The organism is Streptomyces sp. NPDC004126 (genome assembly GCF_050275515.1).
Taxonomy (GTDB): Bacteria; Actinomycetota; Actinomycetes; order Streptomycetales; family Streptomycetaceae; genus Streptomyces.
On record NZ_JBNNPF010000038.1, the window covers coordinates 11,692 to 63,574 of the forward strand.

The following is a 51,883-nucleotide window of genomic DNA, read 5'->3' on the forward strand; positions in this document are numbered from 1 at the left end:
TGGTCCGGCCCCCCCCCACCTCACTAGCCCGCGTTCGTTGACGGGGGTTTGGGTTGTGGGTTGAGACCACGGTTGGTCTAACACCCCACCCCTCCCGTCCCGGTACCGCCCGATCTACCCTGATCTGATGAGAACTCCACGTCAGGCAGCGCGCATTGTCGTCCTCTCACCCAGCGGATCGGTGTTCCTGTTCCGCGAGAACAACGTGGAAGTCGGGATCCACTGGCTGCCCCCGGGCGGCGGCATCGACCCGGGCGAGACCCCGGAGCAGTGCGTGCGGCGCGAGCTGCGCGAGGAGACCGGCTGGACCGACCTGGAGCCGCAGCGGCTGCTGTGCACCTGGGAGCACGACTTCACCCACCAGGGCGTCCCGGTCCGCCAGCACGAGCACATCTACGTCACCACCGGCCCCCACCGCGAGCCGGTCCTCGAAGAGCCCGGCATCCACTGGCAGTGGCTCTCCCCGGAGCGCCTGGCCGGCCTCGGCGAACCCCTCTGGCCCCCGCGCCTGCCGGAACTCCTCGCCCGCACCCCCGCCGAACCGGTCCACCTGGGCCTGATCGCCTGATCGCCCGATCGCCCGGCCTCCGGTACGTCCGGCCGTCAGCGGTCGCGCCCGCCCGTGCGCACCGCGCCCGCGCTCGCCACGACGACGAGCGCGATCGCGGCGCACTGGACGGGCGAGAGCCCCTGGCCCAGCACCAGGTAGCCGGCCGCCGCCGCGACCGCGGGGGACAGGCTGGCCAGTACCGCGAAGGTGGCCGCGGGCAGCCTGCGCAGGGCGAGCAGCTCCAGGGTGTACGGCACCCCCGAGCTCATCACCGCGATGGCCAGGCCCAGGGCCAGCACGCCCGGCTCCAGCAGGGCCGCACCCGCCGATCCGATGCCGAGCGGCAGGCTGACCAGCGCGGCGACCGCCATCGCGATCGCCAGGCCGTCCAGGCGCGGGAACCGGGCCCCCGCCCGGGCGCCCAGGACGATGTACGCCGCCCACATCGCGCCGGCGCCCAGCGCGAACGCCACGCCCGCCGCCCCGAGCCCGTCGAAGCCGCCCCGGCCCAGCAGGAACACCCCGGCCAGCGCCAGCCCGGCCCACAGCAGGCTCGCCGCGCGCCGCGAGACCGCCACCGACAGCAGCAGCGGCCCGAGCACCTCGAAGGTGACCGCCGCTCCCAGCGGGATCCGGTCGACGGCCTGGTAGAAGAGCAGGTTCATACCGCCCAGGACCAGCCCGAAGCCGACGGCCACCGCCCAGTCGCCGCGCGCGTACCCGCGCAGCCGGGGCCGGGCCACGGCCAGCAGCAGCACCGCGGCGAAGGCCACCCGCAGCGCGACCGTCCCCAGGGCCCCGGCCCGGGGGAACAGCAGCGCGGCGAAGGCCGACCCGAACTGCACCGACAGCGTCCCGGCCAGCACCAGGGCGACCCCGACGGGGGTACCGCGGCCGGCGGGGTGGCGCAGGAGGCGGGGGGAGGGGGTCGCGGGGGCGGATGACGCCGTGGCGGCGGGGGTCGTGGAGGTCATGGCTTTCACGCTAGGAACCGGGCCGCGCCGTGTGAAATGCCGAATGACGGATGGTTATGCTCCACAGGCATGACCATCGAGCTCCGGCACCTGCGCGCCTTCCTCGCCATCGCCGACGAGGGCAACGTCACCCGCGCCGCCGCCCGCCTCCACCTCGGCCAGCCCGCGCTGTCCCGCACCCTGCGCCAGCTGGAGGACCACCTCGGCGCCCGCCTCGTCGACCGCTCCACGCACCACCTGGAGCTGACCGCGCAGGGACGTACCTTCCGCGACAAGGCCCGCGCCGCCGTCGCCGCGGTGGACGCCGCCCTCGACCCCGGCGGGCTGCACAGCTGGCCGCTGCGCCTGGGCCACACCTGGGCAGCACTCGGCGACCACACCGTCCCGCTGCTGCGCCGCTGGGACGAGTCCCGCCCGGACGTCCCGCTGGAGCTGCTCCGCGTCGACGACCCCACCGCCGGCCTCACCCAGGGCAGGGTCGACGCCGCCCTCCTGCGCGGCCCCGTCACCGCGCCCGGACTGCGCACCGCGCTGCTGCTGGAGGAGGAACGGGTCGTGGTCATGCCGGCCGACAGCCCGCTCGCCGCGCTCCCCCGCATCACCCTGGCCGACCTCACGGCCCGCCCCATCGCCCTGAACACCGTCTCCGGAACCACCACCCTGGACCTGTGGCCCCGGGCGGCCCGCCCCGCGCCGGTGATCGAGGTGAGCAACACCGACGAGTGGCTCATCGCCATCGCCGCCGGGCGCGCCCTGGGCATCACCACCTCGGCGACCCCGAGCAACCACGCCCACCCGTCGCTGGTCTACCGCCCCCTGGCCGACGCCCCGCCGGTCCCCGTCGTCCTCGCCTGGCGCGAGGGCCCGGTCCACCCCGCCGTACCGGACCTCCTCGCGCTGACGCGGGAGATCCTGGACGGGGCCGGGGACGGGGACGGGGCCTAGGGCTCAGCGCTGGCCCGAGGCCCGCGCGTAGAGCTTGGCGGCGTAGTCGCCGAGGACCGTGCTCGTGGACACGTCGTCCGTGTCACCGCCGGTCAGGATGCCGATGATCTTCCCGTCGCGGCCGATCCAGGCACTCCCGCTGGTGCCGCCCGGGAAGTCGGAGCAGTCGAAGCGCTGCTCCCGCTCGCCGGTGCGGACGGCGACGGCCGTGCAGGTACGCGGAACCTTGCGGTCGGCGGGGTAACCCGTCACCGTGACCTCCTCGCCCGCGCGGCCGGAGGTGTCCAGGGGCGCGCCACCGGTGACGGCCTCGACGGTGCGGCCCTTGTCGTCGGGGGCGAGGCGGGCGAAGGCGAGGTCGTAGTCGTCGTCGGTGCCCTCGGCCCAGCGCTCGTCCTCGAAGACCTCCTCGATCTTCCACACCCCGTACGGGGCCGTCCCGTTCACGTACCCGGGGGCGAAGACGGCGCCCTTGCCACCGGTCTGCTTGCCCTCCATCAGGCAGTGGCCGGCGGTGACGATCAGGTTCTTGCCGGGGCTGCGCACGACGGTGGCGGTGCAGAAGTGCTCGCCGTCCAGGCCGCCGGTGAAGAGGGCGCCGGTGAACGCGACGGGCCCGCCGGGCTGGGGGCTCGCGGCGGCCGGCGGAGGCGTGGCGAGCTGCGGCTTGGACACCTGCGCCCGGGACGGCCCGGTCGGCGACGCCGCGGGCGCTGCCGACTTGGCGCGCACGGGCGCGGCCGCCTCGGGAGGCGGAGCCAACTCGGCCACCACCGCTGAGGCGCCGAGCGCCGCCAGCGCGCACAGCACCCCCGTCACCACGGACCGCTTCTCCACCGCCATGATCCCCTCCCGCTTCGCCCCGGCGAGCATGCCCCGCGGACATGCCAAGGTGCAAGGCCGGAGGGCCGGGCGGTGCCGGGTTGGCGGGATTCAGCCTGGCCGAATCAGAGCAGGTCCGGGGGTTTCCCGTCAGTCCCATCGTCCTTCCGGTTCGGGCCGTCCTGTCAAGGGCGCTCCCTTCGGTCGCGTCGCTTCGCGATCGCCTTCGGCGACCCTTGACAGGCCGTCCCGCCCCGGAATGCCGAAAGACTGCCGGGAACCCCCCGAAGGAACGGTCACGGGGGAGAGAAGCCAGAAGCGGGCCCGTCAGCGATGAGACGAGGGGCCGGGGGTCGGCTACCTGTACGAGAGGTTGATCAGAGCACTCTGCGGAGCCTCCAGGCGCAGCAGATCGCTACGCGCTCCTCCCGGCTCAGCGTCCGACGACCGCCTGGGGCCGCTGCCCGCACCAGAGGACGACCAGGACGGCCCGGGAAGCGTCCGGGCGCACCAGATCGCTACGCGCTCCTCCTGGCATGGCGTCCGACGGCCGCCTTGGGCTGACACCCGCAGCGGAGGACAATGGGCACATGAGCGGGAAGTACGCGGACCTGGACGGCCTCCTGGGCATCGGCGAGGACGCCGACGGGGTCCCCTTCTACCTCCGGATCACGGCGGGCGAGCTCAGCTACGACCGGAGCGGGGAGGTCTTCGACCACATCCAGGTCATCCTCTTCCAGACGGCGGCGCCGGGCCGGCCGGCGGACGCGAACGACATGTTCGAGACGGATGAGTTGGACGGCCTGGCCGCCGAGCTCCGTCGAGGAATCCTCGACTGGTACGGCGACCGCATGCCCTTCCGCCTCCCCACCGCCGCAGAGCGCGCTGTGATCCATGCCGCGACGGGCTGGACCTGACCGTCAGCCCCGGAAGCCGAGATAGGTCCACGACACCCCGGGGCGTCCGTGCGGATCCTCACGCTCGGCGAGGTGGAGGAGGTCCAGCCCGCACTCCCGGGCGAGGTCCACGGTCTCCCGTGCCGTCACGGCGAACATCCGCCGGCCCGCCGGAACCGGCCCGTGGCGCAGCGAGAGCACCACTCGCCCCCCACCCTCCAGCAGCCCGGCAAGCCGCGCCATGGCAGCGGCCCGCTCCCCTTCATCCAGGTGCATCCAGACCGCTGTCAGGAGGATCAGGTCGAACCGGCGCCCCTCCAGACCCGGCAGGTCAGGGAGCGCGTCATCGACCCATTCGATCTCCGTCGCCGCATGGATGCCCATCCCCAACGCACGCAGTTCGGCGGTCGGTTCAACCGCGACCACGCGATGCCCTCGCCCGGCCAGCGCCGCCGCGTCCCGCCCGCTCCCCGCCCCGACGTCCAGGACCGAGCCCGGCCGGGAGGGGAACAGGTGCAGGACCTCGCGGTGCACTTCCTCGAAGGTCACGCTCTCGTACTGCTCGACCAACGCCTCGGCAGCCTCGCCGTACCCGGCCGCACTGGCCAACACCCGCCCGCCGACAGTCATATCGTCCATGAAACGGACCCTACGGCGCTCCAGATCGACCTCTGGTGCGGGTACCAGCCACAGACGGCCGCCGGACGCCGAGACGAGAGGAGCGCGTAGCGATCTGACGCGCCCGTCGGCTCCCCAGACCGCTCTGTTCGTCCTCTCGTGCGGGTATCGGCCACAGACGGTCGCCGGACGCCGAGACGAGAGGAGCGCGTAGCGATCTGTCGCGCCCGGGGGCTCCGCAGGTCGCTCTGACGGGCGTGTGGCGCAGCCAGCCGGCCCCCGGCACCGCCGCCTCATCGCCGACACGGCCGCTCCTCCAACGATGGACCGTGCCGTCCTTTTGGGGGTTTCCCGGCAGTCTTCGTTTTTCCGTGGCGGGACGGCCTGTCAAGGGTGGCCGAAGGCCATCGCGAAGCGACGCGACGAAGGAGCGCCCTTGACAGGCCGGCCCGACGCGGAAGGACGATGAGACTGACGGGAAAGCCCCATACCTTCTCTGAGGCCGTCCGGCTGGAACCCCGTCAGTCCGTGACCCCGCCGAGGAACGCCACCCAGGCCGCCGGCGCGAGGGCCAGCTCGGGGCCGGCGGCCACCTTGGAGTCCCGGACGTGGATGGCGTCCGCACAGGCGGCCACCTCGACGCAGTTGTCGCCGTCGCTGCCGCTGTACGTCGACTTGTTCCAGGAGAGGGCGACTTCGACGCAGTCGTCGCCGTCGCCACCGCTGTAGCTGCTCTTGAACCAGCGCAGATCCGAGTTGCTCATAGCGTTCCTCGCGTTCTCTCCAACAGGCCCAAGGAGTCAGCCGGATTGAGAGCCTGCGAACGCAGTTTGGCATACCGCTGTTGGAGGATGCTGACCTCTTTGGGGTCCGAGATGAGCAACCCGGCGCGCTGCCCTTCGCTGTAGCCGAACCACTGGTGGTCCGGGGTCTCCAGGAGGCAGATGGGCCCGTCGTGGCCAGCGTGTTCGGCCTGCCACCTCGGCATGATCTGGACCGTCACGTTGCGCAGCCGGACCACTTCCAGGACGTGGTCGATCTGGTCACGCATGACCTCGGGCCCACCAAAGCAGCGGTCGAAAACCGCCTCCTCGACGATGAAGCTGAAGGAGGAGTTCGGGAGGTCCCGGAGTATGTGCTGGCGGTCCATCCGGCCGACCACCTGGGCCTCGATCCTCTCGTCCTCCAGCGGCGGAACCCGCTCCGCGAACAGCCCCCGCGCATACCCCTCCGTCTGCAACAACCCCGGCACCATCCGGCACTCGTACGTGTACAGGCTCAGCGCAGTCGGCTCCAGCAGTGCCCACTTGCGGAACCACGACGCCACCCGCCTCGGCCGGGTCAGGTACTGGGCCGCGCCCTTCACCGCGCCGAAGCAGTCGAGCTGCTCCTCGACCAGCTCCACCAGCCGTTCGCTCGGGTAGCGGCGGGCCTGTTCCACCGAGGCGACGTACTGCGCGGAGTAGCCGATCAGCTCGCTCAGGCCCTCCTGGGTCAGACCTGCACGCCTTCGGAAGGCCTTCAGGACGGCCGCGAAGCTACGGAGGGCCCCGTTCGGGTCCTCGAAGTCCTCTTCCTCTTCGGTCTCACAGTCGGCGTCGTTCACACGCTCCACCTCCGACACCCCCAACTCACGCACCTCCGCGCCATGCTCAAGGGCTCCGTCCCCCCGGACCAGTACCTCCACTCGTACAACACCCCCAGTAGCAGCAGCTCGGTCGATTCCGACCATTCGCGGTCACCAACGGCCTTTACAAACACCTGTTTTCACGTAAGCTCCCCCTCACCAGCCAAACAGTGTCCGGGGGAAACAGTAATGCTGATCACCACAACCGCCATCGCCACCGCCGCCGCCCTCACCACCCCCCTCGCCGCCCTCCTCACCCACCGCACCCTCCGCCGGGCCGCCAACGCCCGCCTGATGCGGATCGACACGCCGAACGGCATCGACGAGCAGGGATTCATCACCATCGGCGGGATCGACCAGTGGATCTCCATCCGGGGCGAGGACCGGGCGAACCCCGTGCTCCTGGAGATCCACGGCGGCCCCGGTGCGGCCAACTCCCCCTACGGAAGCCGCACACGCCCCTGGGAGCGGCACTTCACCCTCGTCCGGTGGGACATGCGCGGAGCCGGCCTCACCTTCGCCAACGGCGGCGCCGCCACCCAGGGACCGGGACCGGCCACCTTCGAGCGGCTCTACGCCGACGCCCTGGAGGTCACCCACCACGTCCGCGAGCGGCTCGGCGTGGACCGGGTCGTCCTCCTGGCGAGCTCCTTCGGCACGGTCTTCGGGCTCCGCCTGGCCCGCAGCCACCCCGAGCTCTACTCGGCGTACGTCGGCACCGACCAGAACGTCCTGGAGGCGGGCCGGGACACCACCGCGTACGACGCCACCCTCGACCGGCTCCGGGCGGCGGGCAAGACCAAGCAGGCAGCGGAGATCGAGGCCATGGGCCCGGACCCGCGCCGGTGGACCCCGAAGCAGAGGACGGCGTACGACAAGCTGTGCGCCGGCAGCGACCCGCTGACGCTGGACACCGTGAAGAAGGTGGTCCTGGGTTCGATGTGGCTGTCGCCGCTGTACCGCCTCCGCACGATCGCGGCGTATTTCAAGGCGCAGTCCTTCTCGGAGTCCGTCACCCCCGGCTCCCACGACATCGACGTCTGGGCCGACGGAACCCGCTTCGACATCCCCTTCTTCGTCTTCCAGGGCGCCCACGACGTGATCACCCCGGCCGCCCGCGCGAAGGCGTACTTCGACGCGGTCGAGGCCCCGGTCAAGGCGTTCGCGCTGATCGAGGACGCGAGCCACTTCGCGGCCCTGCGCCACCCGGACCGCTTCCTGACCCTCCTCCTGACCCACGTCCACCCGGCCGTGACGGCCACCCGCGCCACCACCGCCGCCTGACCCGGGCGTGCCGGGGCGAAGGGGAGGGGGTGGGGGCCGGTCCGGCTCCCACCCCCCTCGCGTTTGCTCAGGCCCCCGCCCAGAGCCCCTCCGCCGTCAGCCCCAGCAGATCGATCGCGTTGCCGCGGACGATGCGGTCCACGACGTCCGGGTCCAGGTGGCCCATCTGGGCCTCGCCGACCTCCCTCGACTTCGGCCAGGTGGAGTCCGAGTGCGGGTAGTCCGTCTCGTAGAGGACGTTGCCCACGCCGATGTCGCCCAGGTTGCGCAGCCCGAAGGCGTCGTCGAAGAAGCAGCCGTAGACGTGCTCCGCGAAGAGCTCGGACGGCGGGCGGTGGACCTTGTCGGCGACGCCGCCCCAGCCGCGGTTCTCCTCCCAGACCACGTTCGCGCGTTCCAGGATGTAGGGGATCCAGCCGATCTGGCCCTCGGCGTACATGATCCTCAGGTTGGGGAAGCGCTCGAACTTGCCGCTCATCAGCCAGTCGACCATCGAGAAGCAGCAGTTGGCGAAGGTGATGGTGGAGCCCACGGCCGGCGGGGCGTCCGCCGAGGTGGAGGGCATGCGGGACGAGGAGCCGATGTGCATGGCGATGACCGTGCCGGTCTCGTCGCACGCCTGGAGGAAGGGGTCCCAGTCGTCGGTGTGGATCGACGGCAGTCCCAGGTGCGGGGGTATCTCGGAGAAGGCGACGGCGCGCACGCCCCGGGCGGCGTTGCGGCGGACCTCCGCCGCGGCGAGGCGGGCGTCCCACAGGGGGACCAGGGTCAGCGGGATGAGGCGGCCGTGCGCTTCGGGGCCGCACCACTCCTCCACCATCCAGTCGTTGTAGGCGCGTACGCCGAGCAGCCCGAGCTCGCGGTCCTTGGCCTCGGTGAAGGTCTGGCCGCAGAAGCGCGGGAAGGTGGGGAAGCAGAGGGCGGACTGGACGTGGTTGACGTCCATGTCGGCGAGGCGCTCGGGAACCGAGAAGGAGCCCGGGCGCATCTGCTCGTAGGTGATGACTTCCAGCTTGATCTCGTCACGGTCGTACCCCACCGCGGTGTCGAGGCGGGTGAGCGGCCGGTGCAGGTCCTCGTACACCCACCAGTCGCCGATGGGGCCGTCGTCGCCCTTGGCGCCCATGACGGGTGCGAACTTGCCGCCGAGGAAGGTCATTTCCTTGAGGGGGGCGCGGACGATCCGGGGGCCGGTGTCGCGGTACCTGGACGGGAGGCGGTCCCGCCAGACGTTGGGGGGCTCAACCGTGTGGTCGTCCACCGAGATGATCTTCGGGAAGGTCTCCATGCGTTCTACGGTAGCGTTGAACTGACGGTCCGTCAGCTATTCGCGCGGTAGTCGCGCAGTCCCGCAGTAGTCCCACGGCAGTCGTACTTCGGCCAGGAACGGTTGGCTCCGCCACGGGCTGACTTGTACGTGCAACACAGGGCAGACTGACCCTTGAACCGACGGAAGGCAGGGGGGACGACAGATGGACGGCGTACCGCCCATCCCGCAGCAGCGGAACCACCCCGACGCGGCCCGGTCCCACAGCGGCACCGGCCCCGCGCCGGACGCTCCGGTACCGGAAGGCCCCGGGGCCCCCGAGGCCCCCGAACCCCCCGCCCCCTCCGACAACCGCTTCGCCGTCCTCGGCCCCGTCCGCGCCTGGCGCGGCGCCGAGGCGCTGCCCTCCGGCAGCCCCCAGCAGCGCGCCCTGCTCGCCGTCCTGCTGCTGCGCGACGGCCGCACCGCCACCGCGCCCGAGCTGATCGACGCCATCTGGGGCGAGGACCCCCCGCAGCAGGCCCTCGCCACCATCCGCACGTACGCCTCCCGGCTCCGCAAGGTCCTCGAACCCGGGCTGCTCGTCAGCGACGCCGGCGGATACGCCGTCCGGCTGCGCCGGCCGGAGGCCCTGGACCTCGGGATCGCCCGCAGCCTCGCCGCCGACGCCGAGAAGGCCCGCGCCGCCGGCGACCGCGCCCTCGCCCGTACGCTGCTGGCCCGCGCCCTGGAGATGTGGGACGGCGAGCCCCTCGCCGGGGTCCCCGGCCCGCACGCCGAGACCGAGCGCACCCGCCTGTCCGAATGGCGCCTCCAGCTGCTGGAGACCCGCCTCGACCTCGACCTGGAGGTCGGCCAGCACGCCGAGGCCGTCTCCGAGCTCACCGCCCTCACCGCCGCCCACCCCCTCCAGGAGCGGCTGCGCGAACTGCTGATGCTCGCCCTCTACCGCAGCGGCCGCCAGGCCGAGGCCCTCGCCGTGTACGCCGACACCCGCCGGCTCCTCGCCGACGAGCTCGGCGTCGACCCGCGGCCCGAGCTGTCCGCGCTCCAGCAGCGGATCCTCAACGCCGACGCCGAGCTCGCCCGCGCCGAGGACCCCGCCCCCACCGCCGCGCCCGTACTCGTGAGGCCCGCCCAGTTGCCCGCCACCGTTCCCGACTTCACCGGCCGGGCCCCCTTCGTCACGGAACTCGGGGAGATCCTCGCCGGCGCCGACGGGCAGGTCATGGCCGTCTCCGCACTGGCCGGCATCGGCGGCGTCGGCAAGACCACCCTCGCCGTGCACGTCGCCCACGCCGCCCGCCCGCACTTCCCCGACGGGCAGCTCTACGTCGACCTCCAGGGCACCGAGCCCCGGCCCGCCCTCCCCGAAGCCGTCCTCGGCTCCTTCCTGCGGGCCCTCGGCACCCCCGACAGCTCCATCCCCGACTCCCCCGCCGACCGGGCCGCGCTCTACCGCTCGATCCTCGACGGCCGCCGCGTCCTGGTCCTGCTCGACAACGCCCGCGACGCCGCCCAGGTCCGCCCGCTGCTGCCCGGCACCGCCGGCTGCGCCGCCCTCGTCACCAGCCGGGTCCGGATGTCGGGCCTCGCCGGGGCCCATCTCGTCGACCTCGACGTGATGAGTCCCGAGGAGGCCCTGCAGCTGTTCACCCGCATCGTCGGCGCCGAGCGGGTCGGCGCCGAGCGGCAGGCCGCCCTCGACGTCGTCGGCGCCTGCGGCTTCCTGCCGCTGGCCATCCGCATCGCCGCGTCGAGGCTCGCCGCCCGCCGCACCTGGACCGTCTCCGTCCTCGCCGCCAAGCTCGCCGACGAACGCCGCCGCCTCGACGAGCTCCAGGCCGGCGACCTCGCCGTCAAGGCCACCTTCGAGCTCGGCTACGGCCAGCTGGAGCCCGCCCAGCAGCGCGCCTTCCGCCTCCTCGGCCTCGCCGACGGCCCCGACGTCTCCCTCGCCGCCGCGGCCGCCGTCCTCGGCCTCCCCGAGCACGACACCGAGGACCTCCTGGAGGCTTTAGTCGACTGCTCCCTGCTGGAATCCGCCGCGCCCGGCCGCTACCGCTTCCACGACCTCGTACGGCTCTACGCGCGTGCGTGCGCCGAACGCGACGAGCAGCCCGCCGGCCGCACGGACGCCCTCGACCGGCTCCTCGACTTCTACCTCGCCACCGCCGCCCGCGTGTACGCGGTCGAGCGCCCCGGGGACCGGCTCCCGGCCCACCTCAGCGCCACCCGCCACCCCGGCCTGGTCCTCACCGACCCCCGCACGGCCCTGGACTGGCTCTTCGCCGAGGCCGACCCGCTGCTCGCCTGCGTACGCCAGTCCGCCGGCCGGCCGGAGGCCCTGCGCCGGGCCGTGGACCTGCTGTGGGCGGCCAAGGACCTCGCCGAGTCCGGCGCCAACTCCAAGCAGTACGAGTCCGCCGCGCTGACCCTGTGCGAGGCCGCCCGCGCCGCCCGGGACGCCCGGGTGGAGGGCCGGGCCCGCACCACCCTGACCATGGTCCACCTGTTCGCCGGCCGGTTCGCCGAGGCCGACGAGCAGGCCCGGCAGGCCATGGAGCTGGCCCGCGAGGCCGGCGACCCGCTGCCCAGCTGCTGGGCGCCCAACGACCGGGGGATCATCGCGCTCTACGAGAAGCGCTACGAGGACGGCGAGCGCTACCTGCTGGAGGCCATAGAGAGCTTCCGCGCCGACGACAACCTCATCGGCGAGGCCAGCGCCCTGTGCAACCTCTCCCGCATCCACGTCGGCCTGGGCCGCCTGGACAGCGCCATCGACCTGGCCCGGCAGGGCATCGCCGTCTACGACCGGATGGGCCTGACCCTGCGCCTGGCCAACGGCCGCTACGCCCTCGGCATCGCCCTCACCCAGGCCGGCCGGCTCGGCGACGCCCTCGCGCAGCTCGGCGAGGCGCTGACGCTGTTCCACGACAACCGGCAGCCGCTGTGGGAGGGCGTCACGCACTTCCGGCTCGCGGAGGCGCATCTGGCGGCGCAGCGGCCCACCCTGGCCGCCAAGCACGCCGAGCAGGCCATCGCGCTGCGCGGCATCGGCGGGGAGTGGCGCCGGGCGACCGTGCTGACGGTCCTGGGCAAGGCGCTGCGGCGGCTGGGCCAGCCGGACCGGGCGCGGGCCTGCTGGCGGGACGCGGAGACGGTCTTCGCCCAGCTCGGGTCGGCGGAGCTGTCCGAGGTGCGGGCCCTGCTGGCGTCGGAACTGGCCGCCTGAGCTGCTCGTTCCCGGGCGGGCTGCGGCCCGCTGCGCGATGGACGTGGACGTTCATCGTTCGTTTATCGCCGGGGCCCACGATAGCTACATCGACCCGGCGCTTCGGGGGACTACCGGGCCGGTTGGAGGACTACCCGTTCGGCGGTCCACGGGGGAACCGCCGAACGGGCCCGACCCACGACAGGCCCGACTCATGATCAGGAGAGCCGAGATGACGACGAACGAGAACAGCCTGCCGCTCGACGGGGACATCAGACCGTTCGACAACCACGCCTCGGGCGCCGAGATCGACCCGCGGGAGCTTCCGGTGGAGCCGCCCGTGGTGAAGCCCGGCGAGACTCCGGACGACAACCACGCGTCCGGCGAGGAGATCGTCTCGCTGGACAACCACGCGTCCGGCCCGCGCCCGTAACACCGGGAGCAGGGCACGGCGTACGGGGGAAACGTACGGGGGGACGCGCGTACGGGGGGCCTTGAGCGGTCGTACGGGGGACGTACGGGGGAGCCGCTCGGGGGCGTACGGGGGAAGAACGCAAGGACGGACGGCCCACGGGGGATTCGGGGGAATTCGGGGCCGTCCGCACGGGGAAATGAGCGCGGTGGCCGCGGTGGCCGGAGGGGGACCACCGCGGCCGCCGCCTTTGCGCGTCCGGCACGCCGTAGGGTGTGACCGTGTTCACTTCTCAGGGACCCAGCCTGCGCGAACTGGCCGTCCAGGCCCTCTCGTCCGTCGAGCACGGCTACGACCTGCTCGCCCCGAAGTTCGACCGGACCCCGTTCCGGACCCCGGAGCGGATGCTCGACGCCGTGGAGGAGACCCTCGCCGCGCGGGAGGGGTCCTTCGGGTCGGGGCTGGACGTGTGCTGCGGTACGGGTGCGGGCCTGGGGATGCTGCGCCGGCTGTGCCGGGACCGGGTGACCGGTGTCGATCTCAGCGCGGGCATGCTGGCGGAGGCCGCGCGGGCGCACCCCGAGGGCGTGGACCTCGTACGGGCCGACGCGCTGGCGCTGCCGGACGCGCTGGGGGGCGCGTACGACCTGGCGGTGAGCTTCGGCGCCTTCGGGCACTTCCTGCCGTCGGAGCGGCCCGCCCTGTTCGCCGGGGTGCACCGGGCGCTGCGGCCGGGCGGGGTGTTCGCCTTCCCGGTCGGCGCCCCGATCCCGCTGACGTCCCCGGTGTGGTGGGCGGCGGCGGGCTTCGACGCGGCGATGCGGGTCCGCAACGCGGTGTGGCGGCCGCCGTTCGTCATGTACTACCGCACCTTCCCGTTCGGGCCGGTCCGCGCCGACCTGGTGGCGGCGGGCTTCCGGGTGGAGACGGTCCCGCTGGAGCACTTCGGGTACCGGGAGGACGGCACTCCGCGCTGGCGGCTGCTGCTGGCCCGCAAGCCGGTGTGATCACCAGGTCCGGTCGAAGGGCAGGTGCACCCGCAGCTGGTCGGTGAGGTCGTTGCCGGCGCGGAGGCGGGCCGTGTCGTTGGCGGACAGGGCGCGGCCGTAGACGCGTACGTCGTCCAGGGCGCCCGCGTAGAAGGCCTTGTAGTCGGGCTGCGTGCCGAGGTGGACGGTGAAGGCTCCGGTGGGGCGGAAGTCCATCCGGTCCGGGGCGAGTTCGGTGGTGGCGGGCGGGGCGCCGTCGACGGAGAGTTCCAGGCGGGTGCCCCTGCGCTGGAGGACGACGTGGTGCCAGGCGTCGTCGTCGGTGCGGGTGGCGGCGGTGAGCGAGGTAGGACCGGTGCCGGCGTTGAGGGTGGCTTCGAGGCGGCCGGTGGCGGGGTCGGCCTCGATGCGGAGCTGTTTGGCGGCCGGGCCCTGGCCGTAGGCCCAGAAAAGGGGCTGGCGCAGGCCGCTGTCCCGGTCCTGGCCGCGGGTCTTGTACTTGACCCAGGTGGTGACGGCGAAGTCGCCGTCACCGATGCGGAGCTGGTCCGGGCAGTCGATGAGGCGCAGGAAGTCGTCCTTGCCGTCGAAGCGCACGGCCTTGCCGCCGTCGGGGCGGTTGCCGAGCCGGGGGGCGCCGTGGACGACGGCGTGGTTGTGGAACGGCGAGGCGTCGGTGGTGCGGCGCGGGGTGAGGTCCTCGGCGGCGGCCCGGAGCTCGTGGGGGCCGAAGGCGGTGAACTTGACGTAGCCGTGGGGGGTGCCGTTGGCGGTCTCGTAGAGCATGCCGACGCGGCCGCCGGGCAGGACGGCCATGTCGGAGTAGCCGGCGCGCTCGCGCAGGACGACGGCGCCGTCCTTGGACCAGGTGCGGCCCTCGTCCTTGGAGGTGCGCACGGCCAGGGTCCAGCGGTCGGAGAACTCGGCGCCGGGCCGGCTGGGCGCGGACAGCAGCAGGGGGCCGCCGGGCAGCTGGAGCACGGATCCGGCGGCGGGCGGGGCGGGGAGGTCGGTGACAGGGCGGAAGCCGGGGTCGGGGACGGCGGGTGCGGCGGCGTCCTCGACGATCGCGGCGACGCGGTGGTCGGGGGTGCCGCAGGTGGCGGTGGAGCGGGCGTTGACGTAGATCCGGCCGTCGGGCAGCTGGGTGAGGGCGGGTTCGTTGGGGGCGGGGGTGCCTTCGGGGGCGCCCCAGCGGGCTCCGGGCTGCCAGGTGAGGCCGCCGTCGTCGCTGTAGAGGAGCTGGGCGCCGGATTCGCCGGACTCGGTGCGGTAGTCGGAGCTGACGACGAGCCGACCGGGTCGGTCGGGGCGGGTCGGGGTGAGCTGGATGCCGTGGCCGGGCCCGACGGAGACCCAGGCCCAGTCGGCGCCCTTGAGCCGGGGCTGCGGGGCGGGGTCGGTGGTCCAGCTCGCACCGTCGTCGGTGCTGTGGGTCAGGCGCAGTTCGCGGGGGCCGCGGACGCGGTTGCCTTCGGCGTCGGGGGTCCAGGTGCTGTAGGCGTGGAGCAGGGTGACGCGTCCGGAGGCGGAGTCGACGACGGGGACGGGGTTGCCGTAGGCGCCGGGGTCGCCGGCGCCGCGGATGACCTGCATGGGGCCCCAGGTGCGGCCCTCGTCGGTGGAGCGCTTGAGGACGATGTCGATGTCGCCGATGTCGTTGCAGCTGGCGGTGCGGGCTTCGGCGATGGCGAGGAGGGTGCCGTCCTTGGTGGTGACGAGGGTGGGGATGCGGTAGCAGTCGTAGCCCTCGGTGAAGGCGCTGAAGGGTGCGGAGACGGCGGCGGTCAGGCCGGTCTTCTGCGCCTTCGCGGGCCGGCCGCCGTCGTCGCCGCCGGAGTCGTCGGACGGTGCCGGGGCGAGGGTGAGCCAGCCCGCGGCGCACAGGACCAGGGCGCCGGTGACGGCCCACGCCGCGGCCGCCCCGCCCCTCGGCCGGCGGGGCCGGGACGGCAAACGGAATCGGACACCTGACTGGTTTGACCTCACCCGTGCAGGCTAACGCCCCCGCCCGGCGGGGCCCCGGCCGCCGCGCGGCGGTCAGCTTGTGCGGAGTTCCGTCTTGAGGACCTTGCCGCTGGCGTTGCGCGGGAGGGCGGACACGAACTCGACCTGGCGCGGGACCTTGTAGTTGGCCATCTCCCGCCGGGACCAGGCGATCAGGTCGTCGGCGGTGAGGGTGGAGCCGGGGCGGCGGACCGCGTACGCCTTGCCGACCTCGCCGAGCCGGGGGTCGGGGATGCCGACGACGGCGACGTCGGCGATGTCGGGGTGGAGGCCGAGGAGTTGCTCGATCTCGGCGGGGTAGGCGTTGAAGCCGCCGACGATGAACATGTCCTTGATCCGGTCGGTGATGCGCAGGTTGCCCGTCGCGTCGAGGACGCCGACGTCGCCGGTGCGCAGCCAGCCGTCGGGGGTGATGGCGGCGGCGGTGCCGTCGGGGTCCTCGAAGTAGCCGCGCATGACGTGGTGTCCGCGGACGAGGACCTCGCCGGCCGCCCCGGCGGGGAGGGCGGTGCCGTCGGGGCCGGTGACGCGCACCTCGGTGTCGGGGATGGCGCGGCCGGAGGTGGCGGCGACGGTCTCGGCGGGGTCGTCGCGGCGGCACATGGTGACGATGCCGCCGGCCTCGGAGAGCCCGTACGCGGTGAGGACGGTCGCGATGTGGAGTTCGGCGCGGAGCCGTTCGACGAGCTGGAGGGGGACGACGGCGGCGCCGGTGACGACCAGGCGCAGGGCGGACAGGTCGTGGTGGTCGCGCTGGGGGTGGTCGAGGAGGGACTGGTGGAGGGTGGGCGGGCCGGGGAGTACGGAGATCCGCTCGGCGGCGATGTTGGCGAGGACGGTGTCCACGTTGAAGACGGGCTGGGGGACCATCGTGGCGCCGCGCATCAGGCAGGCGATGATCCCGGCCTTGTAGCCGAAGGTGTGGAAGAAGGGGTTCACGATGAGGTAGCGGTCGCCCTCGCGCAGTCCCGCGAGTTCGCTCCAGACGGCGTAGCAGCGCAGGGTCTGGGCGTGGCTGATGACGGCGCCCTTGGGGCTGCCGGTGGTGCCGGAGGTGAAGATGACGTCGGAGGGGGTGTCGGGGCGTATCGCGTCGGCGCGTTCACGGACCGCGGCGGCTGATACCGCGTCGCCGCCGGCGAGGAAGTCCTTCCAGGTGCGGAAGGCCTCGGGGGCGTCGTCGGCGAGGACGACGACCTGGTCGAGGTGGGGCAGGCCGGGGAGCGGGCCGGTGCCGGTGCCGTCGGCCGCGGCGCGGCGCAGGGAGGCGACGTAGGAGGTGCCGAGGAAGGTGCCGGTGACGAAGAGCAGGCGGGCCCGGCTGCGGGCGAGGACGTAGGCGGCTTCGGCGCCCTTGAAGCGGGTGTTGAGGGGGACGAGGACGGCTCCGGCGGTGACGGCGCCGAGGGCGGAGACGATCCATTCGAGGGTGTTGGGTGCCCAGACGGCGACCCGGTCGCCCGGTTCGGTGCCGGCGGCGAGGCAGGCGGCGGCGGCCCGTTCGACGCGGGCGCCGAGTTCCGCGTAGCTGATGCGGGTGCGTCCGTCGACGACGGCCTCGCGGTCGCCGTAGCGCTCGGCGGCATCGCGCACGAGGGCGGCGACGGTGCGCCAGCGGAGGTCTCCGCGGGGGTCGGGGATTTCGGCCGGGGCCGTTCCCGGGTTGCCGGGGTCTGCTTCGGAGTGTCCTCCGGAGCCACCGTCGGAGTCCCTTTCGATGCCGTCCGCGCCCGCGCCCTCGTACATCCGCCCGCCCTCCCTGGATCCCAGTAGCTGACTATCCGTCAGATTAGCTGTAGCCTTCACGGCTGTCAGTACTGGTGCACCCGGAGGTGGCGATGGCGGCAACGCTCAAGGACGCTACGGCAATCGTCGGCATCGGCCAGACCGCCTTTGCCAAACGGCTGCCGTCGACCGAGAAGGAACTGGCCTGCCGGGCGGTCCTCGCCGCCCTCGCCGACGCGGGCATCGCCCCCTCCGAGGTCGACGCCTTCGCCTCCTACACGATGGAGGAGACCGACGAGGTCGAGGTCGCCAAGGCCATCGGCGCCGGCGACGTCACCTTCTTCTCCAAGGTCGGCTACGGCGGCGGCGGTTCCTGCGCCACCGTCGGCCACCTCGCCGCCGCCATAGCCACCGGCCAGGCCACCGTGGGCGTCGCCTGGCGCTCCCGCAAACGCGGCTCCGGCCCCCGGCCCTGGAAGAACACCGCCGTCCAGCTGCCCACCCCCGGCCAGTGGACCCGCCCCTTCGGACTGCTGCGCCCCGCCGACGAGATCGGCATGCTGGCCCGCCGCTACATGCACGAGTACGGGGCCACCCGCGACCACCTCTTCAACGTCGCGATGGCCTGCCGCAACCGGGCCAACGAGAACCCGGCCGCGATGATGTACGAGCGCCCGCTGACCCGCGAGATGTACATGAGCTCCCGCATGATCAGCGACCCGCTCTGCCTCTTCGACAACTGCCTGGAGACGGACGGCGCCCTCGCCTGCGTGATCGTCTCCGCCGAGCGCGCCCGGGACTGCCGGCAGAAGCCCGTCTACGTGCACTCCGCCGCCCAGGGGCTGCCCGCCCAGCACCACGGGATGGTTAACTACTGGAACGACGACCCGCTGTCCGGCCCCGCCTGGACCGCCGCCCGCCACCTGTGGAAGCAGGCCGACTTCGGCCCGGCCGACGTGGACGTCGCCCAGATCTACGACGCCTTCACCCCCCTCATCCCGCTCTCCCTGGAGGGCTACGGATTCTGCGGCCGCGGCGAGGGCGCCTCCTTCACCGAGGGCGGGGCGCTGGAACTCGGCGGCCGGCTGCCGATCAACACCGGCGGCGGCGGGCTGAGCGAGGCGTACGTCCACGGGTTCAACCTGATCAACGAGGGCGTCAAGCAGCTGCGCGGCACCTCCACCGCGCAGGTGCCGGACGCCGCCACCTGCCTGGTGACGGCGGGCGAGGGCGTCCCGACGTCCGCGATCCTGCTGCGCGCGTGAGGAGCCGACCGATGACCACCGCCGGGGAATCCCTGCTGCTGCCCGTGCCCGACGAGGACGGCGCCCCCTTCTGGGAGTACGCCGCCCGGGGCGAACTCCGCGTCCAGGCCTGCACCGCCTGCGGCCGGCTGCGCTTCCCGCCCCGCCCCTGCTGCCCGCACTGCCAGTCCTTCGACAGCGAGTGGCGCCGGATGAGCGGCCGGGGCCGGATCTGGTCCTGGGTGCGGCCGCACCCGCCGCTGCTGCCCGCGTACGCCGCGCAGGCCCCGTACAACGTCGTCCTCGTCGAGCTGGCCGACGCCCCGCAGATCCGGCTCGCCGGGAACCTGGTCACCTCCGCCGACGCCCCGCTGAACTCCGTCGACCCGGCACGGCTGCGCATCGGCGCCCGGGTGCAGGCGGTGTTCACCGAGGTCGGCGGGATGAGCGTGCCGCGCTGGGTCCTGGAGAAGGCATGACGCTGCGGGTCGAGCGGGACAAGGCCGCCGGGGTCGCCGTCGTCACCCTGGACCGGGAGCGCCGGCACAACGCGATCGACCTGGAGACGGCCGCCGCCCTGGCCGGGGTGTGGCGGGAGCTGCGCTTCGACGGGGACGTGCGGGCGGTGGTGCTGACGGGCGCGGGCACCGCCGCGTTCTGCACGGGGATCGACCGGTCGGCGGAGGTGCCGCAGCCGGAGTCCCCGTACTCGGCCGACGACCCGCTGATCGCGATCGGCCCGAAGGCGGCCGACCTGTGGAAACCGGTGGTCGCCGCCGTCAACGGCATGGCCTGCGGCGGGGCGTTCTACCTGCTCGGCGAGGCGGAGTTCATCGTCTCGTCGACGACCGCGACGTACTTCGACCCGCACACCTCGTACGGGATGGTCAGCGCCTACGAGGCCGTGTACATGGCGCAGCGGATGCCCTTCGGGGAGGCGGCCCGGATGTCCCTGATGGGGACGGCCGAACGGCTCTCCGCGCGGCGGGCGTACGAGATCGGGCTGGTGTCGGAGCTGGCGGAGCCCGGGGAGCTGCTGGAGGCGGCGCTGCGGTCGGCACGGACGCTGGCCGGCCTCCCCACGGAGGCGGTCCAGGGCACGGTGCGGGCGCTGTGGTCGGCGAAGCGGGCCGCGCTGCAGCAGGCCCTGGACCAGGCGCCGGCGCTGATCGCCCTGGGGAACCTCCCGCCGGAGCGGCAGGCGGACCTGTTCGCGTCCCGCCCGCCGGGGAGGGAGTTCCGGCTGCGGTGAGCCGGGTTCCGGGGCGAGCCGGGTTCCGGGGCGAGCCGGGGGTCGAGACCGGCCGGGGCGCGCCCGCCCGGAGGTGCGGGGATCGTGGACCACGGGGTCCCCGCAGGAGTGGACCGGCGTCGCCCGACGTGTCGGCATTCACCACCCGACACCCGGAACGCACTCCTCCGATCTCTCCGCCACCAGCGAAGACGCCCTCACCGCCGTGCTTCGCCGGTGGGAACCGTGGTTGCATCCGACGACCGAACCCGGCGGCAGCCGCACACCCCCGCGTCCCTTCGGTGAGCACCGCATCACCAGAAGGAGCACGGCACAGTGCGACGCACCATCAGCACCGAGATCACCATCGACGCGACCCCCGAAGAGGTCTGGGCGGTCCTCACCGACTTCCCCCGCTACTGCACCTGGAACCCGTTCATCCGCGAGGCCGCCGGTGAAGCGGTCCCCGGGGAGCGGCTCACCCTGACGATGTATCCGGAGTCCGGGAAGCCCACGACCTTCCGGCCCACCGTCCTGACCGCCGCCCCCGGCAGCGAGCTGCGCTGGCTCGGGCACTTCCTCGTCCGCGGCCTCTTCGACGGCGAGCACTACCTGCGCCTCTCCGAGGGCCCCAACCGCACCACCCGGCTGGAGCACGGGGAACGCTTCCGCGGCCTACTGGTCCCCCTCCTCGGCAAGCTCCTCGAAGGGACCGCGCGCAACTTCACGGCGATGAACGACGCCCTGCGCGCCCGCGTGGAATCGGCCCGCGCCACGTCCTGACGGCCGCTGCGCCGGACGCCGTCCGGCGTGCGGCTCCGAAGCCGCGGCCTTAGCGTCGGGATCACCACCCAACCCCCGGAGGGCCGCGCATGATCCGCAACGCAATCGGCTCGCTCATGGGCCTGATCGGGGCGGCCGCGGCCGTCTGGAGCCCCTTCCGCGCCTGGTACGACGGCCGCCCCGGCAGCGACTACCGCATCGAGGAGCTGTTCGCCGGCTCCGGCATCACCGCCGACGGGGCCGCCGTGCTCGGCTCGCTGCTGCTGCCGTGCCTGTTCGCGGCGGTGCTGACGCTGCTCGCGGTCGTGCGCCGCTCGCGGCTGCTGATGGCGCTGGCAGGGGTCGTCGTACTGGGCTTCGCGGTGCTGTGGATGGTCCGGCAGGGCCAGGCGGCCGGGGGCCTGTCGGTCGGCGTCGAGGGCACCGGCATCGGCTCGGGCGTCGCCACCGCCTTCGGCGCGGGCGCCCTGCTGCTGCTCGCGGCGGCGGTCATGCGCGGCCGCCGCCGGCGCCCTCGGCGCGACCTCCCGCAGGACGTGGTCGACCCGGTGGATCCCCGGCGGTGGTCCACCGCCCCCTCGCAGGACCACTGAAACGGCGGCGGCCCCGCACCCCGGAGAGGGGGCGGGGCCGACCGGCGCGTGCTGTGGATCAGGCCTCGACGGTGCCGGAAGCGGCGATCTCGACCTTGGCGCGGGTGGCGCCGGACTGGGTGCCCAGGGACTCGATCTTGTCGACGATGTCCTGGCCCTCGACGACCTCGCCGAAGACGACGTGCTTGCCGTCGAGCCACGAGGTGACGACCGTGGTGATGAAGAACTGCGAGCCGTTGGTGTTGCGGCCGGCGTTCGCCATCGACAGCAGGTACGGGCGGTCGTGCTTCAGGTCGAAGTTCTCGTCGGCGAACTTCTCGCCGTAGATGCTCTTGCCACCGGTGCCGTTGTGGTTGGTGAAGTCACCACCCTGCAGCATGAACTGCGGGATGACGCGGTGGAAGCCGGAGCCGGCGTAGCCGTAGCCGTTCTGGCCGGTGGCCAGCTCACGGAAGTTCTGGGCCGTCTTCGGGACGACCTTGTCGAACAGGCTGAAGACGATGCGGCCGGCCGGCGCACCATCGATGGTGATGTCGAAGAATACGTTGCTCATGGGTCCCATCCTGTCACTCCCGGTGCGGGACGCGACCCGGAGGGGCCCGCAGCGCGCCCCCCGGCGCGTCGCGAAAGCCCCCGCCGCGGACGGCGGGGGCCTGCTGCGTACCAGGTCAGGCTCCCGGGGCCGGGTCTGGCGCCCCGGGCCCGGGTCAGGCGCTCGTACGGGTGCCCGTGCCCTTCGCCGCGTCCAGGGCGTAGACGCAGCGGTCCTTGCTGCACGCGTACACCACGCCCGCCTCCGCCACCGGGGCGCCGGTGATCTCGCCGCCCGTCGCCAGCTTCCAGCGGAGCTGGCCGCCCGCCGCGTCCAGCGTGTACAGGCAGTGGTCGGCGGAGCCGAAGTGCACGCGGCCGTCCGCGACCACCGGCGGGCCGGTGATCTCGCCGCCCGCCGCGAACCGCCACTTCGGGGTGCCGGTCACCGCGTCCAGCGTGTACAGGGCGCTGCCCGCGCCTAGGTGGACGCTGCCGTTCGCGACGAGCACCGGGTCCGACGCCGGGCGCGGCTCGGTGGCGATGCGCCAGCGGTCCGTGCCGGTGGCCGCGTCCAGGGCGTAGACGGTGCCCAGGTAGTCCGCGAGGTAGACCCCGCCGCCCGTGACCGCGGGGCCGGGGGCGAAGGCGGGCGGGGCCAGGAAGACCGCCGGGGCCTCGAAGTGCCAGCGGACCCGGCCCGAGGCCCGGTCCACGGACAGCACGCGGGTGCCCGCGGCGACGTACACGTTGCCGTCGGGCGCGGGCGTGACCCGGACCGGGACGTTGCCGCAGGAGGCCGCGTCACCGACCGGGTACGACCAGGCCTCCTGCCCGGAGCGGGCGTCCAGCGCGCGCAGCCGGGCGTCCTGCCACACGTACACGGTGCCCTCGTGCAGGACGGGCGCCGCCTCCGGGGTCTCGAAGTCGGACTGGGCGCCGCTCAGCTCCCACAGCTTCTGCCCGTTGGACGCCTCCCAGCCCTGCACGCCGCCGCCGCGCGTGGCCGTGATGACCGTGCCCCGCTCGGCGCGCAGCGCGTACACCCAGGCGTCGGCGTTCAGCCGCCACCGCTCGGAGCCGTCCTTCGCGTCCAGGGCGAACAGCGACGGCCCGTCCGAGGCGTGGATGCGGCCGTCGGCGACCGCCATCGACCAGGCCACGTCCCGCGTCTTGAACTGGCGCCGGCCGCTGCCGACGTCCAGCGCGTGCACCTCGAAGGAGGTGACGTAGAGGAGGTCCCCGGCGACGGTCGGGGTGCCCCACACCTCGTTGGACATCCGGAACCGCCACGGACGCCAGCGCCCGCTGTCCGGCGACGGGCCGGGAGCCGGCACGGACGGGGTGGCCGCCGGGGTCACCGCCGACGCCGGGGTACCGGCCGGCGGGCGCACCCAGCCGGTCGCCGAGTCCGCCGCGGCGTGCCCCGCCGGGGCGGAGGCCGTCGCGCGCGGCCCGGGCCCGATCGGCACCGGCGAACCGCCCAGCCGTACGGGCATGCCGGGCATCGACGACACCGGCACCGGCGCGGGCCCCTGCACCGGCGGCGGGGTCAGCGGCGGCCGGTCCGGGCGCGGCGGCACGGCCTGCCCGGTACGCGGGTCCACGAACGGGTCGACGGTGCCGCGCGCCGGCCGGCGGTGCGTGGACGGGCCGGCGCCGGCGGGCGGCGCCGCACGGCCGACGGGGGACGGGGTGGTCCCCGTACGGTTGCCCGCGCGCCGGGCCTCGATCATCGCGACGGCCCGCTCGGGCAGCCACGCCGAGGCCGTCCCGCTGTCGTCACCGCCGTCGAACAGGTGCGGGGCCAGCTGCGCCTGGAGGTCGGCCGGGGTCGGACGCTGCGTGGCGTCCATCTGCATGCAGGAGTCGATCAGCGGCCGCAGCTCGTCCGGCAGCCCCTCCAGGTTGGGGCCCTCGCGCAGCAGCATGAACACCGTCTCGACCGGGTTCGCCCCGTGGTACGGCGGGTGCCCGGTCGCGGCGAAGACGAGCGTCGAGCCGAGCGAGAACACGTCGCTGGCGCCCTTGACGCTGCGCGAGTCCTTCGCCTGCTCCGGCGACATGTACGCCGGGGTGCCGACCGCGACGTTCGTCATGGTCAGGCGGGTGTTGGACACGCCGCTCGCGATGCCGAAGTCGATCACGCGGGGGCCGTCCTCGACGACCAGCACGTTGGACGGCTTCAGGTCGCGGTGCACCAGCCCCGCGCCGTGGATGGACTGCAGCGCCTCGGCGATGCCGGCCGCGAGCCACCGCACGGCCTGGGCGGGCATCGGCCCGCACTCGTTGACGATCTCCTCCAGCGAGGGCGCCGGCACGTACGCGGTCGCCAGCCACGGCACCGCCGCGCGCGGGTCCGCGTCGACGACGGCCGCCGTGTAGAAGCCGGACACGGCGCGCGCCGCCTCCACCTCGCGGGTGAACCGCACCCGGAACAGCTGGTCCTCGGCCAGTTCCGTGCGCACCGTCTTGATCGCGACCCGGCGTCCGGACGCCGACCGTGCGAGATAGACCAGCCCCATGCCGCCGGCGCCGAGCCGTCCCAGCACCTCGAAGGGGCCGATCCGTCTCGGGTCGTGCTGCGTCAGCTGCTCCACCACTCGCCTCCACTACCTCCCCGTACGGGCCCCTGCCGGACCCGCTTCCACCCGTACGCGGCTGCCAAGGGCACGCGCACCGGTACGACCCGATTCTGTCAGGCCCGCGCCTGGTCCGGCCCCGGCTACGGGTGTGCGTTGGGACGCGGCTCGACTGCCGCTGCGACTGCGGCTCCTACGACTGCTCCTACGACGGCTGCGACGACGGCTCCGACAGCAGCGCGAAGACCGCCCCCTGATTGTCCGCGACGACCGCGATCCGCCCGTACGGCGTGTCGAACGGATCGGCCGTGACGCGCCCCCCGAGCCGCTGCACGGTGGCGACGGCTCGGTCGCAGTCGGGGACGGCGAAGTAGACGAGGAAGTGCGCCGGCATGATCTCCGGGAAGGCGTCGGTGATCAGGCTGCGGCCGAGGACGGCCGTGTCGGGGCCGGGGGCGTTGCCGGGCGGGGACCAGACGCGGTACTCGACTCCGGTCTCGGAGTCGTCCTGGTCCTGGGGGACGTAGCCGAAGACGTTGGCGTAAAAGACGTCGACGGCGTCGCGGGCGCGCGTGTAGACCTCCGCCCAGCAGTACGTGTCCGGCTCGTCCTGCGCCTCGAACCCGTGGTGGGTGCCGGGCTGCCACAGGCCGAAGACGGCCCCGCCGGGGTCGGCGGCCATCGCGGCGGTGCCGTACGGGCCGACGGGCTGCGGGTCCATCACCATCTGGCCGCCGGCGCCGCGGATGCGGGCCGCGCAGGCGTAGGCGTCGGAGGTGTACAGGTACACGCCCCAGACGGTGGGCATGCGGCCGTCGGGCTTGGGGGCGAGGGCGGCGACGTTGCGGCCCCGGCTGTAGGCCTGGGTGTAGCCGCCGTACTCGGTGCCGGTGGGATCGGAGAAGGTCCACCCGAAGAGCTCGCCGTAGAAGCGCTTGCCCGCCTCGACGTCCGGGAGGGAGGCGTCGACCCAGCAGGGCGAGCCTTCCGCGAATGCGGCTGCGGCCATGGGGCGGTTCCTTCCGTCGTGCCGGTGGTGCGGGTGGCGCGTCGTGGTGCGACGTGGTGCGTCGCCGTGCGGGTCGTGCGGGGGATGCGTCGTGGTGCGGGTTGGGGCCGGGCGGGGCGGTTGGGTAGCTTGGGGGGCTTGTCCGGACAGCGGGCGTTTCATGCCCTTGAACCATGGTCCGCCCGATAACTTGTCCACAGCCTGTTGATAAGACTATTCGGGGGATACGGCCCGGTACGTACCGGGTCCCCCCGGCCGGCAAGGCGGCCGGAATCCGCCGCCGGGCCCCGCCCGGAGGCCCTCCCCGGCAGGTCGACGGCCGCGTAACCCCATTTGCAGGCGGCCGAATAGCGCGCCGATCGCCCCTCGGTAAGCTGACGGCATGACAGGACAAGTACGCACCGTCGACGGGCGTGTCGCCGGCCGGCGCGGCCAGGCGACGCGGCAGAAGCTGCTCGACTGCCTCAGCGAGATGCTCAGCTCCTCGCCGTACCGCGACGTCAAGGTGATCGACGTCGCGCGCAAGGCCGGTACCTCCCCCGCGACCTTCTACCAGTACTTCCCGGACGTCGAAGGCGCCGTCCTGGAGATCGCCGAGCAAATGGCCACGGAGGGCGCACAGTTGACCGCGCTCGTCGAGGGCCGGAACTGGGTCGGCAAGGCCGGCTGGGCCGCCGCCGAGGAACTCGTCGAGGGATTCCTGGAGTTCTGGCGCAGCAACGACGCGATCCTGCGGGTCGTCGACCTCGGCGCCGCCGAGGGCGACAAGCGCTTCTACAAGATCCGCATGAAGATCCTGAACTCCGTCACCAACTCCCTCACGGAGTCGATGAAGGAGCTCCAGGCCAAGGGCAAGGTCGACAAGGACCTCAGCCCGGCCGCGATGGCGGGCTCACTCGTCGCCATGCTGGCGGCGGTCGCCTCGCACCAGAAGGGCTTCCAGACCTGGGGCGTCAAGCAGGCCGAGCTCAAGCCGAACCTGGCCCTGCTCGTGCACCTGGGCATCACCGGCAAGAAGCCGACCAGGTGACGGCGGACCCCCTGGAGGGTCCGCGTCCCACCGCACCCGCGATCAGCGCCGGCGTCAGCGCCGCTCCAGGCGGAACAGCCTGATCTCGCGCTCGATGCGCGCCTGGTACGTCGCGTACGGCGGCCAGAACCTCAGCACGGCCCGCCACGCCGCCGCCCGCTCGGCCCCCTCCAGCAGCCGGGCACGTACCGCGATGTCCTGCCCCTGCCAGCTCACGTCCGCGTCCGGGTGCTTGAGCAGGTTCCCGGTCCAGGCCGGGTGGCCGGGGCGGCCGAAGTTGGAGCCGATCAGCAGCCAGCTCACGCCTCCGTCCTCCGGCATGCACGCGAGCGGCGTCGTGCGCGGCTCACCCGTCTTCGCACCCCTGGCGGTGAGGATCACGCCCGGCAGCATCTGGGCGCTGAGCAGCACCTTTCCGCGGGTCAGGCGGTGCACGGCCTTGTCCATGGCGGGGATGAAGTGCGGGGCGACCTTGGCGAAGAGGAGGGTCGAGGAGACCTTCTGCATGAGCCTGACGCCGAGGGCGGTGGACGCGCCGGGGCCTTTGGAAGCGGTGGGAGCCATCAGACGGCCGCCCTCTCTGGGGTCGCGGACGGGTCGAAGAGTCCTGCGCGGTGCGCGGCGTGCGCGCGCAGGCGGTGGACGGGGCCGAAGAGCAGCTCGTCGGCGGCCGCCCGCTTGAAGTACAGGTGGGCGTCGTGCTCCCACGTGAAGCCGATGCCGCCGTGCAGCTGGATCGCCTCGCCGGCGGTGGTGCGCAGCGCCTCCAGCGCCTGGGCGAGGGCGAGGGCGCCCTGGTCCGGGTCCCAGGCGGCGTAGTAGGCGGCCGAGCGGGCCGCCTGGACCTGTACGTAGAGGTCGGCGAGGCGGTGCTTGACCGCCTGGAAGGAGCCGACGGCCCGGCCGAACTGCTCGCGCTGGCGCACGTACTCCACGGTCCGGGCCAGCGCCCGGTCGGCCGCGCCGACGGCCTCGGCGGCCAGGACGGCGGCCGCGCCGCGGCCGGTGGCGGCGAGGGCGGGAAGCGGGTCGTCGCCCCCTTCCGCCCCCAGCAACTCGGCTTCTACATCCCGTAGTTGAATCCGGCCCTGCGGGCGGGTCTCGTCAAGGGTGGCCTGCCGGTCCCGTACGAGGCCGGGCGCGCCCTCCCGTACGAGGAACAGCAGGGTGCGGCTGCGGGCGAAGCCGCCGGTGTGCGCCGCGACGAGGAGCAGGCCCGCGCTGTGCCCGTCGAGCACCTGCGACACCTCCCCGTACAGCCGCCACCCGTCGTCGGCGCGGCGGGCCTGGACCCCGCCGGCCCGGCCGCCGCCCGCCCAGTCGCCGGGAGCGTTGTCGCCGGTCAGGGCGAGCGCGGCGGCCAGGGCGGGGCCGGGCACGGCGAGGGCCGCGGTCAGCCCCCCGGCGGCGAGCGGCGGGAGCAGGGCGGCGCGCTGCCCGGCGGTGCCGAAGGCCGTGATCAGCGGGGCGGCGAGGACGGCGGTGGCGAGGAGGGGGGAGGGCAGCAGCGCGCGCCCCGTCTCCTCGCAGGCCAGCGCGAGGTCCCCGGGGGCGCAGCCGACGCCCCCGTACTCCTCGGCGACGGCGACGCCCGGCAGGCCGAGCTGCCGGGAGAGCTGCTGCCACAGCTCGCGGTCGTGTCCCGCGGCGGTCCGGACGGCGGCTTTGACCTCGTCCGGCCCGCAGCGCTTGGCCAGGATCTCGCGCAGGGTACGGCGCATCTCGTCCTGCTCCGCGGTGAAGGCGGCATCCATCGTCGGGCTCCTCCCCGTATCTGACGGGGCGTCATGTTAGGGCGGGGAGGGTGAGATGCACAGGGGGCGGAGACCGCCCTTTGCCTGAGGCGGGGCGGGGGCGGGGCAGGGACGCGGAGGGCCGCGGTCTAGCATCTGACGACACGTCAGATGTACGGTCCCTCCATGCCTGGACCCATGCCTGGACCCGTGCCCGGCCCCCTTTCCGCGCCCGTCTCCCCCGCCGCACCCCGCCGCCGGGTCGCGGTGGTCGGCGTCGCCCTCTCGGACTGCGGCCGGGTCGACGGCCCGACCCCCTACGCCCTGCACGCACAGGCCGCCCGCCGCGCGCTGGCCGACTCCGGCCTCGACCGCTCCGTCATCGACGGCTTCGCCTCGGCCGGGCTCGGCGTACTCGCCCCGGTGGAGGTGGCCGAGTACCTCGGGCTGCGGCCCAGCTGGGTCGACTCCACCTCCGTCGGCGGCTCCACGTGGGAGGTCATGGCGGCCCACGCCGCCGACGCCATCGCCGCCGGCCACGCCAACGCCGTCCTGCTGGTCTACGGCTCCACGGCCCGCGCCGACATCAAGGCCCGGCGGCGCACGTCGAACCTGTCGTTCGGGGCCCGGGGACCGCTGCAGTTCGAAGTCCCTTACGGACACACGCTGGTCGCGAAGTACGCGATGGCCGCGCGACGGCACATGCACGAGTACGGCACGACGCTGGAGCAGCTCGCCTCGGTGGCCGTCCAGGCCCGGGCGAACGCCGCGACGAACCCGGACGCCATGTTCCGGGAGCCCATCACGGTGGAGGACGTCCTGTCCTCGGACCCCATCGCCGACCCGTTCACCAAGCTCCACTGCTGCATCCGCTCGGACGGCGGCTGCGCGGTGCTGCTGGCCGCCGAGGACTACGTACCGGACACGGCGAAGGCCCCCGTGTGGGTCCTGGGCACGGGGACGTCGGTGTCCCACACGACGATGTCGGAGTGGGAGGACTTCACCGTCTCCCCCGCCGCCGCCTCGGGCCGCCAGGCCTTCGCCCGCGCCGGCCTCACCCCCGCGGACGTGGACCTCGCGGAGATCTACGACGCCTTCACGTACATGACCCTGGTAACGCTGGAGGACCTCGGCTTCTGCGCCAAGGGCGAAGGCGGCGCCTTCGTCGAGAAGGGCCGCCTGCTGCGGCAGGGCGAACTCCCGGTCAACACCGACGGCGGCGGCCTCTCCGCCTGCCACCCGGGCATGCGCGGCCTCTTCCTCCTGGTCGAAGCCGTCCGCCAGCTCCGCGGCGAAGCGGGCCCGGGCCAGGTCACCAAGCCGGACGGCCACCTCCCACAGGTGGCCCTGGCCTCGGGCACGGGCGGCTGGTTCTGCTCCTCGGGCACGGTCCTGCTGGGGCGGGGGTAGGGGCGGGGAGCGCTGGGGCGCGCCGGATCGCCATGCGCTCCTCATGCCCGGCGGCCGACGGCCGCCCGGGCCTCCCTCAGCCGTCGATGTCGAGCGCGGTGCCGTACAGCCGGTTCACCTTCAGGCGGATGACCACCCGGTTCTCGGCCACCAGCTGCTCCAGGAAGCCGCTCTCGTCCTCGGGTCGCGCAGCCTCCGGGATCATCCCGAGCAGCTCCCGCCCGACCTCGTCCCCGGGGACCGTCGTCTTCTCGGAGACCTCCGCCTGGCCTTCGGCCACGGCGAACGACCACACGTTGCCGCCCTGCACGTGCAGCGCCGCGCTGGGATCGCGGCGCAGGTGCCCGACCTTGACCCGGTCGGCCGTCGTCGAGAACCGCACGATGCGGGCCTCGGGGTCCCAGCTGTACAGCATGGTGGTCAGGTGGGGGTGACCGCTCTGCTTGATGCTGGCGAGGGTGCCGAACTGCTGCCGGCCGAGCAGGCCGGAGAGCTCTTCGTCGGAGAGTGCGCGGGGCGCCGCTGGTTTGCTCATGCCGTGATCAACTGCCGTGCCCGTGAAGAGATTCCCGGCAGAGCACGTGGGCACATCAGGTCATCGGCTCCGGTGCCAACCGGTGAAGGGACGCCCATTCCCGGACCTGCGCGAGGTGGGGCGCCTGGAGGCCGACGTAGGGATTCGGCTGTACGAGGAGGGTGGGGCGGCCCCGGGCGGTCCGGGTGGCGGCCCAGGCGTGGTCGAGGGCGGTGAAGTCGTCGTCGATCCAGGCGACCGGTGACTCGCCGAGCCACGGTTCGACGTGGTCTCGCTTCCAGAGGTAGCCGTTGGGGTGGCTGGTGGTGATCCGGGGGCGCGGGAGGTCGAGGTACGGGAAGTCCGGCAGGCCGAGGAGAGGTCCGATGGTGGCGGTGGCGTCCCTGCGCCAGCTGGTGCACCACACGGGGGTGACGAGACCGGCGGCCAGGAAGCCCGTGAGCAGGGGGCCGTGCGTGGGGTCGAGCCAGATGGGGACCGGGTCCTCGGGGTTGCGGCCCGTGGGCAGGACGGTGTGGCGGGTGTGGGTGAGTGGGGTGCTGCCGTCGGGCCTCGGGAAGGGGATGAGGACGCCGTCGATGTCCAGGAGGAGATGGGGCAGGGGCATCGGTGCCTCCGGTGGTCAGCGTTTGCGGGCGGTGATCAGGAGGGTGGTGGGCCAGGGGTCGAGGCGGGGGTGGTGCAGGGTGAGGGCGGAGGTGGCCCGGAGGCCCGTCCAGGAGAGGTGGGTGGCCCAGCGCTGGGCGTCGAACTCCCAGCGGGTGATGGGCAGCCGGGTGCGGTCGGGCATGGTGACGTAGTCCTCGCGGGGGCTGTCGTCCGTCGAAGGATGTCTTCCGGCCCGTGCCGGGTGGGGTACGGAGAAGGCCAGTACGCCTCCGGGCCGCAGGCGGCGTGAGATCGCCGACAGGAGGAGTTCCGGGGCGACCAGGCCGATGGCACCGAAGACGGAGTAGACCGCGTCGAAGGTCCGGCCGGTGGCCTGGAGGTGGTGCAGGGCGTGGCCTGCGGCGAAGGTGGTGCCGGTGATGTGGCCGTAGTGGGAGCGGGCCCGGCGGACCTGGAGGCCCACCAGGTCGACTCCGGTTACGCGGGCCTGGTGGTGCTGGGCGAGGTGGGCCGCGTTGTGGCCGGGGCCGCAGCCGAGTTCCAGGAGGTGTTTGCCGCGCAGGTCGCGGCCGAGGATCTCCGCGCCGGGGCCAAGGCCGTGGTGGGTGCTCCACTGCATGCGTGTGGGAGGAGTGAGGGCGTGGGCCGGGCCGGTGCTGGCCAGGCGTTGGGCTGCGTGGGCGTACCAGGGGGAAACCTGGGCCGGCACCTAGACCTCCAGGAGTTGGACCACGTCGTTCAGGTGGCGGCGGACGACGGGGATGTACGCGAAGTCCCTGGTCGGGTCGTTGATCCAGCGGATCGCCTGGTCCATGAACCATTCGACGGCCCACATGCGGTGCCAGCCCAGCGCCCATGCCTCGGCGGTCAGGCCGCCACGGGCGGCGAGGGCGTCCTCGTGACCGCCGGCGGTCACGTACTGCTCCAGGAAGACCCGCAGCCGGACAGGGCTGGGCGTCTCGACCGTGCCGTGGTACGAGGCCAGGTCGAGCAGGCCGGGGCCGGTGAAGGCACGGGCGAAGTCGAGGAGGTGTCGGCCGCTTTCCCCGATGTGGACGCTGGTGGGGTGGAACTCGGAGTGCACCCAGCCGAACGGGTCGAGCGTCGCCCCCTGGGCGCGGGCTCCGGCTGCTGCGGAGATCTTGCGCAGGGCGGTCTCGATGTCCTCACAGTCCGTCCACCGAGAGGATTTGTGGAGGCGCTGGAGGTGGTCGAGGGCCCGTGCGGGGAGGGCGGCCAGGCCGTTGCCGTCGAGGAAGGGCAGGCCGGTGGCCGGGCGGGCCCGGTGGAGCAGGACGGCGGCGGCAACGCCGTCGAGGTCGTCGGCGTCCCGGAGCGGGGTGCCGAGGTCGTCCATGAGCATCCCGAGCCAGTCGGCCCGCATGGTGGTGGCGTGGAGCTCGGGTACCGGCAGCCCGCGCTGGTGGGCGATCCGCAGGGCCTGGGCCTCACGGTCGAAGGGCTCCTTGGCGTACTTGAACACGGCCGTGGCGCCGTCGGGGAAGGTGACGCGTTCGACTCCGGACATGCCCCAGACGCGGATCTCCGTGCGTTCGGGGAGGGGCTGGCGGACGAGGACGCAGAGGTCGTCCAGGAGGGCGGTGGTGAGGCTCTGTTCCATGTGTGTCTCCAGGGGACTGGTGGGCTCCGGGGCGGGCGAGCGCCCCGGAGCCCGTACGCGGGTGGGCTACTCGGCGGCGTTCACGCGGTGGGCGTAGACCTGCTCGATCCAGCCCGCCTTGAACGCGGCGAGGTCGGCACGGAAGTTGGCCATCGAGGCACCGTAGGGAGCGACGACACCGCCGGTCTGGTCCGGCACGGACTGGCAGCCGTGCACGAGCCTCCCGCCGAGGGCGGCGTGGGCCTTGATGGACTCGATGCGGCGGTGCTCGTTGAACCAGCCGCCGTGGTAGACCTCGTCGAGCGTCCCGCCCATCTCGTCGTCCAGGTCGAAGACGACGGAGGTGGCGGCCGGGAAGAACCAGCAGGGGCCGACGTTGGAGATGTGCCCGTCCAGTTCGACCTTGTTGAGCGCCATGAGGGTGGCGGCCTCGCGGAGCATCCTCAGGTGGTCGGCGGTGACCTGCGGGAGCCCGAGGCCGGCGAGGTGCTCGTCGCGGAAGAGGTACGCGTACACCTCGTACGCGGTGGCCAGGACGCGGGCGGCATCGGAGGTGGAGTCGCCGTGGTTCTTGATGAAATCGAGCGCCAGCTGCTCGACGGCACTCTCGGTCGTCTCGTCCACGTCCAGGAGCCGGGACCTGACCAGGTCCCAGTCGGCGACGAGCCAGGTGCTGGACTCGAAGCGGAAGAAGTACTCGGCCGGGTCGATGGTGAGGTGCCTGTCCTCGACCTGGATGCCGGGGAGACGGCTCCAGCGAGGGTCGAAGGCGGTGGGGAGCTCGACCGTGATGGTCGCAGTGTGAGTGGTGGTCACCGGTTCTCCTTCTCTGACGGGCCGGACCAAGGCATGGGAATGCCCGAGCCCGGCAGAACGTGCGGAAGTTGGGGGCGCCCGGCCCGAGCGGGCGGGGCAGCTGTCTATAAGTGAACCGTCGACTACGCAGAGTGGGTACCGTGTGAGCGGCACCAAGCGGTATACGCGGTTTACAGCTCCGGGACGGAGGGACGTGCCAGTGCCGACCGACCAGGGTTCCCGCCTGCGCGAGACGATCCACGCGGCTGGATGCACGTACGAAGCCCTCGCCAAGGACGTCCGCCGCATCGCCGCCGAGAACGGCGAGACACTCCAGACCAACAAGTCCGCGATCTCCCACTGGGCCACCGGCACCCGCGCGCCCTCAGGCCAGGCCGGCCAGTACCTGGCCGAAGCGCTCTCCCGCCGCCTGGGCCGCGTCGTCACCCCGACAGAGATCGGACTGCAGGACGGAGGCATGGAGGCCACCTCGATCGGCGATCCCGTCGTAGCGATCACCGACCTCGGTCGTGCGGATGTGGAACGCCGCCGATTCCTGGCCATCGCCGCCTTCACCACGGCAGGCGTGGCGATGCCCCTCCTCCACGATCACGAAGCCACCTCCCGAATGCTCCGCGCCCGCACCGGCCTGTCGGTGGTCGGTGCCGATGACATCGACGTCGTACGCCAGATCACCGCGGCCTTCAGCGCCGCTGACGAACGCCTCGGTGGCGGTCACGGCCTCACCACGGTCACCGCATACCTCGCCGACACCGCGGCCCCAATGCTCCGCGGCCGCTTCCCTTCGGAACTGTTACGTCAGGCTGCCTTCGGCGCGGTCGCCGAGCTCGCCTACCTCGCCGGCTGGAAACACCACGACCTGGGCCATGAAGGCGCGGCCCAGCGGTACTACCAAGTCGGCTACCAGCTCGCGTGCGAAGCCGACCCCCATGGCCACGCCGCGTGGATGATGCGTGCACTCGCCCACCAGGCACTCAGTCTCAAGCAGCCCCACCACTGCGTCGACCTCGTCGAAGGTGCCCTGCGGCGCGGCCTCGGCCACGTCGACGGTCAGACCGAGGCCCTCCTCCACATCACCCACGCCCGCGCCTACGCAGCCACCGCCGAGAGGTCGTCGGCCGCCCGTGCCCTCCTCGCCGCCGAGAGTGCCCTCCTCCGGGACGACGGCCCCCAGCCCGGCTACTCGCGCGTCAGCGGCCCGGCCGCCGGCACCGTGGCCAGCCACACCGCCCGCACCCTCACGGATCTCGCCGACCACCTGGGCACCGAACAGCAACACCGGGACGCACTCACCCGCTGGGACCCGGAGAAGTACAAGCGGGTCCATGCCCTCACCCACGCAGACCTCGGCGACAGCCTCGCCGCCCAGGCTCGTGCCGACGAAGCGGTCGCCGCTTGGACCCAGGCCCTCGTCCTCATGGAAGGCATGACCTCGGATCGCACACGCAAGGCGATCACCTCGATCCGCTCCACCCTCGCCGTCTACCAACGGCGTCGCGTCCCGGGCGCCACCGATCTCGCTCGCCGGGCACGCGAGGCCCTCGCCTAACATGCCCAACAACCCGTCCGACGAAGGGAATCCCGTGTCCCAGCAGACTGACGAACGTTCCAAGGCCCTCAAGCCCGCGCTCGAATCGATGACCCTGCTGGTGGCGGCAGTCATCGTCCACGACAAGGCCGCCGATCGCGTCGTCCTCCTCCAGCGCAGCGAGAACGCCAAGTTCGCCCAGGGAATGTGGGACCTTCCCGTCGGCAAGAGCGAGCCGGGCGAGCCCATCACCGAAACGGCCGTCCGCGAGCTGTACGAGGAGACCGGCCTCACGGTGAAGCCCGAGGCCCTCAAGGTGGCCCACGTCATCCACGGAGCGTGGGGCGTGGAAGCCCCCAACGGCTTCCTCACGGTCGTCTTCGCCGCCCACGAATGGAGCGGTGAGCCCGAGAACCGTGAGCCGCGCAAGCACTCCCAGGTCCGGTGGGTGGATACCGACGCCATTCCCGATGCCTTCGTCTCCACCACGGCCGGCGCCCTGCGCCACTACCTCGACGACGGCGCAGCCGTATCACTGGACGGTTGGCCTCAGTCCTGACCTGGACGGCTCGCGGACCATGAAGACGTCTGTCGGGTCCTCGGTGTCGGGTGTGAATCCGTGGCGCTCGTACAGGCGTCGGGCCGGGCTGCCCTGGAGGACGTTCAGGCGGACCCGGGTGTTGTCGCGGTCGCACCGCTCCAGCAGCTCGGCCAGTACGGCCGCGCCGATGCCCCTGCCCTGGAGGGGCGGGGTCAGGTAGAAGTGCTCCAGCCAGCGGGCGTCCTCGGCCGGGCGTAGTGATACGCAGCCCGCGAACGCGCCGGCCACCTCGATCACCCAGGTGTGCTCCGGGGCGAAGCCGTCCCGCAGCCGCTGCCGGACCCGGTGCCCGTCGTAGCGGCCGAGCCGCTCCAGGTCCGTCCGCAGGACCACGGACCGCAGCTCGGCCACCGCCTCGACGTCCGCCGGCGAGGCGGGGCGGATCTCCCAGTCGCCCATGTCCGGTCAGGCCTTCGGGTTCCAGTCCTCGGCGAGGAGGCCGAGGATGACCTCGTCCAGGAACTCGCCCAGCACCCAGGCCGAGGAGCGCAGTACGCCTTCGCGGACGAAGCCGTTGGTCTCGGCCGCGCGCAGCATCGCCGTGTTGTCGGCCAGCGTCTCGATCTGCATGCGGTGGAAGCCGCGCACGACGAAGCCGTAGTGGCAGAGGGTCGCGACGACGTCCTTGCCGTAGCCCTTGCCGCGTGCGGCGGGCAGCAGGCCGAGGCCGATGTGGGCGGACCGGCTGTGGGTGTCGATGCCCCAGACCGTCGCGGTGCCGACGAGCGTGTTGCCCTCCAGCTCCACCACGGAGAACTGGACGCTGGTCTCCTTCGTGTCGTCCACGACGAGCCGGGGGTCCTTCGAGCCGGGCGTGATCGGCTTCCACGGCCCGGCTTCGGAGCGCGAGCCGTTGACGACGTCGTCGTACAGCTCGGTCCGCAGGATCGGGATGTCGTCCTCGTGCCGGGCCCTGAGCCCGACCTTGCCGCCACTAAGCATGTGAGCTTCCTATCGGCCCGGGCTGACCGGCGGCAAACGAATAAGCGATGCTGGACGCATGCAGTGGAAGATCCATGGAGAGCGTCCGATCTACGAGAACCAGTGGCTCGACCTCTGGTTCGCGGACGTGGAAACCCCTGACGGAAACCGCTTCGAGCACCATGTGGTCAAGTTGAAGAACCTGGCCGTGGCCGTCGTCGTCAACGACCGGCGTGAGGTCCTGATGATGTGGCGCCACCGCTTCATCACCGACACCTGGGCCTGGGAGCTGCCGATGGGGCTGGTGGAGGCGGACGAGACGCCGGCCGAGGCCGCCGCCCGCGAGGTCCTGGAGGAGACGGGCTGGCGTCCGGGGCCGGTCGAGCCGCTCGTCTACGCCGAGCCGGCGGCCGGGATCACGGATTCCCAGCACCACCTGTTCCGCGCGGACGGCGCCACGTACGTGGGACCGCCGACCGAGAAGAACGAGTCCGACCGCATCGAGTGGATCCCCCTGACGGAGATCCGGGGCATGATCGACCGCCGTGAGATCGTCAGCAGCGGCTGCCTGGTCCCCCTCCTCTACGTCCTCATGGACGAGGGCGTCCGCTGACCCGCCCCCTGCATAATCCTCAGCCGTGACTCCTCCCCCACGTAAACGTGGGGGCTTCTCGCTATGCCAGTCCGGCTTCGCGACGGACCAGCCCGGCCCGTAGAACGTTCAGAGCGCCCACCGTATCCGCGTGCGCCCGGTGGTCGCAGGCGGTGCAGTGGAACTTCTCCTGGGTGGGCCGGTTCTCCTTGGCGGTGTGCCCGCATTCGGGGCACCGCCGGGAGGTGTTGCGGGGGGCCACGGCGATCACTTCCCGGCCGGCGCTTTCAGCCTTGGCGTGCAGGATCGCGAGGAACACCCCCCATCCGGCATCGTTGATCGACTTGTTCAGCCCGGCCTTCGCGCTCGCCCCGTTGGGCAGGAACGCACACGGCTTGTCAGGGTCGGGCTTGCGTGCGGGGGTGCGCACCATGTTGCGGATCTTGAGGTCTTCGTGCGCGATCAGGTCGTGCTCGCGGACCAGGCCGAGCGCGGTCTTGTGCGCGTGGTCCAGGCGCTGGCGGCGGACCTTGCCGTGCAGCTTGGCGACCTTCTCCACGGCCCGGCGGTGGTTCGCAGTGCGCTTGTCGCGCCGGACGCGGGGAAACCGCGACAGCGCTTGCTGTGCGGCTTCGAGTTTCGCGGCGGCCCGCCGGCCGTGGCGCGGGTTGTCGACGTGCCCGCCGTTGGAGGTCGTGAGGAACGAGGCTATGCCCATGTCGATGCCGACCACGGAGCCGGTGGCGGGAAGCGTCTCGGGCAGCGCCTGCTCGGCCGTCAGCACGACGAACCACTTCCGGCCCTCGCGCTTGACGCTGACCGTCTTGACCTTGCCGACCACGGGCCGGTGCTGGTGGACCTTGACGTGCCCCACGCCCTGGAAAACGACCAGCGCCCGTGCCGCTCCGGGTCGAACGCCCGAATCTCCTTCAGCTGCGCCGACTGCTGCCCATACTTGATGCTCGTCTTCGACACGTGCCGGTAGGCATCCCGGCGTTCCTGCAACGCCCCGTTGTAGAGCGAGCGGTGATCACGCAGCATCTCACCCAACGCGACCTGCTGGCCCACGGTGGGCCGCATGAGGAACTTGTACGCACGGATCAACGCGGCCCACCTCCCTCAGTTCTCCCGGGTCACAGCTGATGTGATCACGCTACTGGCCGACACTGACAACGCAGCGAACTCCGGCGCTCCGCGCCTCCGGGCCAAGGATCGCTTCCACCCCCTGGCTGAAGCCAGGGGTACCCAACGAAGATCAAGGGATGGGAAAGACTTACGAACGCATCGACGGCCGCCTGCGCGCCTTCATAGAGCAGCAGCCCGTCTTCTTCACCGCCACCGCCCCCCTCTCCGGTGACGGCACGGTCAACCTCTCGCCCAAGGGGCTCAAGGGCTCCTTCGCCGTGCTCGACGAACAGCGCATCGCCTACCTCGACTTCGCCGGCAGCACCGCCGAGACCGTCGCGCACCTGAGGGAGAACGGCCGGATCACGGTGATGTGGTGCGCCTTCGAGGGGCCGCCCAACATCGTCCGGGTGCACGGGCGCGGGGAGCCCGTCTTCCGGGACGACGCGCGGTTCAAGGAGCTGCTCGCGCACTTCCCCGACATCGACCCGGCCCAGCACGGCCTGCGCGCGATCATCGTCGTGACGGCCGAGCTGGTGCGGGACTCGTGCGGGTACGGGGTGCCGTTCATGTCGTACGACGAGGACCGCGACCTGCACGGTCGCCGGTTCGCGCGCGAGGACGACGCCTCGCTGAGCGAGTACTTCGCGAAGAAGGAGCACATCGCGCAGAGCATCGACGGCCTTCCCGGGCTTCCGCTCCCGCTCCCGCCCGCCGACTTCTGACCGGCCGCCCCCACGCGCCCCAGCCGTGCCGTGCGCCCCCCTCCGGGGCGCTCGCGCCGCCCGGGTTCGCGCTCGGCGCGCCCCCGCGCGCGACCAGCGCGCCTGTTGCGCGCCGGGTGCAAGGGTGTCTTGTTATGGCTCCCGCGGTCGCCCCGCGTGCATCATTGACGCGGGTAGTTCTTCATCTAAGTTTTCATCTGCGACCGAAATCCTTCTGCTTCAACCCACATTCTGGCTGCGGAGGTTCGCGATGGCGGTACGGACACGCGTCCACCTCGTGCTGGTGCACGGCCTGTTCTCCTCCGCCAAGGTGTGGACGGCCTTCCACACCCTCCTCACCACCGATCCCGAGCTGGCCGACTGGGTCAGCGTCCACCTCTTCGAGTACGACTCCCCGCTCGTGCGTCTGCGCCCCGACCGGCGGGTCGCGGAGACCGACGACGTCGCCGACCAGCTCGGCACCTTCCTGGAGACCGAGCTCGCCGAGGCCGAGCGGATCGTGCTCGTCACCCACAGCCAGGGCGGGCTGGTCGTACAGCGGTTCCTCGCGCGGAAGTTGTGGGTCGGCGAGGGGCGGGAGCTGTCGCGGATCAAGCACTTCACGATGTTCGCCTGCCCCAACACCGGGTCCGGGTTCTTCCTCACCGTCCGCAGCTGGCTCAAGATCTGGAACAACCCCCAGGAGAAGCAGCTGCGCCCCTTCGACCGGGCCGTGACCGAAGCGCAGCGGACCGTCCTCAGTGCCGTCGTGCACGGGCGGGCGTACGGGGACCAGGAGTGCCCGATACCGGTGCGCGCGTACGGGGGTTCCGCCGACGAGATCGTGCCGCCCGTCGTCGCGCGCGGGGTGTTCCCCAAGGGCGGGGTGGTGACCGCCGACCACTTCTCCATCGTGCAGCCGGCCGACCGCTCCGCCGCCCCCTACCGGGCGGTGCGCACCGCGCTGCGGGAGGCGGCGCACGCGCCGGCGGAGGAGCCGGGGGACGGGGGCGGGCTGCGCGCTCCGCGGTCCCCCGCCGAGGCGGCCGGGCGGCCCTCGCTGCCGCCGCCCGCCGCCGGGGAGCTGGACCTGGCGCCGTTCCCGCCGCCGCCGTACGGGACGCTGGAGGAGGGGAAGCTGAAGGGTCAGGAGCGGCTGGGCCTGGTCGCCTCGCTGCTGTCGGAGCAGGCCCGCCAGCAGGTGCACGTACTGTCCGGGCTGGGCGGGTCGGGCAAGAGCCGGCTGGCGCTGGAGGTCGCCGACCGGGCGCAGCGGGCCGGGCGGCGGGTGTGGTGGGTGTCGATGCCGGAGCTGAGCCTGCGGATGCGGATGATCGCCCGGGACCTGGGGGCCCCGTCGATCACGGTGGAGCGGGCGTGGCTGCTGGGTACGGCCATGGATCTGGTGTGGACGCTGCTGAACGCGTGCCCGGACCCGTGGGTGCTGGTCTTCGACAACGCCGACGACCCGGAGCGGCTCGGCCCCCGCGACGGCCAGGTCGCGGACGGCACCGGCTGGCTGCGCCGCCCGCAGAGCCCGAACGGGACGGTGCTGGTCACCAGCCGGGTGCGCCGCCAGCAGACGTGGGGCGAGAGCAGCGCCGTGCACCACGTGGTGCCGCTCGGGGAGGACGACGGGGCGTCGATGCTGCTGGAGCGGACGGGCGGCCTGGGCGGTACGAACGAGCAGGCGCGCCGGCTGTCGCAGCAGCTGGGCGGGCTGCCGCTGGCCCTGCGGCACGCCGCGGACGTGGTCAAGGCGGTCAGCGAGAGCCAGATCTCCCTGGACAGTGACATCCGGGACTTCGAGACCTTCGGCCGGACGGTCGCGGCGCGGGTGGACGCCGCGCCGGGGCAGGCGGGCCCGGACCTGAGCGAGCTGCTGGGCCGGGAGATCGTGGAGAAGGTCTGCGGGATCGCGATGGACCTGCTGAGCAGCCAGGAGCGGGCGCAGGCGGCGAGCCTGCTGAAGGTGTTCGCCTGCCTGAGCATCGCGCCGGTCCCCTACCGGTGCCTGCTCGGTGATCCGCCGCTGTCGCAGTCCCCGCTGTTCCCGGGGATCACGCCGGCGCGCACGCACGCGGCGCTCGCGGGCCTGGAGGAGTTCGGGCTGGTGGACTTCTACGAGCGCGAGGGCGTCGCCGAGCGGGACCTGGCGCACGTGCTGACCCTGCACCCGGTGGTGCACGGGGTGCTGCGCGAGGACCGGGAGGTGCGGGACCGGCCCGCGGACTACTACGGGCTGGCGGTGCGGATGGTGATCCGGGCGACCCGGCACCGCAACCCCGACCACCCGGCGAACTGGCCGCTGTGGGCGGCGCTGGCCCCGCACGCGCTGGAGGTGTCCCGGGCGTGCCTGCTGGGGGACCTGAAGCTGTCGGACCGTACGGTGCGGACGGAGGCGCTGGAGCTGGCGCGGCTGACCGCCCGCTACCTGATAGCGACGGGTCTGCTGGGGCCGGCGTACGACCTGGTGCTGCCGATGGTGGAGCGCTGCGCCTCGTTCGGCTTCGACGTCGACGACCGGGAGATCCTGGGGCTGCGGCACGAGCAGGGCCGCATCCACCTGGACCGGGAGCAGCTGTCGCAGGCGGAGGAGGTGCTGTCGCGGGTGGTGCTGGCGCGGACCCGGATCCTGGGGGAGAACCACGCGGACACGCTGGCCAGCCGGCACAAGCTGGCGCGCGCGATCAACGAGCAGGAGGGTCGGGAGGCGGAGGCCGAGGAGATGCTGCGCTCGATCGTGGAGGCGGAGAACGAGGTGCGCGGCCGGGAGCACTACGACACGCTGGTGGTGCGCCACACGCTGGCCCGGACGATGCGTGCGCTGGGGCGGCACGCGGAGGCCGAGGCGGAGGCCTGGCAGATCCTGGACATCAGCCGGCGCAACCACTGGCCGCCGTCGACGCCGGAGATCCTGCGGGTGCGGGAGACGCTGACGCACGCGCTGCTGGACCAGGGGCGGGCGACGGAGGCGGAGCAGGTGATCCGGGAGGCGCTGCGGGACGCGGCGCAGCCGCCGGACTCCAACATGGTGATGCGGTTCCGCTACACGTTCGTGCTGGTGCTGCTGGGGATCGTGGGGCGTACCCCCGAAGCGGTGAACGAGCTGAAGGCGCTGGTGCGCGACCTCACCCGGGTGGTGGCTCCGGAGCATCCGCTGTTGGTGCAGGCCAGGGCGCTCCTGCAGAAACTTCTGCGGGAGATGCCGGGCTGAAATCCCCTTATCTTCATACCAGTTGGGCTGAACCCCAACGGCTGGTGCGGGCTTGCGCGTAGCCTGACGTTGCCTCACCCTGTGTGACGCGTCCCACACCGAAATGCGCGGAGGTCCGCCGATGACTGCTGTCCCCACCGATACGAACGACGACCAGTCCCTCAGATGGGGTGCTCCGGGAAGTGACCTGGAGCAGATGCAGGCGGAGGTCGGCCGGCGGATCGCGATGGAAGCGCTGGAGGCCGGACGGCAGGCACTGGAGCTCGACGCGAAGACCGCGTTCCGCGCGACCAGCGGGACGCATCCCGGATAGGCGCCACGCCATTGGTTTCTGTTGTCTTTCCGACGCCGGGGGGCGATCGAATGACGTCAGGGCAATCCTCAGGGCAAACCACTCAGAGTGCGTTACCGGTACCACCGCACGATCCCTTCTTCCGCGCCGTGACCGCGCCGGCGTTCACCCACGAGCTGCTCGCCGGGCTGGCCGCCGGGCGGTACGCGGCGGTCCGGGTCCCCTCCTTCCTGCCGCGCGAGCGGTGTGACGAGGTGCTCGGTGCGCTGCGGCAGCAGGTGTTCGACTCGTACGGGAAGGCCCGCGTCGATCCGCCGGTGATGCGGTTCGGGGTGGGCGTCAGCGACCACATGGCGGACGGCGGGGTCGCCGACACGTACTGGAAGGCGCTGCAGGGGCACCACGAGTCCTGGCAGGGCCTCGGCCTGTCGTTCGATCCGTTCCGCACCTGCCGGGAGGCGCTGGCCGTGGCCTGGCCGGGCGGGGTGGCGGTGGGCCGCAGGGGCGGCGTGGAGATGGGCGACGGGGTGGCCCGGGAGCCGAACCAGGGGTTCCAGGTCCATTTCGACGACGCGCTGCGCGAGTACCACGGGGACCTGCTCGACGAGCCGCTGATCGGGCAGTTCGCGTTCAACCTGTACCTGAGCGTGCCGCCCGAGGGTGGTGAGACGGTGCTGTGGAGGCACCGCTGGCAGCCCGAGGACGAGGCGCACCGGCTGTCGGCCCGGTACGGGTTCGACGAGGCGGTGGTGGCGGGTGCCGAGTCGATCGAGCTGGCTCCGGAGGTCGGCGAGGCGCTGCTGATCGATCCGCGGTACTTCCACGCGGTCCGGCCCAGTCGCGGGGACCGCAGGATCGCGCTGGGGTTCGCGGTGGGGGTCGCCGCGTCCGGGCAGCTGCTCACCTGGGCGTGACGGTCGCACCCGGGAACCGTCAACTCCCGCAGGTGGAGCGGATTTTGTCGATCCGCGACGGGCCCGATACGTTCGGGTGATGGACCTTTTGCGCTACGTGGCCTTCAGCACCGACCCGCTGGGCGGGAACCCGGCGGGTGTGGTGCTGGACGCCACCGGCATCGACGCGGCGACGATGGCCGCGGTCGCGGCGGACGTCGGCTACTCGGAAACGGCCTTCGCCGTGCCCCGCCAGGACGGGGCGCTGGACATCCGGTACTTCAGCCCGCAGACGGAGGTGCCGTTCTGCGGGCACGCCACGATCGCGACGGCCGTGGCGTACGCGCAGCGGCACGGCGTCGGGGACCTGCTGCTGCACACGCAGGCGGGGCTCGTGCCGGTGCGGACCTCGGCCGGCCCGGACGGCGGCGTCGTCGCGACGCTGGTGAGCGTGGAGCCGCGTACGGAGCCCATCGCCGACGCCGATCTGGCGGAGCTGCTGGCGGCGCTGCGCTGGTCGGCGGACGACCTCGATCCGGCGCTGCCGCCGCGGGCCGCGTACGCGGGGGCCTGGCATCCGGTGATCGCGGCGGCGAGCCGGGAGCGGCTCGCCGACCTGGACTACGACATGCCGGCGCTGAGCGCGCTGATGGCGCGCCGCGGCTGGACGACGATCACCCTGGTCCAGCGGGAGTCGGCGGACGTCTTCCACGCCCGCAACCCGTTCCCGCCCGGCGGGGTGGTCGAGGACCCGGCGACCGGTGCGGCCGCGGCGGCGTTCGGCGGGTACCTGCGGAGCCTGGGCCTGGTCGAGCTGCCGGCCGTGCTGACCGTCCACCAGGGCGTCGACATGGGCCGCCCGAGCCTGATCACGGTGGGCGTCCCGGCGGACCCGTCGGCCGGCATCGAGGTGACGGGCACGGCGGTCCCGATCTCCTAGCCCCTCCCCCGGCCGGGCGGTTACCGGGCACCGGCGGGCCGGAGTTGGGCCGCCGGGAGCGGGTCGGGCCCCGGAACCGCCCGGCAGCCGGGCGGCCCGGACCGAGCCCGGCGGGCCGGGGTGGGTCAGGGTTCGGCGGTGACCTCCAGGACGAGCTCGATCTCCACCGGGGCGTCCAGGGGGAGGATGTCCATCCCCACCGCGCTGCGTGCGTGGCGGCCCGCTTCGCCGAAGACCTCCACCAGGAGTTCGCTGGCCCCGTCGACCACCCCCGCCTGGCGGGTGAAGCCGGGCGCCGAGGACACGTAGCCGACGACCTTCACCACGCGCACCACGGACTCCAGCGGGGCCACCGAGTCGGCGGCGGCCAGGGCCGCCAGCGCGCACTGGCGGCTCAGTTCCCTGGCCCGTTCCGGGGAGACCTCGGCGCCGACCTTGCCGGTCAGGGTCAGCTCCCCGCCCGTCAGCGGGATCTGGCCGGCGACGAAGACGTGGATGCCGCTGCGGACGGCGGGTACGTAGGCCCCCTTGGGGGCGCTCACCTCCGGCAGCCGTAATCCGAGCTCGGCAAGCCTTTCGCGGACGTCAACGCTCATGGCACCCCCTGGTGGCCTCGACCTGACTCACCCCATCGTCCCACCGCACGGGGCCTCTTGGGGCGGGCTCCGCCCTTGTGGCCCCGGCCCGGACGGCGGTCTGCTACCAGTCCAGCCGGCCCAGCGGGCGGCCGTCGGGGGCGATGCGCAGGTCGTGGTGGCCGTGGTCGAGGTCGACGATGCGGATGTGGTCCGCGTCGGGCCAGTTCGCTTCGAGTACGCCCTTGGTGAAGTCGAACTCCGGGTCCAGCCGGTACTCGGCGACCGGCCAGCGGCGGGCCGTCGGGAAGGTACCCGCGTCGATGTGGATCCGCCAGACCGGGTCGGTCAGCGCCGAGGTCTGCTCCACGACCAGCCGCCGGGCCGAGCCGTCCGGTGCGGGGACGTCCCACTCCAGCAGCGGCATCGGATCGCCGACCACCCCGTACGCGGGGACCGCGAGCACCCCGAGGACCACCGCCAGGGCCAGCCCCGCCCCGGCCGCCCTGCGCACGTCCGGGCGGCGCGAACGCAGCAGGGCGGCCCCCGCGAGCGCGAGGACCGCCAGGCCGGACAGCAGTACGGGGTGGTTCAGGTCGGCCGCGAGGGCCGGTCCGCCGGGGTGTTCGTACAGCGGGGCGGCGACCGCGGTGGCGACGGCGGCCCCGGCGAGGGCCACCAGCCCCCACCCGGCGACTCTGGGCGTGTTCATGACCCCGCACCCTAAGGGATCACACCGGCGGGTTCGCCCAGGCCCAGCCCCGCAGGCCGGGGGCGTCGAGGGCGCCGGCGAAGGCGGCGTGCGCCGCCGCCTCCGTGGTGCCGGGCGGCGGGGTCAGCCGCAGGGACACCGTCCCGCCGGGGAACTCGGGCGCGTAGCCCCAGTCCGCCGGCAGTAACGAGATCAGCCGCACGGCCGCCAGCTCCGGCGCGCCGCCCTCGGGACCGCGGCCGTCGGGGGCGACGACGAAGTGGTACGTGGTGCTGCGCATCGGGGTCTCCTGACGGGTCATCGGGGGCCCGGCGCGAGGAACGGCAGACCGGGGCCAGCATCACCCAGCGCGGCCTCGACCGCGAGGAGCACACCGGCCGAACCCGTCGCGAGGTCGGCGGACAGGCGCAGGGTGTGGTCGCCGAAGAAGGCCAGGTGGCCGTCGCAGCGCACCGCGTGCCAGCCGAGGGCGTCCAGGTGGCGGCGCACGGCCCGGTCGGTGGCGGCGGAACCGTCGTCCAGGTGGCGCAGGGCCAGCAGGGCGCCGGCCCGGCCGTGGAAGAGCCCGGCGTTGAGCATGAAGGACGGGCCCGCCTGCTCGCGCAGCGCGTCCCGGGCCCGGACGAACTCCGGGTCGGGCAGCAGCCGCACCGCCTCCTGGACCACCATGCCCAGGCCGGCCCCGCCGAAGGCCAGGAACGGCACCTTCCAGGCGGCGTCCTCGGAGCCCGCCGGGTCGCTGCCCTCGGACCAGCCCGCCCCAGCGAGGTCGTGGCGCAGCAACTCCCCCGCCACGTGCGCGTACTTGGGCCCGCCGGTGGCCTCGTACAGCCGGAGCATCAGCAGCGCCCCGCCGGCCGCGCCGCGCAGCAGCCCGGGCCGGGAGCGGCCGGCGCCCCCGCCGGGGCCCTGGTCGGCGATGAGCGCGGCGATGCGGGCGGCCTCGTCGGTGTCGCCGAAGTGGAGGTGGGTCAGGCCGATGCCGGCGAGGCCCCCGAAGAGGCTGTGGTCGGCGTCCTCCAGCGGGGCCCGGCGGACCCGGTCCAGGACGGCGGCGGCCTCGTCGGCGCGGCCGAGCCGGTCCAGGGCGTAGGCGACGCCGCCGAGCCCGTCGTAGAGGCCGGGGCCCATGTCCGCGGCGCGGGCGGTGGCGTCCGTCAGCCAGGACACGTGCTCGTCGGCGGGGGCGTGCCCCAGCTCGGCGAGGGTCCACAGCACGCCGGCCGCGCCGTAGGCGAGGGTGGCTCCGCCGCCGGGCACCGAGAACTGCTCGACGTCGCCGGGGAAGAGCCGGTCCTCGCGCTGCGGGGTGGCGCTGGCCAGCAGGTCCTCGGCGAGGGTGGTCCGCAGCGCGGGCCAGTCGGAGGCGGTGGGCGCGGTCCACAGGGGTGCGGGGGCGGCGTCGGGCAGCTGCCCGGGGTGCGGTTCGGGGCCGAGGTCGGCCAGGATCTGGTCGGCGAAGCCGTCGGGGACCGGGAAGTGCTCGGTGACCAGGCCGATCAGCTGGTCCAGCTTGGCCCGGGACCAGGTGGCCATGACCGTGAGCGGCAGGAAGACGCCGATCCGGATGCAGCCGAGGGCGTACCGGTCGACGGCGGTTCCGCGGTAGCCGGTGGGGGCGCGGAAGCCGGGGGCACCGATGACCTGCGCGGACTCGTCCTCGGTGGGGGTGGCGGTCTCCAGGTCGATGAAGGAGACGGTGTCGTCGGGCCGGATCAGGATGTTGTTGGGGTGCAGGTCGCCGAAGACGACGCCCTTGGCGTGCATGGCGGCGATGCCCCGCTCGACCTGGTCGACGATCTTCAGGGCCCAGTCGGCGTAGGCGGCGTACGCGCCCTCGGTGCGGTCGTCGTTGACCAGCGGGTTGCGGCTGAGGAGCTCGCGGGCGAGGGGCTTGCCGTCGACGTACTCGCGGGCGAGGAACCAGTGCTCGTTGCCCTTGCGGTAGTCGACGACCGGCGGGACGCAGTCCAGTCCGGCAAGCTTGTCCAGCGCCCAGTGCTCGCGCTGGAGGCGGGCCACCGCGTCGGCGCCCTCCTCGTCGAGGCCGGCGAGCGGGCGTGCCTCCTTCAGCAGGACGGTGCCTCCGTCGCGGGTGTCGGTGGCCTCGTAGACGCCGCCGCCGTTGGAGAAGTGCAGGGCCCTGGTGGCGCGGAACGGGAAGTCCTGGAGGGTGGCCGTGTTGCGGGCGGCGAGGGCCTCGCCGAGGCAGTCGGGCAGCTCCACCCAGGACGGCGGGCGGAAGGACGGGCCGCGCACGTCGGGCACCAGCCGGCCTTCCGGGTCCTCGATGCAGTGCACGAGCTCGCCGGTCTCGGAGCGGCCGAGCCGGGAGACGAAGCCGCCGTAGCGCACGTACAGCGGGCCGGAGCGCCAGCGCAGGTCGCTGAGGATGGTGGGGCCGGCCTCCCCGTCGAGGAGGTCGCCGAGTCCGCGCAGGATCCGCTCCAGCTGGGCCTCGTCGACGGGGTAGATCGTGAAGAACTTGCCGCTGCTGCCGCGGTCGCCGTACTTGCTGTTGCGCATCTTGAGGATGCCGGCGCTGCGGATGAACTTGAAGGTGACCCGTTCGGCGACGCAGAAGTCCCAGACCAGGTCGAGGACGCGGTCGGCGTTCTCCAGGGTGGCCGACACGTGGATCTTCCAGCCCTGGCCGGGGAGCACGGTGCCGGGCGGGGTCATCAGCAGCCAGTGCGTGTTGTCGGTGCGCGTCCAGCCCTCGGGGAGGGGGCCGGTCACCGCCGGGAAGACGCCGGCGTCGGCGGCGGTGGTGGTGGCCGGTACGTCGTAGAACGGATTGCCGGGCTGGCAGTAGTTCATGTAGCGAAGGTCCATGGTGCGCTCCGTTCGTGACAGGAGGGACAGGAGGGACAGGAGGGGTCAGGCAGGGAAGGGGGGCGTCACCGGCGCCAGAGCGGGGCGACGTACTTCACGTACAGCCATTCGCCCAGCGGGAGTTCGCCGAGGTCGACCTGCGCCGCTCCGGTGCGGTCGGCGGGGGCCTGTCCGACGGTCAGCGGAAGGCTGACGACGGGCAGGCGCACCGGGGTGGCGTCCACCGGGAAGAACGCCGACATGGGCGCGGTGGTCTCGGTGCGGGTGGTCGCGGCGACGTGCGCGGTGCCGGTCTGCTCGCGGGTCATCAGCCCGGCCCGGTAGAAGCGGACCGCGGAGTCGGGGCGTACGGAGGACACGTCGGCGGTGTTCGGCAGGACCAGCTCGACCCGGCCCCCGTCGTGGGCGACGTAGCCGGCGGCGACGGTGTACGGCGCCTTGACGAGGCCCAGCGCGGCTCCGGCGGCCCCGGTGAGGAGCACGGCCGCGGCGATGACGCGCCACAGCGGGGCGCCGGCGGTGCGGCCCTCGGCGGTGAGCTTGGTGAAGCCGAGGCCGAGGCGGTAGACGAGGTAGCAGACGGCCATCAGGACGGTGCTGGTGCCGACGGCGCCGAGCCGCTGGAGCAGGTCGGACCACAGGGTCAGGGCGCCGGCGATGATGTAGAGGGGGAAGGCCATGCAGGCCAGTCCGAAGGCGACCGTCCAGCGGCGGCCGTCCAGTTCGCGTTCGTAGCCGCGGCCGCCGAAGAGGATCCGGGCGAGGAAGCGGCGGGCGTCGGTCATGGCCCGGTCGCGCAGGTGCGGGACGTCGAGGTGGCTCATCAGGGCGATGTAGCCGTCGAGCTTCACGAAGGGCAGCAGGTTGACGACGCCGCTGAAGTAGGTGGCGACGGCGAAGACGAGGACGCCGTCGCGCAGGTCCGAGGGGCTCAGGAACAGGGCGCTCAGGGCGGCGGCACCGGCGATGACGGTCTGCGTGGCGATGCCGGCGAGGGCGACGCGGACGCGCTGTTCCTTGCGGGAGAGCCGCCAGCCGTCGGAGACGTCGCAGAAGAACGCGGGCGACATGTAGAAGAGCATGAAGCCCATCCGGCTGGGCCGGCCGCCGTAGTACGTGAGGACCGCGCCGTGGCCGACCTCGTGGACGGCGGTGGTGGCGAGGACGCCGATCGTCACGCCGAAATAGGCGTAGAAGGGGAGCGGCCTGCCGAGCGCGGCGTCCACCTCGGGGGCGAGCAGCGCGAGGGCCAGGACCCCGCCGAGGACGAACAGGGCGGCGACGGCGGCCGAGGCGCGTCCGGCGAGGAGGCGGATCACGGGGGCGAGGCGGGCGAGGAGCCGCTCGGGGTGCAGCACCGTGAACTGGAGGGTCATCGGCGGCACGAAGCGGAACCAGGTGCTTCGGCGTTCGGCGGGCTTGCCGTCGTCGAGGACCTTGGAGTCGGCGAGCTTGTGCACGGCGGTGCCGACGTGCTGCGCGGTCCACGGCGGGCCGAGGACCTCGGCGAGGCCGGTGTGGTCGAGGGAGCCGTCCATGGCCCGGACCAGGCGCGCCATGTCGGGCTGGAGGCGGAAGTGCTGGTGGTTGCCGCGCTGGAGGACCCAGGGGGCGCCGCTCTCGATGGGCTCGTGGATCTCCACGTTCGGGGCGATGCGGGGGCGTTCCAGGAGCGCGGGGTCCCAGTCGTCCGCGGCGGAGGCGGCGGGCTTCGGGGCCGCCTTCCGGATGAGCGTCTTGGTGGACATGTCCGGATCACCCCTGGATGACGTCGCGGGAGAGCAGCAGCTGGCGGGCGGCGGTCCCGGCGGCGGCGAGCCAGCCGGCGAGGACCAGGAGCGCGAGCGGTACGGAGAGCAGCTCGGGCTTGCCGTCGAGGTAGACGGAGCTCATCGCGATGGTGGGCAGGTAGGCGGCCGCCTTCGGGGCGAGTTCCTGGAGGCCCGGCTCGACGAGGAGGGTGAGCGCGATGACGGTGACGACGGTGGCGAGCTGGTTGCGGACGATCCAGCCGAGGAGCGCGCCCCAGGGGGCGGCGATCACGTTGACGGTGACCACGCCGAGGACGATGCGGGTGGTGTGGCCGGTCCAGTCGCCGTCGTAGCCGAAGTGGCCGGGGAGGGTGAACGCGCACAGCACGGCGAGGGCGGCGGCGAGCAGGCCGTTGAGGAGTCCGACGGCGGTGGCGACGAGGGCCTTGGCGGACAGCAGCCGCAGCCGGCCGCCGCTGAGGAGCACCGAGCGGGCGATGGCGCCGGTGTTGTACTCGCGGGTGACGAGGATGGCGCCGAACACGGCGGACATCAGGAAGGTCATCATCCACGCCTGGGCCATGTCGTCGGTGACGGCGGCGGCGGTGGTCTTGCCGAGGGCGATGGCCTCGTCGCCCGTGGAGGCGTACCCGAAGCAGGTGAGCAGGGACATGAAGATCCCTGCGGTGGCGAGGATCAGCCAGGTCCGGCCGGTCCAGGCCTTCAGCCACTCGCCGGCGAGGACGTTACGCATGGGTCAGCCTTTCGGTGCGCGCGGCGGTCTCGGCGTCCCCGTCCACCAGCGAGAAGAAGCGGTCTTCGAGGCGCTGGGCGCCGTCGGAGGTGAGCTCGGCGAGGGAGCCGGCGAAGCGCAGGGTGCGCTGGATGACGACGACGTCGTCGACGGTCTGCTCGACCTCGGCGAGGAGGTGGCTGGAGACCAGGACGGTGCGGCCTTCGGCGGCCAGGGCGCGCAGGGTGTCGCGCAGCCAGCGGATGCCGTCCGGGTCGAGGCCGTTGGCGGGCTCGTCCAGGATGAGGAGTTCGGGGTCGGCGAGGAGGGCGGTGGCGAGGGCCAGGCGCTGCTTCATGCCGGTGGAGTAGCCCTTGGCGGGGCGGTCGGCGGCGTCGGTGAGGCCGACGCGGTCGAGGACCTCGTCGACGCGGGCGTGGGAGACGCCGAGGGTGCGGGCCCAGATCCGCAGGTCGCGGCGGCCGGAGGCGCCGGGGGTGGGGCCGATGCCGTCCATGCAGACGCCGACGCGGCGGGCGGCGTCGGGGAGTTCGGTGTAGGGGTGGCCGAAGACGGTGGCGGTGCCGGAGGTGGGGCGGACCAGGCCGAGGAGCATGCGCAGGGAGGTGGACTTGCCGGCGCCGTTGCGGCCGAGCAGTCCGGTCACCCGGCCGGGGCGGACCTCGAAGGTCACGTCCTGCACGGCGGTGAACGGGCCGAACTCCTTGGTGAGGCCCGAGGCGCGGACGACGCCGGCGGCGCTCATCGCTTGCTCGCGGCGACGTTGGCGCCGACCTTGGCGGCGCAGGCGACGAGACCGACGCCGATGGCCGTCATGACCGCGACGAGCGCGGCTCCGGTGAGCTGCGCGTTGGCGACGGCCAGTGCCAGCGCGAGCAGCGCGGCGGTCGTCCCCAGCTGTCCGTTCGTCCCCTTGCGGGGGTTCTCCTTCGGCATGTTGGCTCCCTCTTCCTTCTGCTCTGTGCGTGTGGTGCGTGATCCGGTGCAGGGGGGCCCGCGGCGGTGGCTCTCGCCACCACCACGGGACCAAGTGGCCCTGGGGGACCGGGAGTCCGGTCCGCTGCGATCGGGGCAGCCGGTGCGGCTACCGGTGCGATCAGGTGGCGAGCGTGGCGCTCGCGATGGCGGCGCCGCTGATGACGACGCCCTGCTTGAAGCCGGACCAGAAGCCCGGGGCCTCCATGGCCTCAAGCTCCTGCATGCCCAGCTCCAGGTTCTCGGGGGCGAGGTCCTGCTTCACGATGTCCTGCATGGTGTTCTCCTGTTTCCGTGTGGGTTGGTCAGTCAGAGGTGCGGGGTGTACCGCCGTGCGCGGTACGGGCACCTCAGGTGGCGATGAGGGCCGCGGAGGCGACGTACGAGCCGTAGCCGGCGGCGGAGGTGACG

The 51,883-nt window shown here is 73.0% G+C and carries 51 protein-coding genes and 1 pseudogene; 22 read left to right on the forward strand and 30 right to left on the reverse strand.

Annotated features, from left to right (window positions below; all coding sequences use genetic code 11):
* Nucleotides 1–127: 127 nt before the first annotated feature.
* On the forward strand, nucleotides 128–568 hold the full coding sequence (locus ACQKM2_RS29170; protein WP_427714875.1) for an NUDIX hydrolase: 441 nt from the start codon (nucleotides 128–130) through the stop codon (nucleotides 566–568).
* Between the two features lie 35 nt (nucleotides 569–603).
* Here ACQKM2_RS29170 and ACQKM2_RS29175 read toward each other — a convergent pair whose 3' ends face one another.
* Nucleotides 604–1,524: an EamA family transporter gene (locus tag ACQKM2_RS29175; RefSeq protein ID WP_427714876.1), complete on the reverse strand. Its 921-nt coding sequence runs from the start codon at nucleotides 1,522–1,524 to the stop codon at nucleotides 604–606.
* A 69-nt stretch (nucleotides 1,525–1,593) separates the two neighbouring features.
* Between ACQKM2_RS29175 and ACQKM2_RS29180 the strand changes: the two genes are divergently transcribed.
* Nucleotides 1,594–2,469, forward strand: coding sequence for a LysR family transcriptional regulator (locus ACQKM2_RS29180; RefSeq protein ID WP_427714878.1), 876 nt, complete (start codon nucleotides 1,594–1,596; stop codon nucleotides 2,467–2,469).
* 3 nt (nucleotides 2,470–2,472) lie between these two features.
* On the opposite strand, the gene ACQKM2_RS29185 is transcribed toward ACQKM2_RS29180, so the two are convergent.
* Complete coding sequence (locus ACQKM2_RS29185; protein ID WP_427714879.1) at nucleotides 2,473–3,312, reverse strand: trypsin-like serine peptidase; 840 nt, start codon at nucleotides 3,310–3,312, stop codon at nucleotides 2,473–2,475.
* Nucleotides 3,313–3,881: 569 nt separating this feature from the next.
* Here ACQKM2_RS29185 and ACQKM2_RS29190 point away from each other — a divergent pair.
* Nucleotides 3,882–4,208 (forward strand): hypothetical protein, encoded by a 327-nt coding sequence (locus ACQKM2_RS29190; protein ID WP_427714881.1) that lies wholly within the window; start codon nucleotides 3,882–3,884, stop codon nucleotides 4,206–4,208.
* 3 nt (nucleotides 4,209–4,211) lie between these two features.
* Here the strand turns inward: ACQKM2_RS29190 and ACQKM2_RS29195 are convergent, their stop codons facing one another.
* The 3 genes from ACQKM2_RS29195 to ACQKM2_RS29205 all read right to left on the reverse strand — a co-directional run bounded on the left by ACQKM2_RS29195 (nucleotide 4,212) and on the right by ACQKM2_RS29205 (nucleotide 6,492).
* On the reverse strand, nucleotides 4,212–4,826 hold the full coding sequence (locus ACQKM2_RS29195; RefSeq protein ID WP_427714883.1) for a class I SAM-dependent methyltransferase: 615 nt from the start codon (nucleotides 4,824–4,826) through the stop codon (nucleotides 4,212–4,214).
* Between the two features lie 500 nt (nucleotides 4,827–5,326).
* A complete protein-coding gene (locus ACQKM2_RS29200; RefSeq protein ID WP_427714885.1) occupies nucleotides 5,327–5,569 on the reverse strand; it encodes a DUF397 domain-containing protein in 243 nt (80 codons plus the stop codon).
* Nucleotides 5,566–6,492, reverse strand: a complete 927-nt coding sequence (locus ACQKM2_RS29205; RefSeq protein WP_427714887.1) for a helix-turn-helix domain-containing protein — start codon at nucleotides 6,490–6,492, stop codon at nucleotides 5,566–5,568. The genes ACQKM2_RS29200 and ACQKM2_RS29205 overlap by 4 nt, the downstream gene beginning before the upstream one ends.
* A gap of 129 nt (nucleotides 6,493–6,621) precedes the next feature.
* On the opposite strand from ACQKM2_RS29205, the gene ACQKM2_RS29210 reads away from it, so the two are divergent.
* Entirely contained in the window at nucleotides 6,622–7,716 is a 1,095-nt protein-coding gene (locus ACQKM2_RS29210; RefSeq protein WP_427714888.1) for an alpha/beta fold hydrolase, read from the forward strand.
* Between the two features lie 67 nt (nucleotides 7,717–7,783).
* On the opposite strand, the gene ACQKM2_RS29215 is transcribed toward ACQKM2_RS29210, so the two are convergent.
* The gene (locus ACQKM2_RS29215; RefSeq protein ID WP_427714890.1) at nucleotides 7,784–9,004 is read right to left on the reverse strand and encodes an amidohydrolase family protein; all 1,221 of its coding nucleotides are present in this window, start codon (nucleotides 9,002–9,004) and stop codon (nucleotides 7,784–7,786) included.
* Nucleotides 9,005–9,188: 184 nt separating this feature from the next.
* On the opposite strand from ACQKM2_RS29215, the gene ACQKM2_RS29220 reads away from it, so the two are divergent.
* The 3 genes from ACQKM2_RS29220 to ACQKM2_RS29230 all read left to right on the forward strand — a co-directional run bounded on the left by ACQKM2_RS29220 (nucleotide 9,189) and on the right by ACQKM2_RS29230 (nucleotide 13,616).
* Complete coding sequence (locus ACQKM2_RS29220; protein WP_427714892.1) at nucleotides 9,189–12,218, forward strand: BTAD domain-containing putative transcriptional regulator; 3,030 nt, start codon at nucleotides 9,189–9,191, stop codon at nucleotides 12,216–12,218.
* Between the two features lie 211 nt (nucleotides 12,219–12,429).
* Entirely contained in the window at nucleotides 12,430–12,630 is a 201-nt protein-coding gene (locus tag ACQKM2_RS29225) for a hypothetical protein (RefSeq protein WP_125605493.1), read from the forward strand.
* Nucleotides 12,631–12,890: 260 nt separating this feature from the next.
* Nucleotides 12,891–13,616, forward strand: a complete 726-nt coding sequence (locus tag ACQKM2_RS29230; RefSeq protein WP_427714894.1) for a class I SAM-dependent DNA methyltransferase — start codon at nucleotides 12,891–12,893, stop codon at nucleotides 13,614–13,616.
* Here the strand turns inward: ACQKM2_RS29230 and ACQKM2_RS29235 are convergent, their stop codons facing one another.
* Entirely contained in the window at nucleotides 13,617–15,554 is a 1,938-nt protein-coding gene (locus ACQKM2_RS29235) for an exo-alpha-sialidase (protein WP_427714896.1), read from the reverse strand.
* A gap of 84 nt (nucleotides 15,555–15,638) precedes the next feature.
* Entirely contained in the window at nucleotides 15,639–17,351 is a 1,713-nt protein-coding gene (locus tag ACQKM2_RS29240) for a FadD3 family acyl-CoA ligase (protein WP_427714897.1), read from the reverse strand.
* 92 nt (nucleotides 17,352–17,443) lie between these two features.
* Here ACQKM2_RS29240 and ACQKM2_RS29245 point away from each other — a divergent pair, with 92 nt between their 5' ends.
* The 5 genes from ACQKM2_RS29245 to ACQKM2_RS29265 all read left to right on the forward strand — a co-directional run bounded on the left by ACQKM2_RS29245 (nucleotide 17,444) and on the right by ACQKM2_RS29265 (nucleotide 21,181).
* Nucleotides 17,444–18,595 carry a lipid-transfer protein gene (locus ACQKM2_RS29245; RefSeq protein ID WP_427714898.1) on the forward strand — a complete coding sequence of 384 codons (1,152 nt, stop codon included), beginning with the start codon at nucleotides 17,444–17,446 and terminating at the stop codon, nucleotides 18,593–18,595.
* An 11-nt stretch (nucleotides 18,596–18,606) separates the two neighbouring features.
* On the forward strand, nucleotides 18,607–19,053 hold the full coding sequence (locus ACQKM2_RS29250; protein ID WP_427714899.1) for a Zn-ribbon domain-containing OB-fold protein: 447 nt from the start codon (nucleotides 18,607–18,609) through the stop codon (nucleotides 19,051–19,053).
* Complete coding sequence (locus tag ACQKM2_RS29255) at nucleotides 19,050–19,826, forward strand: enoyl-CoA hydratase/isomerase family protein (RefSeq protein ID WP_427714900.1); 777 nt, start codon at nucleotides 19,050–19,052, stop codon at nucleotides 19,824–19,826. The genes ACQKM2_RS29250 and ACQKM2_RS29255 overlap by 4 nt, the downstream gene beginning before the upstream one ends.
* A gap of 315 nt (nucleotides 19,827–20,141) precedes the next feature.
* A complete protein-coding gene (locus ACQKM2_RS29260) occupies nucleotides 20,142–20,588 on the forward strand; it encodes an SRPBCC family protein (RefSeq protein ID WP_427714902.1) in 447 nt (148 codons plus the stop codon).
* Between the two features lie 89 nt (nucleotides 20,589–20,677).
* Complete coding sequence (locus tag ACQKM2_RS29265) at nucleotides 20,678–21,181, forward strand: hypothetical protein (RefSeq protein WP_427714904.1); 504 nt, start codon at nucleotides 20,678–20,680, stop codon at nucleotides 21,179–21,181.
* A gap of 58 nt (nucleotides 21,182–21,239) precedes the next feature.
* Here ACQKM2_RS29265 and ACQKM2_RS29270 read toward each other — a convergent pair whose 3' ends face one another.
* The 3 genes from ACQKM2_RS29270 to ACQKM2_RS29280 form a co-directional block, all read right to left on the reverse strand.
* Nucleotides 21,240–21,734, reverse strand: coding sequence for a peptidylprolyl isomerase (locus tag ACQKM2_RS29270; RefSeq protein WP_427714905.1), 495 nt, complete (start codon nucleotides 21,732–21,734; stop codon nucleotides 21,240–21,242).
* A gap of 154 nt (nucleotides 21,735–21,888) precedes the next feature.
* A complete protein-coding gene (locus tag ACQKM2_RS29275; protein WP_427714907.1) occupies nucleotides 21,889–24,315 on the reverse strand; it encodes a PQQ-binding-like beta-propeller repeat protein in 2,427 nt (808 codons plus the stop codon).
* Between the two features lie 184 nt (nucleotides 24,316–24,499).
* A complete protein-coding gene (locus ACQKM2_RS29280) occupies nucleotides 24,500–25,303 on the reverse strand; it encodes a VOC family protein (RefSeq protein WP_427714908.1) in 804 nt (267 codons plus the stop codon).
* A gap of 382 nt (nucleotides 25,304–25,685) precedes the next feature.
* Between ACQKM2_RS29280 and ACQKM2_RS29285 the strand changes: the two genes are divergently transcribed.
* Complete coding sequence (locus ACQKM2_RS29285) at nucleotides 25,686–26,333, forward strand: TetR family transcriptional regulator (RefSeq protein ID WP_007265731.1); 648 nt, start codon at nucleotides 25,686–25,688, stop codon at nucleotides 26,331–26,333.
* 54 nt (nucleotides 26,334–26,387) lie between these two features.
* Here ACQKM2_RS29285 and ACQKM2_RS29290 read toward each other — a convergent pair whose 3' ends face one another.
* Together ACQKM2_RS29290 and ACQKM2_RS29295 are read right to left on the reverse strand one after the other, a co-directional pair.
* Nucleotides 26,388–26,897: a nitroreductase family deazaflavin-dependent oxidoreductase gene (locus ACQKM2_RS29290; RefSeq protein ID WP_427714910.1), complete on the reverse strand. Its 510-nt coding sequence runs from the start codon at nucleotides 26,895–26,897 to the stop codon at nucleotides 26,388–26,390.
* A complete protein-coding gene (locus tag ACQKM2_RS29295) occupies nucleotides 26,897–28,087 on the reverse strand; it encodes an acyl-CoA dehydrogenase family protein (RefSeq protein WP_427714912.1) in 1,191 nt (396 codons plus the stop codon). The genes ACQKM2_RS29290 and ACQKM2_RS29295 overlap by 1 nt, the downstream gene beginning before the upstream one ends.
* A 177-nt stretch (nucleotides 28,088–28,264) precedes the next feature.
* Between ACQKM2_RS29295 and ACQKM2_RS29300 the strand changes: the two genes are divergently transcribed.
* Nucleotides 28,265–29,476: a thiolase C-terminal domain-containing protein gene (locus ACQKM2_RS29300; protein WP_427714984.1), complete on the forward strand. Its 1,212-nt coding sequence runs from the start codon at nucleotides 28,265–28,267 to the stop codon at nucleotides 29,474–29,476.
* Between the two features lie 76 nt (nucleotides 29,477–29,552).
* Here the strand turns inward: ACQKM2_RS29300 and ACQKM2_RS29305 are convergent, their stop codons facing one another.
* From ACQKM2_RS29305 to ACQKM2_RS29325, 5 genes are all read right to left on the reverse strand, one after another.
* A complete protein-coding gene (locus tag ACQKM2_RS29305) occupies nucleotides 29,553–30,011 on the reverse strand; it encodes a TIGR03618 family F420-dependent PPOX class oxidoreductase (protein ID WP_427714913.1) in 459 nt (152 codons plus the stop codon).
* Nucleotides 30,012–30,066: 55 nt separating this feature from the next.
* Nucleotides 30,067–30,618: an HAD domain-containing protein gene (locus tag ACQKM2_RS29310; protein WP_427714915.1), complete on the reverse strand. Its 552-nt coding sequence runs from the start codon at nucleotides 30,616–30,618 to the stop codon at nucleotides 30,067–30,069.
* 15 nt (nucleotides 30,619–30,633) lie between these two features.
* The gene (locus ACQKM2_RS29315; RefSeq protein WP_427714916.1) at nucleotides 30,634–31,239 is read right to left on the reverse strand and encodes a class I SAM-dependent methyltransferase; all 606 of its coding nucleotides are present in this window, start codon (nucleotides 31,237–31,239) and stop codon (nucleotides 30,634–30,636) included.
* 90 nt (nucleotides 31,240–31,329) lie between these two features.
* Entirely contained in the window at nucleotides 31,330–32,241 is a 912-nt protein-coding gene (locus ACQKM2_RS29320; protein WP_427714917.1) for an aminoglycoside phosphotransferase family protein, read from the reverse strand.
* Between the two features lie 66 nt (nucleotides 32,242–32,307).
* Nucleotides 32,308–33,057 (reverse strand): hypothetical protein, encoded by a 750-nt coding sequence (locus ACQKM2_RS29325; protein ID WP_427714919.1) that lies wholly within the window; start codon nucleotides 33,055–33,057, stop codon nucleotides 32,308–32,310.
* Nucleotides 33,058–33,250: 193 nt separating this feature from the next.
* Between ACQKM2_RS29325 and ACQKM2_RS29330 the strand changes: the two genes are divergently transcribed.
* Both ACQKM2_RS29330 and ACQKM2_RS29335 read left to right on the forward strand, forming a co-directional pair.
* Nucleotides 33,251–34,606: a tetratricopeptide repeat protein gene (locus ACQKM2_RS29330; protein WP_427714921.1), complete on the forward strand. Its 1,356-nt coding sequence runs from the start codon at nucleotides 33,251–33,253 to the stop codon at nucleotides 34,604–34,606.
* A 1-nt stretch (nucleotide 34,607) separates the two neighbouring features.
* On the forward strand, nucleotides 34,608–35,144 hold the full coding sequence (locus tag ACQKM2_RS29335) for an NUDIX domain-containing protein (protein WP_427714923.1): 537 nt from the start codon (nucleotides 34,608–34,610) through the stop codon (nucleotides 35,142–35,144).
* Here the strand turns inward: ACQKM2_RS29335 and ACQKM2_RS29340 are convergent.
* Together ACQKM2_RS29340 and ACQKM2_RS29345 are read right to left on the reverse strand one after the other, a co-directional pair.
* Nucleotides 35,118–35,585 carry a GNAT family N-acetyltransferase gene (locus ACQKM2_RS29340; RefSeq protein ID WP_427714925.1) on the reverse strand — a complete coding sequence of 156 codons (468 nt, stop codon included), beginning with the start codon at nucleotides 35,583–35,585 and terminating at the stop codon, nucleotides 35,118–35,120. The genes ACQKM2_RS29335 and ACQKM2_RS29340 overlap by 27 nt on opposite strands.
* Nucleotides 35,586–35,591: 6 nt before the next feature.
* On the reverse strand, nucleotides 35,592–36,128 hold the full coding sequence (locus ACQKM2_RS29345; protein WP_427714927.1) for a GNAT family N-acetyltransferase: 537 nt from the start codon (nucleotides 36,126–36,128) through the stop codon (nucleotides 35,592–35,594).
* A 58-nt stretch (nucleotides 36,129–36,186) separates the two neighbouring features.
* On the opposite strand from ACQKM2_RS29345, the gene ACQKM2_RS29350 reads away from it, so the two are divergent.
* Nucleotides 36,187–36,720, forward strand: a complete 534-nt coding sequence (locus ACQKM2_RS29350; RefSeq protein ID WP_427714929.1) for an NUDIX hydrolase — start codon at nucleotides 36,187–36,189, stop codon at nucleotides 36,718–36,720.
* 61 nt (nucleotides 36,721–36,781) lie between these two features.
* Here ACQKM2_RS29350 and ACQKM2_RS29355 read toward each other — a convergent pair.
* Nucleotides 36,782–37,803 (reverse strand): annotated as a pseudogene (locus ACQKM2_RS29355) (RNA-guided endonuclease InsQ/TnpB family protein).
* A gap of 158 nt (nucleotides 37,804–37,961) precedes the next feature.
* On the opposite strand from ACQKM2_RS29355, the gene ACQKM2_RS29360 reads away from it, so the two are divergent.
* The 5 genes from ACQKM2_RS29360 (at nucleotide 37,962) to ACQKM2_RS29380 (ending at nucleotide 43,870) form a co-directional block, all read left to right on the forward strand.
* Entirely contained in the window at nucleotides 37,962–38,549 is a 588-nt protein-coding gene (locus ACQKM2_RS29360) for a pyridoxamine 5'-phosphate oxidase family protein (RefSeq protein ID WP_427714931.1), read from the forward strand.
* 250 nt (nucleotides 38,550–38,799) lie between these two features.
* Nucleotides 38,800–41,745: an alpha/beta fold hydrolase gene (locus ACQKM2_RS29365; RefSeq protein ID WP_427714933.1), complete on the forward strand. Its 2,946-nt coding sequence runs from the start codon at nucleotides 38,800–38,802 to the stop codon at nucleotides 41,743–41,745.
* Nucleotides 41,746–41,866: 121 nt separating this feature from the next.
* Nucleotides 41,867–42,058 carry a hypothetical protein gene (locus tag ACQKM2_RS29370; RefSeq protein ID WP_007265721.1) on the forward strand — a complete coding sequence of 64 codons (192 nt, stop codon included), beginning with the start codon at nucleotides 41,867–41,869 and terminating at the stop codon, nucleotides 42,056–42,058.
* A 128-nt stretch (nucleotides 42,059–42,186) separates the two neighbouring features.
* Complete coding sequence (locus ACQKM2_RS29375; protein WP_427714935.1) at nucleotides 42,187–42,951, forward strand: proline hydroxylase; 765 nt, start codon at nucleotides 42,187–42,189, stop codon at nucleotides 42,949–42,951.
* 79 nt (nucleotides 42,952–43,030) lie between these two features.
* Nucleotides 43,031–43,870 carry a PhzF family phenazine biosynthesis protein gene (locus tag ACQKM2_RS29380; RefSeq protein ID WP_427714937.1) on the forward strand — a complete coding sequence of 280 codons (840 nt, stop codon included), beginning with the start codon at nucleotides 43,031–43,033 and terminating at the stop codon, nucleotides 43,868–43,870.
* A 125-nt stretch (nucleotides 43,871–43,995) separates the two neighbouring features.
* Here the strand turns inward: ACQKM2_RS29380 and ACQKM2_RS29385 are convergent, their stop codons facing one another.
* From ACQKM2_RS29385 to ACQKM2_RS29425, 9 genes are all read right to left on the reverse strand, one after another.
* The gene (locus ACQKM2_RS29385; protein WP_427714939.1) at nucleotides 43,996–44,466 is read right to left on the reverse strand and encodes a RidA family protein; all 471 of its coding nucleotides are present in this window, start codon (nucleotides 44,464–44,466) and stop codon (nucleotides 43,996–43,998) included.
* A 103-nt stretch (nucleotides 44,467–44,569) separates the two neighbouring features.
* Entirely contained in the window at nucleotides 44,570–45,157 is a 588-nt protein-coding gene (locus tag ACQKM2_RS29390; RefSeq protein WP_427714941.1) for a hypothetical protein, read from the reverse strand.
* Between the two features lie 19 nt (nucleotides 45,158–45,176).
* The gene (locus tag ACQKM2_RS29395; protein ID WP_427714942.1) at nucleotides 45,177–45,437 is read right to left on the reverse strand and encodes a hypothetical protein; all 261 of its coding nucleotides are present in this window, start codon (nucleotides 45,435–45,437) and stop codon (nucleotides 45,177–45,179) included.
* A gap of 17 nt (nucleotides 45,438–45,454) precedes the next feature.
* Nucleotides 45,455–47,992, reverse strand: a complete 2,538-nt coding sequence (gene lanKC, locus ACQKM2_RS29400; RefSeq protein ID WP_427714944.1) for a class III lanthionine synthetase LanKC — start codon at nucleotides 47,990–47,992, stop codon at nucleotides 45,455–45,457.
* 65 nt (nucleotides 47,993–48,057) lie between these two features.
* Nucleotides 48,058–49,740: a daptide biosynthesis intramembrane metalloprotease gene (gene mpaP, locus ACQKM2_RS29405; RefSeq protein WP_427714946.1), complete on the reverse strand. Its 1,683-nt coding sequence runs from the start codon at nucleotides 49,738–49,740 to the stop codon at nucleotides 48,058–48,060.
* Nucleotides 49,741–49,747: 7 nt separating this feature from the next.
* Nucleotides 49,748–50,497 carry an ABC transporter permease gene (locus ACQKM2_RS29410; protein WP_427714948.1) on the reverse strand — a complete coding sequence of 250 codons (750 nt, stop codon included), beginning with the start codon at nucleotides 50,495–50,497 and terminating at the stop codon, nucleotides 49,748–49,750.
* Nucleotides 50,490–51,242: an ABC transporter ATP-binding protein gene (locus ACQKM2_RS29415; protein ID WP_427714950.1), complete on the reverse strand. Its 753-nt coding sequence runs from the start codon at nucleotides 51,240–51,242 to the stop codon at nucleotides 50,490–50,492. Before ACQKM2_RS29415 ends, ACQKM2_RS29410 begins: the two co-directional genes overlap by 8 nt.
* Nucleotides 51,239–51,433, reverse strand: a complete 195-nt coding sequence (locus ACQKM2_RS29420) for a hypothetical protein (protein ID WP_427714952.1) — start codon at nucleotides 51,431–51,433, stop codon at nucleotides 51,239–51,241. Before ACQKM2_RS29420 ends, ACQKM2_RS29415 begins: the two co-directional genes overlap by 4 nt.
* A 160-nt stretch (nucleotides 51,434–51,593) precedes the next feature.
* A complete protein-coding gene (locus tag ACQKM2_RS29425) occupies nucleotides 51,594–51,749 on the reverse strand; it encodes a daptide-type RiPP (protein WP_362468859.1) in 156 nt (51 codons plus the stop codon).
* Nucleotides 51,750–51,883: the final 134 nt, after the last annotated feature.

Bases quoted from the DNA above. Each gene is read 5' to 3' on its own strand.
- ACQKM2_RS29300 (WP_427714984.1), top strand. From the start codon at position 28,265: ATGCCTGGACCCGTGCCCGGCCCCCTTTCCGCGCCCGTCTCCCCCGCC.
- ACQKM2_RS29425 (WP_362468859.1), bottom strand. From the start codon at position 51,749: ATGCAGGACATCGTGAAGCAGGACCTCGCCCCCGAGAACCTGGAGCTG.
- ACQKM2_RS29285 (WP_007265731.1), top strand. From the start codon at position 25,686: ATGACAGGACAAGTACGCACCGTCGACGGGCGTGTCGCCGGCCGGCGC.
- ACQKM2_RS29225 (WP_125605493.1), top strand. From the start codon at position 12,430: ATGACGACGAACGAGAACAGCCTGCCGCTCGACGGGGACATCAGACCG.
- ACQKM2_RS29240 (WP_427714897.1), bottom strand. From the start codon at position 17,351: ATGTACGAGGGCGCGGGCGCGGACGGCATCGAAAGGGACTCCGACGGT.
- lanKC (WP_427714944.1), bottom strand. From the start codon at position 47,992: ATGGACCTTCGCTACATGAACTACTGCCAGCCCGGCAATCCGTTCTAC.
- ACQKM2_RS29335 (WP_427714923.1), top strand. From the start codon at position 34,608: ATGCCCAACAACCCGTCCGACGAAGGGAATCCCGTGTCCCAGCAGACT.
- mpaP (WP_427714946.1), bottom strand. From the start codon at position 49,740: ATGTCCACCAAGACGCTCATCCGGAAGGCGGCCCCGAAGCCCGCCGCC.
- ACQKM2_RS29170 (WP_427714875.1), top strand. From the start codon at position 128: ATGAGAACTCCACGTCAGGCAGCGCGCATTGTCGTCCTCTCACCCAGC.
- ACQKM2_RS29265 (WP_427714904.1), top strand. From the start codon at position 20,678: ATGATCCGCAACGCAATCGGCTCGCTCATGGGCCTGATCGGGGCGGCC.
- ACQKM2_RS29200 (WP_427714885.1), bottom strand. From the start codon at position 5,569: ATGAGCAACTCGGATCTGCGCTGGTTCAAGAGCAGCTACAGCGGTGGC.
- ACQKM2_RS29245 (WP_427714898.1), top strand. From the start codon at position 17,444: ATGGCGGCAACGCTCAAGGACGCTACGGCAATCGTCGGCATCGGCCAG.
- ACQKM2_RS29350 (WP_427714929.1), top strand. From the start codon at position 36,187: ATGCAGTGGAAGATCCATGGAGAGCGTCCGATCTACGAGAACCAGTGG.
- ACQKM2_RS29360 (WP_427714931.1), top strand. From the start codon at position 37,962: ATGGGAAAGACTTACGAACGCATCGACGGCCGCCTGCGCGCCTTCATA.
- ACQKM2_RS29315 (WP_427714916.1), bottom strand. From the start codon at position 31,239: ATGCAGTGGAGCACCCACCACGGCCTTGGCCCCGGCGCGGAGATCCTC.
- ACQKM2_RS29215 (WP_427714890.1), bottom strand. From the start codon at position 9,004: ATGGAGACCTTCCCGAAGATCATCTCGGTGGACGACCACACGGTTGAG.
- ACQKM2_RS29390 (WP_427714941.1), bottom strand. From the start codon at position 45,157: ATGAACACGCCCAGAGTCGCCGGGTGGGGGCTGGTGGCCCTCGCCGGG.
- ACQKM2_RS29290 (WP_427714910.1), bottom strand. From the start codon at position 26,897: ATGGCTCCCACCGCTTCCAAAGGCCCCGGCGCGTCCACCGCCCTCGGC.
- ACQKM2_RS29210 (WP_427714888.1), top strand. From the start codon at position 6,622: ATGCTGATCACCACAACCGCCATCGCCACCGCCGCCGCCCTCACCACC.
- ACQKM2_RS29365 (WP_427714933.1), top strand. From the start codon at position 38,800: ATGGCGGTACGGACACGCGTCCACCTCGTGCTGGTGCACGGCCTGTTC.
- ACQKM2_RS29310 (WP_427714915.1), bottom strand. From the start codon at position 30,618: ATGCCCCTGCCCCATCTCCTCCTGGACATCGACGGCGTCCTCATCCCC.
- ACQKM2_RS29380 (WP_427714937.1), top strand. From the start codon at position 43,031: ATGGACCTTTTGCGCTACGTGGCCTTCAGCACCGACCCGCTGGGCGGG.
- ACQKM2_RS29175 (WP_427714876.1), bottom strand. From the start codon at position 1,524: ATGACCTCCACGACCCCCGCCGCCACGGCGTCATCCGCCCCCGCGACC.
- ACQKM2_RS29410 (WP_427714948.1), bottom strand. From the start codon at position 50,497: ATGCGTAACGTCCTCGCCGGCGAGTGGCTGAAGGCCTGGACCGGCCGG.
- ACQKM2_RS29185 (WP_427714879.1), bottom strand. From the start codon at position 3,312: ATGGCGGTGGAGAAGCGGTCCGTGGTGACGGGGGTGCTGTGCGCGCTG.
- ACQKM2_RS29190 (WP_427714881.1), top strand. From the start codon at position 3,882: ATGAGCGGGAAGTACGCGGACCTGGACGGCCTCCTGGGCATCGGCGAG.
- ACQKM2_RS29385 (WP_427714939.1), bottom strand. From the start codon at position 44,466: ATGAGCGTTGACGTCCGCGAAAGGCTTGCCGAGCTCGGATTACGGCTG.
- ACQKM2_RS29420 (WP_427714952.1), bottom strand. From the start codon at position 51,433: ATGCCGAAGGAGAACCCCCGCAAGGGGACGAACGGACAGCTGGGGACG.
- ACQKM2_RS29295 (WP_427714912.1), bottom strand. From the start codon at position 28,087: ATGGATGCCGCCTTCACCGCGGAGCAGGACGAGATGCGCCGTACCCTG.
- ACQKM2_RS29345 (WP_427714927.1), bottom strand. From the start codon at position 36,128: ATGCTTAGTGGCGGCAAGGTCGGGCTCAGGGCCCGGCACGAGGACGAC.
- ACQKM2_RS29415 (WP_427714950.1), bottom strand. From the start codon at position 51,242: ATGAGCGCCGCCGGCGTCGTCCGCGCCTCGGGCCTCACCAAGGAGTTC.
- ACQKM2_RS29340 (WP_427714925.1), bottom strand. From the start codon at position 35,585: ATGGGCGACTGGGAGATCCGCCCCGCCTCGCCGGCGGACGTCGAGGCG.
- ACQKM2_RS29270 (WP_427714905.1), bottom strand. From the start codon at position 21,734: ATGAGCAACGTATTCTTCGACATCACCATCGATGGTGCGCCGGCCGGC.
- ACQKM2_RS29370 (WP_007265721.1), top strand. From the start codon at position 41,867: ATGACTGCTGTCCCCACCGATACGAACGACGACCAGTCCCTCAGATGG.
- ACQKM2_RS29220 (WP_427714892.1), top strand. From the start codon at position 9,189: ATGGACGGCGTACCGCCCATCCCGCAGCAGCGGAACCACCCCGACGCG.
- ACQKM2_RS29280 (WP_427714908.1), bottom strand. From the start codon at position 25,303: ATGGCCGCAGCCGCATTCGCGGAAGGCTCGCCCTGCTGGGTCGACGCC.
- ACQKM2_RS29195 (WP_427714883.1), bottom strand. From the start codon at position 4,826: ATGGACGATATGACTGTCGGCGGGCGGGTGTTGGCCAGTGCGGCCGGG.
- ACQKM2_RS29250 (WP_427714899.1), top strand. From the start codon at position 18,607: ATGACCACCGCCGGGGAATCCCTGCTGCTGCCCGTGCCCGACGAGGAC.
- ACQKM2_RS29320 (WP_427714917.1), bottom strand. From the start codon at position 32,241: ATGGAACAGAGCCTCACCACCGCCCTCCTGGACGACCTCTGCGTCCTC.
- ACQKM2_RS29180 (WP_427714878.1), top strand. From the start codon at position 1,594: ATGACCATCGAGCTCCGGCACCTGCGCGCCTTCCTCGCCATCGCCGAC.
- ACQKM2_RS29255 (WP_427714900.1), top strand. From the start codon at position 19,050: ATGACGCTGCGGGTCGAGCGGGACAAGGCCGCCGGGGTCGCCGTCGTC.
- ACQKM2_RS29395 (WP_427714942.1), bottom strand. From the start codon at position 45,437: ATGCGCAGCACCACGTACCACTTCGTCGTCGCCCCCGACGGCCGCGGT.
- ACQKM2_RS29305 (WP_427714913.1), bottom strand. From the start codon at position 30,011: ATGAGCAAACCAGCGGCGCCCCGCGCACTCTCCGACGAAGAGCTCTCC.